The sequence below is a fragment of the Paraburkholderia sp. MM6662-R1 genome, assembly GCF_050436245.1.
Taxonomy (GTDB): Bacteria; Pseudomonadota; Gammaproteobacteria; order Burkholderiales; family Burkholderiaceae; genus Paraburkholderia; species Paraburkholderia tuberum.
The window spans coordinates 3,652,628-3,708,018 of the sequence record NZ_JBNDLV010000001.1; the positions used below are offsets into that span (position 1 = coordinate 3,652,628).

Sequence of the window (55,391 nt, forward strand, 5' to 3'; positions counted from 1 at the left end):
ACCAAGGCGCAGCTCGAAACCGTCACGCGTTCGATCGAGGCCGCGGAAACGCGCACGCGCATGATGAACCGCAAGCTGCGCGACGTCGAGGCGTTACCGGGCGACGAGGCGAGCGGGTTGCTCGGCGATGCGCTGTCGAATGTGGAGCCTGATGAGCAATGAGGGGCGAGGCGCTGGAATTCACGCCCTTGCAGCCAGCCGCGCCAGCGCATCGCCCGTCACGCGCACGACGCGCCAGTCCGGCAACACCGTCGCCCCCATCTTCTGATAGAAGCTGATCGCCGGCTGATTCGCGCCGGTATCCGCGGGCTTGGCGGCGCGGATCGTCGCGGGCATTACGCTTCTTCCGGTGCGTCGGCCAGATGGATTTCGATACCACCGAAGCGCGACGCGACCCAGTTGTAGGCGTGGCACGCGATCCACAACAGCACGAAGCCGAGGATCGCGTTCAGCAGCAGCGCGCTGAACACCGTGCTCAGCTCGACCGAGCCATAGCGCACGAACGCGACCACCACGCCGAGCAGCACGATCGGCACCGAGAACGTCAGATACACGAGAATCAGCGCTTTGGCCGTCTGTCCCGGTGCGATGAACGAGATCTGTTTTTTCATGTAAGTCAAACCCGTGTGTCGTAGTAGTGATAGTGGGTGGCGTGTCGATGAAGTGCTGCTGTGGTGCCGATGTCGTGCGATCGATGCGCCGCCTGGAACGTCAGATGAGACCGTCGAACAGCATGATCGACACGCGATCGCCGACGTCGATGTCGCCCTCGTCGTGGCCGAGCACGATGAAGCAGTTCGCTTCGCTCATCGAGCTCAGCACGCCTGAGCTTTGCGACCCGGTCGGGCTCACATGCCAGTGTCCGTGCGCGTCCTGTTCGGCGATGCCGCGCTGGAATTCGGTGCGGCCCGCGCGCTTGCCCACCGCCACGCGGCTCGTCGCGTGAATCACCGGCAGCGGCCGCGGCGTCGCGCCGGCCATCAGCAGCAGCGCTTCGCGCACGATCTGATAGAACGTCACCATCACGGCGACCGGATTGCCGGGCAGGCCGAAGAATAGCGCAGGTTTGCCGAGCCCGGGATGTGCGCCGGACCACAGGCGGCCGAACGCGAGCGGCCGGCCGGGGCGCATCGCGAGACTCCAGAAGGCGACGTCGCCGAAGGTCTGTAGCAGCTGCTTCGTGAAGTCCGCTTCGCCCACCGACACGCCGCCCGAAGTCAGCACCACGTCGGCGTTGGCCGCGGCACTGCGCAGCGCGGCTTCGAGCGCGGCCGGCTCGTCACGCACGACGCCGAGATCGAGCGCGTCGATGTTCAGGTGCCGCAGCATCGCAAACAGCGTGTAGCGGTTGCTGTCGTAAACCGAGCCCGCGTCGAGCGGCTCGCCGAGCGAGCGCAGTTCGTCGCCGGTCGAAAAGAACGCGACGCGCAAACGCCGCCGCACGCTGACTTCGCCAATGCCGAGCGACGCGAGCAGGCCGAGGTCCGACGCGCGCACGATGCGGCCGGCATGCAGCGCGACGTGGCCGCGCGCGAGATCTTCGCCGGCGCGGCGGCGGTTCGCACCCGCCGCCGCCGCGCTGGCGGCGAAGCGGATCGACGTGGAATCCGCACCGTCGCGCTCCACCTGTTCCTGCGGCACGACGGTGTCGCAACCGGCAGGCATGCAGGCGCCCGTCATCACGCGCACGCACTGGTTCGCCGCGACGCGGCCCGCGAACGGATGACCGGCGAGCGCCTTGCCGGCGACCGTCAGCTCGACGCTGTCCGCGCCGCCTCGCATAGCGGCCGCGAGCGCCGCGTGATTGAACGCGTAGCCGTCCATCGCGGAGTTGTCGTGCGCGGGCACGTCGATCGGCGACACGATGTCGGCGGCTAGCACGCGGTCGAGTGCATCGCGCAACGCCAGGCGCTCGACGGCCGCGACCGGCGTCGCCCACTGCCGGACGATCGCCTGAGCGGCCGGGACGGGTAGCGCATGAGGATCGTACTGCGCGACGCAGCGGGAAAAGTCGTTGAGCGTGGTCATGAATGGCTGGGCGTCGCGACCGGTGACGGGCGCGGCTGTTGCCGTGCGGCCGGAGCGGATGTCAGCCGGGGCCCCGATTGCGTTCGAGGTCGGCGAGTTCTTGTAACGAGTTGGCATTGTAGAACGCGCGCTCGTCGGCAAAGACGACTTCGACCGTCTTGTGGCGCGCGTACCACGCGCGGACCTTGCGCTCGCCGGAGGCCAGAAACGCGGCCAGGTCGTCCGCGACGGCGGTGCGCATCAGCGCGAATACCGGGTGCAGGGAGGTTTCTCCACCGGTGTCGACGGTGGTGACCGTTGCGATGTCGGCGTGGTTCGCGTCGAGCGCATCCGCGAGGCGCGCGGCGAGGTCGGCCGGTAGCCACGGCGAATCGCAGGGCGCGCTCAGCAGGTACGCCGTGCCGCCGGCGCGCAGTCCGGCGAGCATGCCGGCGAGCGGGCCGGGAAAGTCGGGGAGGGTGTCGGCGACGAGCGTTGCGCGATATGGCGCGCCGAGCGCCGCATAGGTGTCGGGATGGCGGTTCGCGCTGATCATCAGCGGGCCGGTCTGCGGCGCGAGGCGCCGCAGCACGTGAGCGGCGAGCGGTTCGCCGTGCAGCGGCTGCAACCCCTTGTCGACGCCGCCCATGCGCGTGCCGCGCCCGCCCGCGAGCACGAGGCCAGTGATCTGTTCGCGGGGGATGGACATGCGTCGGCCGCTCAGCCGCCGATGTAGGACATTTCCACGCGACGCTTGGCCGGCTCGCCCTGATCGGCCGGCTGGCTGCCGCGCAGCTGCGAGTAGCGGTCGCCGCGGCCCTGCCAGATTTCGGCGATGGCGGTGGCGATCCCGGCATCGCTCGCACCGCCGCGCAACAGCGCGCGCAAGTCATGTCCGGTCGATGCGAACAGGCACAGGTATAGCTTGCCCTCGGTCGACAAACGCGCGCGCGTGCAATTGCCGCAGAACGCGCGGGTGACGCTCGAAATGACGCCGATCTCGCCGCCGCCGTCGACATAACCCCAGCGTTGCGCAGTTTCGGCGGCGCTGTGCGCTTCGAGCGGCACCAGCGGGAAATGCTCGGCGATGCGCGTGACGACGTCGGCGGAAGGCAGCACTTCGGTCATGTTCCAGCCGTTCGAGGTGCCGACGTCCATGTACTCGATGAAGCGCAGTACCGCGCCCGTGCCTTTGAAATGACGCGCCATGGGGACGATTTCGCCGTCGTTGGTACCGCGTTTGACGACCATGTTGACTTTGACCGGCGCGAGTCCGACCGCGTGCGCGGCGGCGATGCCATCGAGCACGTCGGCGACCGCGAAGTCGGCGTCGTTCATGCGGCGGAACAGCGCGTCGTCGAGCGCGTCGAGGCTGACGGTCACGCGCGTGAGGCCGGCGTCCTTCAGGCTGCGCGCCTTGCGCGCGAGCAGCGAGCCGTTGGTGGTCAGCGTGAGATCGAGCGGACGGCCCGCAGGCGTGGTCAACCGGGCGAGCCGGTCGACCAGGAATTCGAGGTTTTTGCGCAGTAGCGGCTCGCCGCCGGTCAGGCGAATTTTCTCGACGCCATGCGCGACGAACAACTGCGCGAGCCGCTCGATCTCCTCGAAACTCAACAACGCGCTGTGCGGCAGGAAAGCATAGTCCTTGTCGAACACGGCGCGCGGCATGCAATACACGCAGCGGAAGTTGCAGCGGTCCGTCACCGAGATGCGCAGATCGTGCAGCGGACGCGCGAGCGCATCGTGCAGCACGCCGCTAGGTGTCTGCACTGGGCCGGTGATGACCGGCGCCGCGCTGAGATCGGCAACAGGGATGATGCGTCGTGACATGAAATGGTTCGTCAGGTGCTTTAACGGACGGGGATGATTTGATTCTATCGGAAATGCCGGTGGCGGCAGATGCGCGACGGACGTTGTGGGGGTATACGGGGAGCGGCGCGGCTCGCGGCGACAAACGACCGCCTAAAGAAAAAGCCCGCCGGAAAGGGCGGGCTTTTTCACGAACAACGACGCGGCTTACTGCGGATGCTTGATCGTTTCTACCTGTTGCATCGGCGCGTGGTCGTCTGGCGGCAGCGCCTTGCGCTCACGGATCACGCGCGGCGGCTTGACCGTCTGCGCCGCCGCTTCCTGCGCGGCACGCAGCTTGTCGGCGTCAGTGTTCACCCAGACCAGGCCAGCCTGCTCGAGGACCGGCTGCAAGGCGTCGGCCGACGCGGCGGCGGGGGCTGCGCTGTGGACGGGGGCCGGCTGCGGGGCCGCGGCGACGGGCGCCGGTTCGACCACGGCCGGTTCCGATGCGACGACCGGTTGCGGCTCGACGATTTCGGCCTGCGGTGCCGGCACGGCTGCCGGTGCTTCGACGATCGTGGCCGGAGCCGCGGTGTCGAGCGCAGCCGGGACGGCTCGCGGTTCGGTCGGGACGGTCGGCTGCACTTCCAGGGCCGGCTCGACTGCCGGGGATTCGGCACGCGCGGCGGATTCGACCGAAGCGGCCGGCGTAACCGGTTCGCTCGCGGCCGACGCGGCTTGCTCTGCCTGCGCTGGCGCTTCGATAGCCGGCTCCGCCGCCACGGGTTCGATCGACGCCGCCGGGGCCTCTTCGACCGGCACGACCTTTTCGGTCTTCGCGGCATTTTCCGCGGCGAGAGCCGGCGTTTCGGCTGCCGCATGCAGTTCGGCCACGACGGCGCTTTCCGTTGCGACAGCGGCGACCACCACTTCGACCGGGGTCACTTCCTTCGCTTCGCTGGCTGCAGGCGTGTGCTCGACCGGCTGCTGGGTGCGCACCGGCGCTTCGTCGCTGGCGGCAACGTTGTCGCCTTCTGCTTCCGCGACATCCGCCGCGAGATTGCCATTCACGTCCTCTTCACGCTCGCGACGACCACCACGACGGCCACGGCGGCGACGACGACGCTCTTCGCCGTCACGTGCGACTGTTTCCTGATCGACCGGCACGCCGTTTTCACCCGCTGCGGCGCGGTTGCGCGCCAGTTCGTCGGCAGCTTGCGTGTCGGTTTGCGTCAGCGCCGAGGCGACTTCCGCCTGCGGCTTGCGACGCTCGCCACGCTCGACGCGTTCAGCGCGCTCGCCACGCTCGCGACGCTCACCGCGTGCCGTGCCTTCGACGGCTTCCGCGCGCTCGGCGCCGCGGGTGTCGCGTTCGCGAGCCTCGCGCGGTTCACGCGCTTCACGCGGCTCGCGAGCCTCACGCGGTTCACGGCCTTCACGCGGTTCGCGTTGCTCACGCGGCGCGCGCGGTTCGCGGCCCTCGCGTGCCTCGCGGCCTTCGCGTTCCTCGCGACGCGGCGACGGCTGCTGACCTTGCGCCTGACGGCCGCCGGTCACGCCTTCGCCACGCGCTGCCGCGTCGCGACCGCCGGCGCCGCCACGGCGATTGCGGTTTCGATCGCCGCCGCGCTCGCCCGTGCGCTCACCGCGCTCGGTGCGTTCACCGCGTTGCGGACGGGCCTGCTTGTCGGTGGTGGCCGGCGCCGCAGGTGCCGGAACAGCCGGCTGCATGCCGAACAGATTCTTCAGCCAGCCGATGAAGCCGCCACTGGCCGGCGTCACCGCGACCGGAGCGGGGATGGCCGCCGGGCGGGCCGGCGCGCTCGGAGCCGGCTTCTCGGGCGTGATGCCCTTGACCGCCGCTTCCTGCTTCGGCTTCACTTCCTCAGCGCGCTTGCTGTAGCCGGTTTCCGATTCGAGTTCGCGGGCCGCTTCTTCGGCCATCTTCCACGATGCGCGCGGCTCGTCGAGGCGCGCGTCGTCGTGACGCAGACGCTCGAGCTTGTAGTGCGGCGTGTCGAGGTGCTTATTCGGGATCAGCACGACGTTGACCTTGAAACGCGACTCGATCTTGTTGATTTCGGCGCGCTTCTCGTTCAACAGGAAGGCGGTCACTTCGACCGGCACCTGGCAGTGGATCGCCGCGGTGTTTTCCTTCATCGCTTCTTCCTGAATGATCCGCAGCACTTGCAGCGCGGACGATTCGGTATCGCGGATGTGGCCCGTGCCGTTACAGCGCGGACACGTGACGTGGCTGCCTTCCGACAGCGCCGGACGCAGACGCTGACGCGACAGCTCCATGAGGCCGAAGCGCGAGATCTTACCCATCTGGACGCGGGCGCGGTCGTGCTTCAGCGCGTCTTTCAGGCGCTGTTCGACTTCGCGCTGGCTCTTGGCCGATTCCATGTCGATGAAGTCGATCACGATCAGGCCGCCCAGGTCGCGCAGACGCAGCTGGCGAGCGACTTCGTCGGCGGCTTCGAGGTTCGTGCGCGCGGCCGTTTCCTCGATGTCCGCGCCTTTGGTGGCGCGCGCCGAGTTCACGTCGATCGCGACGAGCGCTTCGGTGTGATCGATGACGATCGCGCCGCCCGACGGCAGCGGCACGGTGCGCGAGTACGCGGTTTCGATCTGGTGCTCGATCTGGAAGCGCGAGAAAAGCGGCACGTCGTCGTGGTAGCGCTTTACCTTGCCGACGTTGTCCGGCATCACGATGTCCATGAAGGCGCGGGCCTGGTCATGGATTTCGGTCGTGTCGATCAGGATTTCGCCGATATCGGGCTGGAAGTAGTCGCGAATCGCGCGGATCACGAGGCTCGATTCGAGATAGATCAGCATCGGCTGGCCGGCCGTGCCACTTTGCGACGCGGCTTCGATTGCGCGCCACAGCTGCATCAGGTAGTTCAGGTCCCACTGCAGCTCTTCGGCGCTGCGGCCGATGCCGGCCGTGCGCGCGATGATGCTCATGCCTTCCGGCAGTTGCAGCTGCGCCATGGTTTCGCGCAGTTCCTGACGGTCGTCGCCTTCGATCCGGCGCGACACGCCGCCGCCGCGCGGGTTGTTCGGCATCAGCACCAGATAGCGGCCGGCGAGCGAGATGAACGTGGTCAAGGCTGCGCCCTTGTTGCCGCGTTCTTCCTTTTCGACCTGGACGATCAGTTCCTGACCTTCCTTCAATGCGTCCTGAATGCGTGCGGAACGCATGTCGACGCCGTCGCGGAAGTACTGGCGGGCGACTTCCTTGAACGGCAGGAAGCCGTGACGGTCTTCGCCGTAGTTGACGAAGCAGGCCTCGAGCGACGGCTCGATGCGCGTGATGATGCCCTTGTAAATATTGCCTTTGCGCTGTTCGCGACCGGCGGTTTCGATATCGATGTCGATGAGTTTTTGCCCATCGACGATGGCGACGCGCAGCTCTTCCTGCTGCGTCGCGTTGAACAACATTCGTTTCATTGAACGGCTCCAGAGCGGCCTCGCCAGCCCAGCTGCGCGGTTGTCAGTCGCGAGAGCGGGGAGAGTAGGCGTGCCGCGTCTTATTGTGTTTTCACAAACACGCTGGAGCGGGAAAGATGGCGGGAGAATTGCCTGAGAGGGCCCAGCCCGATAAAAAAAAGGGCACGGTGCCGCAGGGCACATGCGAACACGGCTTCAAATCATGGCCTGACACGCCGCGTTTAGCCAGCAGACCTTCATAAGTCTTCGCCCTCTGAAGCCGGCGCGCCAAATGGGCGCGCGAGCAAAGGGCCGAAGTCCGCGGTCATGCCGCAACGGGAAGTTCGCGCAGGCGGCGCGTCTTTTCCTGCTGGGGGTGTCTCGCCTTCTTTTGACGTCGCCATGTCTTGTACTTTCTACAAGACGCCTTGGGCGCACGCCGTATTTTCGCGACTTGCAGCTTCGTCCAGCTGGGCGTCATACCACCCGGATCACGAAGCTGAAAGCTAAATTCTTTTTTACCAAAATTCCGTTACCGTCGAAGCCGACCTTGACCGAACGCGCCTGCGGGCGCCGTCCCTGCCGGAAGCTGACTTCGTGCGTGCAACTTGTTGCATCTCATTTTCAGGGCGAGCAACCAGACCCCGGCGCAAGTAAATATAACGGTTTATCGCTTGCGCTCGCGCAATCCGCCGCATTCCGGACACTGCGCCGGCCGTCGCGGACTGCTGGGCAAATTATATTCAGAATGAAAGAGTTAGGCAAAACATCCCAGAGATCGGTTGCAGGCGCGGTCGAAGACTCGGTTTCAAGCGACCAGGTTTCGCTGATCGAAATCGACGACCGCTCGGCTGGTCAGCGCATCGACAATTTCCTGCTGCGCGTCTGCAAGGGCGTGCCGAAAAGCCATATTTATCGCATCCTGCGCAGCGGTGAAGTGCGCGTGAACAAGGGCCGGATCGACGCGCAGTACCGGCTCGAACTGGGCGATCTGGTGCGTGTGCCGCCGATCCGCGTCGCGCAGCCGAATCAGGCCGCAGCCCGCGTGCCCGTGCCCGCGCCGCGCTTTCACATCCTGTTCGAAGACGAGCATCTGCTCGTGATCGACAAGCCGGCCGGCGTTGCGGTCCACGGGGGCAGCGGTGTCGCGTTCGGTGTGATCGAGCAGATGCGCGAGGCGCGGCCGCAGGCGAAATTCCTGGAACTCGTGCATCGACTGGATCGAGAGACCTCGGGCATCCTGATGCTCGCGAAGAAGCGCGCGGCGCTCGTCAATCTGCACGAGCAGATTCGCGATAACCGGATGGACAAGCGCTACTACGCGTGCGTGCACGGCGAATGGGCGAGCGACTGGGGTCGCCGCCGCGCGGTAAAGGAGCCACTTCACAAGTACCTGACCGCCGACGGCGAGCGCCGCGTGCGCGTGCAGGCCGATGGCCTCGCTTCGCACACGATCTTCAATCTGGTCGAGCGCTGGCCGGAATATGCGCTGCTTGAGGCGGAACTGAAGACGGGGCGTACGCACCAGATTCGCGTGCATCTGCAGCATCTGGCACTACCGATCGTCGGTGACGCCAAATATGGCGATTTCGCGCTGAACAAGGCGCTTGCGCGCGCCAACGCGAAGCCCGGCATCAAGCGGATGTTTCTGCACGCTTACCGGCTCAAGCTCACGCATCCGGCGACGGGCGCGCCGCTGCAGCTGGAGGCACCGCTGCCTGCCGACTGCCGCGGCTTTATAGAACAACTCAACGAACTACGCACTGGGTTCAACCCGGAGACGACCTTGCATGGCTAGAGAGCAATTCGATCTGATCGTGTTTGACTGGGATGGCACGCTGATGGATTCCACCGCGCATATCACGCGCAGCATCCAGGCGGCGTGCCGCGATCTCCGCCTGCCGGTTCCCGCGGACGAAGCCGCGAGCTACGTCATCGGCCTCGGCCTGCGCGACGCGCTGCAGATTGCCGCGCCGACGCTCGATCCGGCCGACTACCCGCGGCTTTCTGAGCGTTACCGCTTTCATTTTCTTGTAAAAGACCAGACTACGGAGCTGTTCCCCGGCGTGCGCGAGATGCTCCAGGAGTTGCGCGACGTCGGCTATCTGCTCGCGGTCGCGACCGGCAAGAGCCGCGTCGGGCTCAATCGCGCGCTTGACCAGGCGCGCCTGACGAGCCTGTTCGACGGCACGCGCTGCGCTGACGAAACCTTCTCGAAACCGCATCCGGCCATGCTGCACGAGCTCACCCGCGAATTGGGGCAGGATACGGCGCGCACGGTCATGGTCGGCGATACGACACACGATCTGCAGATGGCGCTCAACGCCGGCGTGGCGGGCATTGGCGTGACTTATGGCGCGCATCCGGCGAATTCGCTGAATGCGATGTCACCGAAGTTCGTGGCGTCGAGCATCAGCGATCTGTCCGGTTGGCTGCGGGAGAACGCATGAGCGCCGACGGCGTGGATACTGCTACTGCCGCGGCTGCGCAGGCAGTGCGCATTTGCGCGGCCGACGAGCTGGTCGACGGTGGCGACGGCATCCGGCGCGACGCGCGGCTCGGCGGGCAGGATGCCGTGGTGTTTTTCGTCCGCTATGATGGCTGCGCCTACGGCTATTTGAACCGTTGCGCTCATGTGCCGATGGAGCTCGACTGGCAGGAAGGGCAGTTCTTCGAATCGTCCGGCTTATACTTGATGTGCGCGACACATGGCGCGATTTACGCGCCGGATACTGGCAAATGCGTCGGTGGTCCGTGTCGCGGGGGCAGATTGCGTCCCGTGCAGGTCGAGGAACGCGACACGCTCGAGGGCCGTGCGGTATTCTGGCTGCCTGACGGCGATTTGCTGCCGGTTACGCGCTGATTTCCTCTTCCAATTTTCCACTGTCCGCATGTCCGACAACTTGACCCCCGAAAAAGACCCTGCCTCGGGAGGCGGCTCCCGTGCACCCGCCGACCAGCCCGGCTGGGAAAGGGCCGCGCTCGAGCGCATCGCGCTGGCCGCGATCAACGAGCAACGCGCCTCGCGACGTTGGCGGATTTTCTTCCGCTTCCTGTTCCTCGTAGTGCTCGCACTGGCGGTATGGGGTGCGCTGAACTTCTCGGGCGAGCGGGTCGCCACGACTGGCCGTCATACGGCAATGGTTTCGCTTGATGGCGAGATCGCGACCGATACGAGTGCGAACGCCCAAGATATCAACAGTGCACTCGATTCCGCGTTTGAGGATTCCGATACAGCCGGCGTGATTCTTTATTGCAACAGCCCGGGCGGCAGTCCAGTGCAAGCGGGCATTATCAACAGCGAAATTCGGCGATTGCGCGGCAAATATCCGTCTATTCCGCTGTATGTCGTGGTCGGCGACATGTGCGCGTCCGGCGGCTACTACGCGGCCGCGGCGGCGGAGAAGATCTATGTCGACAAGGCGAGTATCGTCGGTTCGATCGGCGTGCTGATGGACGGCTTTGGTTTCACCGGCCTGATGGACAAGTTGGGGATTCAGCGCCGACTGCACACATCGGGTGAGAACAAAGGCTTTTTTGATCCGTTTTCGCCCGAAACGCCGAAGATGGACGAACATGCGCAGGTTATGCTCGATCAGATCCACGCGCAGTTCATCGACGCGGTGCGTCAAGGGCGCGGCAAGCGTCTGCATGAGACATCGGACATGTTCTCGGGTCTATTCTGGACGGGGCAGAAGAGCGTCGAACTTGGACTCGCGGACGGTTTTGGCGATGCAGATTACGTCGCGCGTGAGATCTTCAAGGCGCCGGATATCGTCGATTACACGGTGAAAGAGAGCATTGCGGATCGCGTTGCCCGCAAATTCGGCGCGGCCATCGGCGCCGGCGCGGTTCGGGCGATGGCGCTCGGCGCGAAAATGAATCTGCGTTGAATCCACAGTTTTAAAAAGACGCCCGCGCGGTCGGTTTTGGCCGATCGCGCGGACTTTGCGTTGTGAGTTTCGGGCCTGGTCGCCCTCGGTTGCCTGGCCGGTGTCTACGTTCAGGCCGCCAGAATCAGAAAAATCGCCGGCCGCTTATGCAGGTCGATCTCCGCCTTCTTTTTCCAGTCGGCGACGCTCCGGCTTGCGATCAGTTCGCTCGGCAGCGTCAGATCGACCGCCACGCAGACCAGCGTCGACGGCGCGCAGGTCGCGAGCAAGGTATCGAGCAGCGCGCGATTCCGGTACGGCGTTTCAATGAAGATCTGCGTTTGCTTGCTCTTGCGCGACTGCTGCTCGAGATCGCGCAGACGTTTGGCGCGCTCGGTGGCGTCGACGGGCAGGTAGCCGTGAAACGCGAAGCTTTGGCCGTTCAGCCCCGATGCCATCAGCGCGAGCAGAATCGAACTCGGCCCGACCAGCGGCACGACCTTTACGCCGCGCTCGTGCGCGCGTCGCACCAGCAGCGCGCCCGGGTCCGCGACTGCCGGGCAGCCAGCCTCCGAGACGAGGCCCGCATCGGTGCCCGACAGCAGCGGCGCGAGCAGCTTGTCGATTTCGCCGGCCGGCGTATTGACGTTCAGTTCGCGAATCTCGATTTCTTGAATCGGCCGATCGGGGCCGACTTTCTTCAGGAACGCGCGCGTGGTTTTGGCGTTTTCGCCAATGTAATAGTGCAGCAACGCCGCGCGGGCGCGTACGGGCGCGGGCAGTACCAGATCGAGCGCGCTTGCGTCGCCTTCGCCGAGCGTGTTGGGAATGAGATAGAGCGTACCGGTCATCGGGCCCCCAAAAGCGGGTAGTTGGCCGCGAGCAGCATGTGCGACAGCGCGATAAGCGGCAGGCCGACGAGCGCGGTCGGGTCGTCGGAATGGATGGCCTCCAGCAGCGCGATGCCAAGCCCTTCGGATTTGGCGCTGCCGGCCACGTCGTACGGTGTTTCAGCGTGCAGGTAGGCGTCGAGCGCCGCGTCCGGCAGATCGCGAAAGCGCACGCGGGTGATCACGTCGATCGTTTGCGCGCTGTCCGTCGCGCTGTCGAACAGACACAGCGCGCTGTGGAACAACACGTCGCGGCCGCGCATCGCCTGCAATTGCGCGAGCGCCCTGTCGTGCGTGCCGGGTTTGCCGATCTGCAGGCCGTCGTAGGTGGCGACCTGGTCGGAGCCGATCACGAACGCGTGTTCGTCGGCGGCGAGGCCTTGGGCGACCGCACGCGCTTTGGCTTCGGCGAGGCGCAGCGCAGTGGCTTCGGGCGTTTCGGCGGCGAGCGGGGTTTCGTCGATCGCAGGCACGACGACGTCGAACGGCACGCGCAGGCGTTCGAGCAACTCGCGGCGATACCGCGAACTCGACGCCAGAATCAGGCGTGGCGGGCGTTTGGAGGATTCAGGCATAGTTTGCGGGCAACGGGAGCGGCGGGTCGTACGGGGTCGCGCGAGGCTCCCGTACGTACGGGCTTAAGTGTTTGACTCGAAAAGACAAAACGGATATGATTTCGGGCTTTTCACGGTATGCTTGCACTTGAAGGGTCTCGGCGCGTTCAGCGGCTTTCGGCACTTTCGGCAGTCGGAAGGTTGAAGAAAGCCCGGCAGGGTGAACGCAACGGCCGCGGGCCCCACTGGCTGCCCCGCACACCGGATTATCGTCGCGGCGGATCTGATCATCCTTCGCGAATCACCCCGGCAACATGCTTGCCGACGCAGGAGCGCACATGACTCAACATCCTGGCAAACCTGCAGGTCTGTCCGACCCGCATGAACTCGATCTGTTCGAATTTGCGCGGAGCGGGCGTCAGGCCGCGGGTGTCGTGCGCGTCTCGCAACTGCCGCGCATGTTAAACGAAGTCCCGGCGGAAGCGCCAGATCGCGACACCGCATTCACATGGCAGGCCGAAGGGACGATGCAGCCGGAGTTGCAGGACGATGGCACCGAAGGTTCCCAGCCTTATCTGCGGCTGGCGATTCACGGTGCCGCGTGGCTCGAATGCCAGCGGTGCTTGACGGCGTATTCGCAGGCGTTCAACGTCGATGCAACTTACCGGATCGTCAATACGGAGGCGGAAGCCGAAGAGTTTCCGCTGGACGAGGATGAAGTCGAGGTGGTCGTCGGCTCGCGCCAGTTCGATCTCATCGACTTGATCGAAGAAGAGTTGCTGCTTTCCTTGCCGCTCGTGCCCAAACACGAGGTCTGTCCCGAAGTGCACGAGAGCCTTGTCTCGGGCACGGACGGTAGCGAAGGCGAGGGCGACGAAGCCGCGAAGGAAGAAGCTGGCGATGCCAGCAAGCCGGACCAGTCCAGCGAGCGGCGCAATCCGTTCGCGGCGCTCGAAAGTCTGAAACGCGACGAACCGGGCGGCAAGAAGCGCTAAACAGTTGCAGGGGGCGCGATGCGGGCGCATTGGCCATTCGGCCAGTGGTTAAGTCCGTGTCGGGCTGTGTTAGAATTCGGAAAATTTTTTGGAGTTTTAGTCATGGCAGTTCAACAAAACAAGAAGTCGCCGTCGAAGCGCGGCATGCACCGTTCGCACGATTTCCTGACGGCAGCGCCGATGGCCGTCGAGCCGAGCACGGGCGAAGTGCATCTACGTCACCACATTAGCCCGAACGGCTACTATCGCGGCAAGAAAGTCGTCAAGACGAAGAACGACTAATCGTTGACTGCGATGCGCCCTGTGGCGTTTCGTGTAGCGATCGGCTCGCTTGACATTTTCCCGGTTCGGCAAAAAGGCGGCATTCAACTGCCGCTTTTTTGTGTCTGAAATTCGTCGCACTCCATGACAGTAAAGCTCACGATAGATTGCATGGGAGGCGACCACGGCCCGTCCGTGACCGTTCCCGCTGCCGTCAACTTCGTTCGTTCGCATCCCGACGCGCAATTGCTGCTCGTCGGCATTGAAAGTGCGATTCGTGCGCAGCTGAAGAAGCTCAAGGCTCAGGATCTGCCGGCGCTGACCGTCGTACCTGCTACCGAGGTCGTCGCGATGGACGACCCGGTCGAGGTCGCGCTGCGCAAGAAAAAAGATTCGTCGATGCGCGTGGCGCTGAACCGCGTCAAGGAAGGCGAGGCGCAAGCCTGCATTTCCGCCGGCAATACCGGCGCGTTGATGGCGGTCTCGCGCTATGTGCTGAAAACGCTGTCGGGCATCGAACGCCCGGCCATCGCGTTTGCACTGCCTAATCCCACCGGCTATACGATGATGCTCGACCTGGGCGCCAACGTCGACTGCGAGCCGCAGCATCTGCTGCAGTTCGCCGAGATGGGGCACGCGCTCGTGTCCGCGCTCGAAGGAAAGGAGCGGCCCACCATCGGCCTGCTCAACATCGGCGAAGAAGTCATCAAGGGCAACGACATCATCAAGCGCGCCGGCGAACTGCTGCGTGCGAGTACACTCAACTTTCATGGCAATGTCGAAGGCGACGACATCTACAAGGGCACCGTCGACGTGATCGTCTGCGATGGCTTTGTCGGCAATGTCGCGCTGAAGACGTCGGAAGGTCTCGCGCAGATGCTGTCCAACATCATCAAGGAAGAGTTCGGCCGTTCGTGGCTGACCAAGGTGATGGCGGTGCTCGCGCTGCCGGTATTGATGCGCTTCAAGAAACGCGTCGATCATCGGCAATATAACGGCGCCGCGCTGCTCGGCTTGCGCGGTCTCGTGATCAAAAGCCACGGTTCAGCCGATGCCTACGCGTTTGAGTGGGCTATCAAACGCGGGTATGATGCCGTCAAAAACGGCGTGCTGGAGCGCCTTGCGCGAGCGATGGAAGAGAACGCGAGTTCTCTCGAACAGGCGGCGCGCGACGCAAGCGGTGCGGGTCACGCAAGCCCGATCGCAGGCCAGCCGGCCGAGCCCTACGCTGCGCAATCCTCGAAGGCATAATGGCTCAATCCACAATCTACTCCCGCGTGCTGGGCACCGGCAGCTGTCTGCCGCCCAACCGCGTCACCAATCAGGATCTGGCTGAGCGTCTCGCCAGGCAAGGCGTTGAAACGAGCGACGAATGGATCGTCGCGCGCACGGGCATCCATGCGCGTCACTTCGCCGAGCCGGACGTCACGACCAGCGACCTCGCGTTGATCGCCTCGCAGCGAGCGATCGAAGCGGCGGACATCGATCCGCAGTCCATCGACCTGATCGTCGTCGCCACCTCCACGCCGGACTTCGTGTTCCCGAGCACCGCCTGCCTGCTGCAGAACAAGCTCAGGATCAAGAATCACGGTGCCGCGTTCGACATACAGGCGGTCTGCTCCGGCTTCGCCTATGCGGTGGCGACGGTGGACGCCCTGATTCGCAGCGGCCAGCATCGCACGGCGCTCGTGGTCGGCGCGGAAACTTTCTCGCGCATTCTCGATTTCAACGACCGCACCACCTGCGTGCTGTTCGGCGACGGCGCCGGCGCAGTGATCCTGCAGGCGTCCGACGCACCGGGCGTGCTTTCGAGCGCGCTGCACGCGGACGGCAGCCATTCGAACATTCTGTGCACGCCGGGCAACGTGAATGGCGGCGTGGTCGCCGGCAGCGCCTTCCTGCACATGGACGGTCAGGCGGTGTTCAAGCTTGCCGTCAACGTGCTCGAGAAGGTCGCGATCGAAGCATTGGAAAAAGCCGATCTGAAGCCCGAGCAGATCGACTGGCTGATTCCGCATCAGGCCAACATCCGCATCATGCAAAGCACCTGCCGCAAGCTCGGCCTGCCGCAGGAGCGCATGGTCGTCACGGTGGGCGAGCACGGCAATACGTCGGCGGCGTCCATTCCGCTTGCACTCGACGTCGCGGTGCGCGACGGCCGCATCAAGCGCGGCCATAACGTGCTGATCGAAGGCGTCGGCGGCGGCTTCACGTGGGGCGCGTCGGTCATCCGCTACTGAGCGGGACGACGCATTCCGGGGCGTCGCTGGCGGCGCCCGTGCGGCCGGAATAACACCGCGCGCCATCTGGCAGCCGTGGCCGGCCGCCACATCCGATTAAACAGATTTTGGGGACGATATGAAATTCGCGTTCGTTTTTCCTGGGCAGGGTTCGCAGGCGGTCGGCATGCTCAACGCATTCGCCGATTACGCGATCGTGCGTGAGACGGTTCAGGAAGCCTCCGACGCACTCAACCAGGACCTCGGCAAGCTGATCGCCGAAGGCCCCGCCGAAGATCTCAATCTCACCACCAATACCCAGCCGGTCATGCTGACCGCGGCCTACGCTATCTATCGCGCGTGGCAGCAGGCGGGCGGCCCGGCGCCGGCGCTCGTCGCCGGCCATAGCCTTGGCGAATACACGGCGCTCGTCGCGGCCGGCGCGCTTGCGTTCCGCGACGCGGTGCCGCTCGTGCGTTTCCGTGCGCAGGCGATGCAAACCGCGGTACCGGTGGGCGAAGGCGGCATGGCCGCGATTCTCGGCCTCGACGACGACACGGTGCGCGCGGTCTGCGCGGAAGCGTCGGCGGCGGGCGTCGTCGAAGCGGTCAATTTCAATGCGCCGGCGCAAGTCGTGATCGCGGGCCACAAAGCCGCGGTCGAGAAAGCCTGCGAAGTCGCGAAGGCGAAGGGCGCGAAGCGCGCGCTACCGCTGCCGGTGTCGGCGCCGTTCCACTCGTCGCTGCTCAAGCCGGCGTCGGACCAATTGCGCGAATACCTCGCGAGCATCGACGTGCAGGTGCCGTCGATTCCCGTCATCAACAACGTCGACGTCGCCGTGGTCAACGAGCCGGCCAAAATCAAGGACGCGCTCGTGCGCCAGGCGGCTGGTGCGGTGCGCTGGGTCGAATGCGTACAGGCAATGGCAGCGCAGGGCGTCACGCACGTGATCGAATGCGGCCCGGGCAAGGTCCTTGCGGGTTTGACGAGGCGCATCGACGGCGATCTCGTCGGCGCGTCGGTGTTCGATCCGGCGTCGCTCGAAGAAACGCTGAAGCTCGTGACGGCAGACTGAGCGCGCATTCGCGAACGGGTATCGACAGAGCAATGCCGCGCTGGCGCGGCATTGCTCGACAGACGAATCAACAAGAATCAATGAGCCCTATTTGAAGGGCATCCGGACTGACAGATGGAAAAGACTCTCGACAAGCAGATCGCAATCGTGACGGGCGCATCGCGCGGCATCGGCCGTGCGATCGCGATGGAACTCGCGCGTCAGGGCGCGACGGTGATCGGCACCGCGACGAGCGAAAGCGGCGCGACAGCGATCACCGAAGCGTTCAAGGCGGCGGGCGTGAACGGCCGCGGCGCGGTGCTCGACGTCAACGACGCGGCCGCGGCCGAAGCGCTGATCGACGGCACCGTCAAGGAATTCGGCGCGCTGAACGTGCTGGTGAACAACGCCGGCATCACGCAGGATCAACTGGCGATGCGCATGAAGGACGACGACTGGGACGCCGTGGTCGACACCAACCTGAAGTCGGTGTTCCGTCTGTCGCGTGCGGTGCTGCGCCCGATGATGAAAGCGAAGGGCGGTCGGATCATCAATATCACGTCGGTGGTCGGCTCGGCCGGCAACCCGGGGCAGATCAACTACGCGGCCGCGAAGGCGGGCGTCGCGGGCATGACGCGCGCACTCGCGCGCGAGATCGGCAGCCGCGGCATCACGGTCAATTGCGTGGCACCTGGTTTCATCGATACCGACATGACGAAGGCGCTGCCCGAAGAGCAGCAGACCGCGCTGAAAACGCAGATTCCGCTCGGCCGTCTAGGCAGCCCGGAAGACATCGCGCACGCGGTCGCGTTCCTCGCGTCGCCGCAAGCGGGCTACATCACCGGCACGACGCTGCACGTGAACGGCGGCATGTATATGCAGTAACCAATTTCGGTTACTATCCGCGCCTTGATGCGTTTGCGGAAAGCACGAGGCGCATGCGTTGACAGGAACCCGATGCGCCGCTTTTTTGCCGGGTCAAACCTGATAAAATGCGCGCACCTGTATTTTTGAACTTCTTTTCCCTTGGAGGGGTAATGGACAATATCGAACAGCGCGTCAAGAAGATCGTCGCGGAACAACTGGGCGTTGCGGAAGCGGAAATCAAGAACGAAGCGTCGTTCGTGAACGATCTCGGCGCCGACTCGCTCGACACCGTTGAACTCGTGATGGCCCTCGAAGACGAATTCGGCATGGAAATTCCAGATGAAGAAGCCGAGAAGATCACCACCGTTCAGCAAGCGATCGACTACGCTCGCGCAAACGTCAAGGCCTAAGGTCATTCGCGCCTGCGTTTCTGCACGGGCCGCGCATGACGCCCTGCCGTGCCGCTTGCCGGCGCCAGCAGGGTCGACGCTATCGGGCGTGTCCATTGGCACACCATACGTCGCGCCGCTTGCCACGCAGGAGCCAGCGATGTTGACAGCGCAACTTTCCGCGCGATTGCCGACTTAAACAGCCACAGGGCACACAGGGCGATTCCTGTGGCCGCTGTGGCTTTTGCTTTTTGTCATCTATGAAAAAGGGGTTACCGTGAGCCGCCGTCGTGTTGTTGTTACAGGCCTGGGGCTGATTTCGCCTGTTGGCAATAATGTTGCCGATGGCTGGGCCAATCTGGTCGCCGGCAAGTCTGGGATTGCCAATATCACGAAGTTCGATGCGTCGAACTTCTCGACTCGTTTCGCCGGCGAGGTGAAGGGCTTCAATATCGAGGACTACATCCCCGGTAAGGAAGCGCGCCACATGGATACGTTCATCCATTACGGCGTGGCTGCGGGCATCCAGGCGATGCGGGACAGCGGCCTCGAAGTCACCGAGGAGAATTCGGAGCGCATTGGCGTGGTGGTCGGTTCGGGCATCGGCGGTCTGCCGATGATCGAAATCACCCAAACCGAATTGCTCAATCGCGGCCCGCGTCGCATTTCGCCATTCTTCGTGCCGGCTTCGATCATCAACATGATCTCCGGCCACCTGTCGATCAAGTTCGGCATCAAGGGTCCGAATCTGTCGATCGTTACCGCGTGTACGACCGGTCTGCACTGCATCGGCGAGGCTTCGCGCCTGATCGAATATGGCGACGCCGACGTGATGATCGCGGGCGGCGCGGAATCGACCGTGTCGCCGCTCGGTATCGGCGGCTTTGCGGCGGCGCGCGCGCTGTCGCAACGCAATGACGATCCGGCTACCGCGAGCCGTCCGTGGGACATGGACCGCGACGGCTTCGTGCTGGGCGAAGGCGCCGGCGTAATGGTGCTCGAAGAATACGAGCACGCGAAGGCGCGTGGCGCGAAGATCTACGCGGAAATCGGCGGCTACGGCATGAGCGGCGATGCGTATCACATGACGGCGCCGCTCGAAGACGGTGACGGCGCACGCCGCTGCATGCTCGCAGCGCTGAAGAACGCGGGCATCAACGGCGATCAGGTGAGCTACCTGAACGCGCACGGCACGTCCACGCCACTCGGCGATCTGGCGGAAACGACCGGCATCAAGCGGGCGTTCGGCGACCACGCGAAGAACATGGTCGTCAACTCGACCAAGTCGATGACGGGTCACCTGCTGGGCGGCGCTGGCGGTCTGGAGTCGGTGTTCACGGTGCTCGCCGTGCATCACCAGGTGTCGCCTCCGACCATCAATATTTTCAACCAGGACCCGGCCTGTGATCTCGATTACTGCGCGAACACCGCGCGGGAAATGAAGATCGACGTCGCGCTGAAGAACTCGTTCGGGTTCGGCGGCACGAACGGCACGCTGGTGTTCAAGCGCGCCGGATCGCCTGATCTCGGGTGACGCGTCGGTTCACGACGCCGGCTTCGCCGGCGCTTTCCCCCGCACCGGCAACGTTGGGTAGGGCAGCGCAGCGGATCGCGCTGCGTCGCTCTATCGCAATGCGTGCCGCGGTGGGAGCGTTCGTGCTGATTGCGACGTTAGCCGTTTATTCCTGTCTCGCGCCGCGAATGGGCGCTTGGCAGGCCGCTCCGTTGACGCTCGCCGTCGCAGCACTGCTCACGCTCTGCGCGGCGAGGCATGACGCGGCGCAGGCCATCGCGCTGCATGTCGCGATGGGCGAGATTTCCGCCTGGAACCACGCGGGTGAGTTGCTCGCGCGGGGCCGCATGGTCGGTTGCGCGCAGTGGAGCGGCCGTTTGCTGGTGCTTGAGCTCGATCCCGAGGGTGGTCGCAGGCGCGGCCTCATGCGCGCACCGTCGGGTCGCAGGCGCTCCCTGCTGCTCGCCGCGGACGCGCTGCCGTCCACTGTTTTCCGCGAACTTTCCGTGCTGGGCCGGCGTGCGGCCGGCGCCTGACTGTAACGACTGTAACCGCTGTTACCGTAGTAACGTGCCCTCACCAGGGGGACGCTACAATGGTCCCCCGCCGTGCGCCCTATAGTTAAGTTAACGGATTTATCAGGTGAGCGAAAAAGAAATTGATCAGGTGCTGGTCGAGCGCGTCCAGAAGGGCGACAAGGCCGCGTTCGAGCTTCTGGTCTCCAAATACCACCGCAAGATTCTCCGGCTGATCTCGCGTCTCGTGCGGGACCCCGCCGAAGTCGAAGACGTCGCGCAAGACGCTTTTATCAAGGCGTATCGCGCGTTGCCGCAGTTTCGCGGCGAGTCGGCGTTTTATACGTGGTTGTACCGGATTGCGGTCAATACCGCGAAGAACTACCTTGCAACCCAGGGCCGGCGCGCGCCGACCTCAACCGAAGCGGATGCTGAAGAAGCTGAAACTTTCTCCGATGCCGACCAACTAAGGGATATCAACACGCCTGAGTCGATGTTGATGAGCAAGCAGATCGCTGAGACGGTCAATGCTGCGATGGCGGTTTTACCGGAAGAATTGCGCACCGCCATTACTCTCCGAGAAATTGAGGGTTTGAGCTACGAGGAAATCGCCGAGATGATGGGTTGCCCGATTGGCACGGTCAGATCACGAATTTTCCGCGCTCGCGAAGCCATTGCGGCAAAATTGCGACCGTTGCTTGACACCCCCGAAGGCAAGCGTTGGTAGACGTTTTCGAACGTCCGGCTGGCTTGGCGGGGCAGCGGTGCAATATCTGGATTAGTGGTGTCACTACGGGGTATTTGGAAGATGGGGAGCATCATGGGGTCGGTCTCGATGCAATCGCAAGCAGGCTCGCACGGCGAGCGTCTGTCCGCTTTCGTCGACGGTGAGTTGTTCGGCGAAGAGCATCTGAATCTGGACAAGTTTCTTGCGGAACTGGGCGGCGATGATCGCGCTGCCTGGTCGAGCTACCACCTGATCGGCGACGCGCTACGTTCCGACGATCTGGCAGTCGGCCCCGCACGGAGCAGTGCCTTTCTGAGCGGGTTTGCCGCGCGTCTTGAAAGCGAGCCGCATGTGCTGGCGCCCGCCGCCGCGTCTGCATCGGTCGCGCGCCGCCTGCTCGGGCTGCGCCGCAGAGTCGTGCCGGCTCTTGCCGTCGCTGCCGCGGCCGCTACGCTGACCTGGATCGTCGTGCCGCAGCTGCAGGGCGTGCCGGGTGGTCCGGGTGCCCAGCTCGCTTCGCTCCAATCGCACGGCGACGCGGTGCAGCGTGTCGCCATGGCCTCGGTGCCCGCGCAAGACTCCAACATCATTCGCGACGCGAGCCTCGATCAGTACCTCGAAGCTCATCAGCAATTCGCGCAACAACCGGCGATGGCAGGCTCGATGCCGCTGATTCGCGCTGCCTCAGTCTCCACGCGGGGCCAATAGTTTGATGCAGACTCCGCGGTTCAATAAAACGACTATCTGGGGGCGGTTGCCAGCATTTCTGTTCTGCGCAGCCGTGTTGTTGTCCGCTACACCGCGGGTCTTCGCACAAGACGATCCTGCCGTCGCCCGTCGCGCGGCCGCGGAACTGCTCGATCGCATCCATCAGGCCGCCCAGCAGCAGAACTACGAGGGCGCGTTCGTCTATCAGCGCGGCAGTTTCGTGCAGACGTCGCGCATCGCACATTACTCCACGCGTACGGACGGCGAGTTCGAGCAGCTCGAAAGCCTCGACGGCAAGCCGCGCAAAATGCTGCGTCACAACGACGACATGTACACGTTCTTGCCGGAGCGGCGTATCGTGGTCTTCGAAAAACGGCAGAACAAGGACTCATTCCCTGCGCTGCTGTCGGTGAACGGCGAGCAGGTGCTGTCCGTCTACGAGCCGAAGATGCTTGACGACGACCGCGTCGCGGGCGTCGACAGCCTCGTGATGGAACTCGATCCGAAAGACGCGTACCGCTTCGCGTACAAGCTGTGGGCAGACAAAAAGACCGGTCTGCTGTTGCGCGCGCAGACGCTCGACCCGAGCGGTCAGGTGCTCGAGCAGTTGTCGTTTTCGCAGGTCCGCATCGGCGTGCCGGTCGACAAGACGGGCATCGTCAACGGCATCCGCAATCTCACGGGCTGGACGGTAGTGCGTCCGCCAGTCGAGCCGGTCGACATGGCCGCGCAGGGTTGGCGAATCATGCCGTCGGTACCGGGCTTCCATATGATCCGCCAGTTGCGTCGTCCGATGGCGTCGCGCGAGGCGGGGCAGCCTCCGATCCCGGTCGACCAGGCCGTGTTTTCCGACGGCCTCGCAGCGATTTCGGTGTTCGTCGAGCCCGTCGAGAAAAATACGCGTAAGGAAGGCACGGGCGATAGCGGCGCGACGCACGTACTGGTCAAGCGTCAGGGCGACTTCTGGATTACCCTGCTCGGTGAAGTGCCTCAAACCACATTGCAGCAGTTCGCGTCTGCCATAGAATACAAAGCTCCGAAGTAACCCTTCCGAATCCTGAAATCCCTCGGCTTGCTACGATATGACGACTTTCTCGGTGCGCAAATTCCTCGCGGCCGTAGTGGTGGCGGCGTGTTTGCCGCTTGTGCCGCATATGGCATCGGCGGCTCCCGCTGCCAACCTGCCCGACTTCACCGACCTCGTCGACAAGGTTGGCCCGGCGGTCGTCAACATTCGCACGACAACGCGCGTGTCGAACGGTAGTTCCCGCGGCGGCCTGCCGCCGGGTATGGACGACGGCGACATGTCGGAGTTCTTCCGGCGCTTCTTCGGGATTCCGTTGCCGCAGTCACCGCAATCGCCGCACGGGGGTGATAACGGCGGCGGCGGCGGCGGTAGTGGCGGCAGCCCGGATTCACCGGACAACTCGGACGCCGAACAGAACAGCGGGGTAGGCTCGGGCTTCATCCTGTCGGCGGACGGCTACGTGATGACCAACGCGCACGTCATCGACGACGCGGACACGATCTACGTGACGCTGACCGACAAGCGCGAATTCAAGGCGAAGCTGATCGGCGTCGACGACCGTACCGACGTCGCGGTCGTGAAGATCAACGCGTCGAACCTGCCGACCATCACGATCGGCGACTCGAACAAGGTGCGCGTCGGCGAATGGGTCGTCGCGATCGGTTCGCCGTTCGGTCTCGAAAACACGGTGACTGCCGGTATCGTCAGCGCGAAGGGACGCGACACCGGCGACTACCTGCCGTTCATCCAGACTGATGTGGCCGTCAATCCGGGCAATTCGGGCGGTCCGCTGATCAACATGCAGGGCGAGGTGATCGGCATCAATTCGCAGATCTATAGCCGCACCGGCGGGTTCATGGGCATTTCGTTCGCGATTCCGATCGACGAGGCGATGCGCGTGGCCGATCAGCTGAAGAGTTCGGGCAAGGTGGTGCGCGGCCGCATCGCGGTGGCGATTGGTGAAGTGACGAAGGACGTCGCCGAGTCGCTCGGTTTGCCGAAGGCGCAGGGCGCGCTTGTGAGCAGCGTGGAGCCGGGCGGACCCGCCGATAAGGCCGGCGTGCAGCCGGGCGACATCATCCTGAAGTTCAACGGTCATTCGGTCGACACGGCGACGGACCTGCCGCGCATGGTCGGCGATACGAAGCCGGGCACGAAGACGTCGATCACGATCTGGCGCAAGGGTCAAACGCGCGAACTGCCGGTCACGATCGCAGAAATGCAGCCGGACAAGGTCGCGAAGGCGGATCAGAAGAAGCCGCAAGCGCCGCAGCAGCGCGCGACCAACGCGCTCGGCATCGCGGTCAGCGACATTCCCGCCGATCAGCAGAAAGCGCTGAAGATTCAGAACGGCGTGCAGATCGACGCGGTCGACGGTCCGGCCGCGCGTGTCGGGCTCCAAAAGGGCGACATCATCCTGCGGATTGGCGATACGGATGTGACGAGCACGAAACAGTTCGACGAGCTGACCTCACACCTCGATTCGCAGAAGATGGTCGCGTTGCTGGTTCGTCGCGGCGACAACACGCAGTTCGTGCCGATTCGTCCGCGCAGCGCGCAGAAATGACGAAGACGGCATTGCTCACGCTCTATGGGCGCGCGTGGTGCCATCTGTGCGAGGACATGCGCGCTGCGCTCGAGCCAATGCTGGCCGAGTTCGGAGCGCAGCTGGCGGTGATCGACGTCGACAGCGATCCGTTGCTCGAAGCGCGTTACACCGAGTTGGTGCCGGTGCTGGTTTGCGATGGCGTCGAACTGTGCCACTATCACCTCGACGAAGCGGCCGTGCGGGCAGCATTGGCTGCACATGCGTCGCGTGTCGCGGCGGCATCCTGATACGCACCCGCGCGGCATCTGGTTTCGCGCGATCCATGCGCATTTTTGCCTCGGCTCACTGCGATGCGCGCGGTAATTTTCTCGCATCCTCTACGCCGTCTTGAGGCCCGCGCTTCGCAAGATGCGCCGGCCGATGGGCTTTTCGGCTAAAATAGATAAGATTTTCACCTACTTACAAGGCGTGCTCCGCTATTGTCCGGGGCGCGCCTTTTCGCTTGATCGGCACTGAATGGATCATATTCGTAACTTCTCGATCATCGCGCACATCGACCATGGCAAGTCGACGCTCGCCGATCGCATCATCCAGATTTGCGGCGGTTTGTCCGACCGCGAGATGGAAGCTCAGGTGCTCGACTCGATGGATCTCGAGCGCGAGCGCGGCATTACCATCAAGGCGCAAACCGCCGCGTTGTCGTATCGCGCGCGCGATGGGCAGCTCTACAACCTGAACATGATCGACACCCCGGGGCACGTCGACTTCTCGTACGAAGTCAGCCGCTCGCTGTCCGCGTGCGAAGGCGCGCTGCTCGTCGTCGACGCGAGCCAGGGTGTGGAGGCGCAAACCGTCGCCAATTGCTACACGGCCATCGAACTCGGCGTCGAAGTGGTGCCGGTGTTGAACAAGATCGATCTGCCGGCGGCGAACCCCGAAAACGCGATCGCCGAGATCGAGGACGTGATCGGCATCGACGCGACCGACGCGACGCATTGCAGCGCGAAAACGGGCCTCGGCGTCGAAGACGTGCTCGAAGCGCTGATCGCGAAAGTGCCGCCGCCGAAGGGCGATCCGCAAGCGCCGCTGCAGGCTCTCATCATCGACTCGTGGTTCGACAACTACGTCGGCGTCGTGATGCTGGTGCGCATCGTCAACGGCACGCTGCGTCCGAAGGACAAGATCCGGCTGATGGCAACCGGCGCGCAGTATCCGGTTGAACATATCGGCGTGTTCACGCCGAAGTCGAAAGATCTCGAATCACTGTCGGCGGGGCAGGTGGGCTTCATCATCGCCGGCATCAAGGAACTCGCGGCGGCGAAGGTCGGCGACACGGTTACGCTCGTGAACCAGCCGGCGGCCGTGCCGCTGCCGGGTTTCAAGGAAGTGAAGCCGCAGGTGTTCGCGGGTCTGTATCCGGTCGAAGCGAATCAGTACGACGCGCTGCGCGATTCGCTCGAAAAGCTGAAGCTGAACGACGCGTCGCTGCAGTACGAACCGGAAGTGTCGCAGGCGCTCGGTTTCGGTTTCCGCTGCGGCTTCCTTGGTTTGTTGCACATGGAAATCGTGCAGGAACGTCTCGAACGTGAGTTCGACATGGACCTGATCACGACGGCGCCGACCGTGGTCTACGAAGTCCTGCAGCGCGACGGCACGACCCTGATGGTCGAGAATCCGGCCAAGATGCCGGAGCCGTCGAAGATCGAGGAAGTGCGCGAGCCGATCGTCACCGTGAACCTGTACATGCCGCAAGACTACGTCGGCGCGGTGATCACGTTATGTACGCAGAAGCGCGGCAACCAGATCAACATGCAGTATCACGGTCGTCAGGTTCAGCTTACGTACGAAATTCCGATGGGTGAAGTCGTGCTCGATTTCTTCGACCGTTTGAAGTCGATTTCGCGCGGTTATGCGTCGATGGATTACGAGTTCAAGGAATACCGCGCGTCGGACGTCGTGAAGGTCGACATGCTGATCAACGGCGACAAGGTCGATGCGCTGTCGGTTATCGTGCACCGGTCGCAAAGCCAGTACCGCGGCCGCGAAGTGGCGGCGAAAATGCGCGAGCTGATTCCGCGTCAGATGTACGACGTAGCGGTTCAAGCCACGATCGGTTCGAACATTATTGCGCGCGAAAACATTAAAGCGTTGCGTAAGAACGTGCTGGCAAAATGCTACGGCGGTGATATCACGCGTAAGAAGAAGCTGCTTGAAAAGCAGAAGGCAGGCAAGAAGCGAATGAAGCAGGTGGGCTCGGTTGAAATCCCGCAAGAGGCTTTCCTCGCTATTCTGCGTGTCGAAGACAAATAAGTTGAATAACGGAACCCTATGAATTTTGCGCTGATTCTTTTTGTGCTCGTCGTTTTGACGGGTGTCGCATGGGTCGCGGACAAACTGGTTTTCCTGCCGAAACGGCGCCGCGAGGCGGAAGCCGCAGTCGCCGAATTCGATCGTCAGCAGGCACGCATCGGCGAGCGCTTCGCCGATGAAAACGCCGCGCAAACGCGCGCGCGTCTGCGCGACGACAAGCTGCGTCAGCCGTGGTGGCTCGAATATACGGCGAGCTTTTTTCCGGTGATTCTTGTGGTGTTCGCCGTGCGCTCGTTCGTGATCGAGCCGTTCAAGATCCCATCGGGCTCCATGGTGCCGACGCTGCTGGTGGGCGACTTCATCCTCGTCAATAAATTCGAATATGGTCTACGTTTGCCGATTACCAACACGAGGATCACGCAGGGCAGTCCGGTCCATCGCGGCGACGTGGTGGTGTTCCGTTATCCTAAAGACGAATCGGTCGACTACATCAAGCGCGTCATTGGTCTGCCCGGCGACGTGATCGAGTATCAGGACAAGAAACTCACGATCAACGGCAAGCCGGTGCCTGAAACGCCGTTGCCCGATTATCTCGACGAAGAGCGTCTCGGTTATGCGAAGCAGTTCGAGGAAGATATCGACGGCCGCAAGAACGCGATTCTGAATAATCCGGCGGTGCCGCCGTTCATCGTCGGTGCGGAAGATTATCCGTATCGCGACAACTGCCAGTACAACGCGCGTGGCGTGATCTGCAAAGTGCCGCCGGGCAATTTGTTCATGATGGGCGATAACCGCGACAACAGCGCGGATAGCCGGTACTGGGGTTTTGCGCCTGAACGCAATATCGTCGGCCGCGCATTTTTCATCTGGATGAACTTCAGCGATCTGCGGCGCATCGGCCCTTTCCAGTGAGTCGCATGCATCGATCGCTTCATGAGCGCTTCTCACACGCCGCGCGAATAACCGGCACCCGGTTATCTCGGTCGCGGCGTGTTGTCATGCTACTTTAAGAACTCGCGGTAACGTCGGTTCACCACGCTTTTTCCGCTGGCGCCCCGTGTTTCCGCCGGGTCAGGCGCCCGCGTTATACTCTGCCCATGCCCCTATCTCCGTTGGAAAGCCGTTTGCGCTACGAATTTCGCAATGCGGAATTGCTGCGCCAGGCTCTAACACACCGCAGTCATAGCTCCACGCATAACGAACGGCTCGAATTTCTCGGCGACTCCGTTCTGAATTGCGCGGTGGCTGCGCTTTTGTTCCAACGTTTCGGCAAACTCGACGAAGGCGACCTGTCTCGCGTGCGCGCCAATCTGGTCAAACAGCAGTCCCTCTACGAGATTGCTCAGGCACTCAATATTTCGGAGGGCCTGCGCCTCGGCGAGGGCGAGTTGCGCAGCGGCGGCTTCCGCCGCCCGTCGATCCTCGCGGATACACTCGAGGCGGTGCTCGGTGCGATATTTCTGGACGGCGGATTCGAGGCTGCGCAGACGGTCATCAAGCGCCTTTACGTAGCGATTCTCGACCATATCGACCCGCGCACGCTTGGCAAGGACGCGAAGACGCTGCTGCAGGAGTATCTGCAAGGCCACAAGATTGCGTTGCCTACTTATACGGTCGTCGCCACGCATGGTGCGGCGCACAATCAGCAGTTCGAAGTGGAATGTACGGTGCCGAAGCTGGACGTCAAGGTGTCTGGCTCCGGCGCGAGCCGTCGCGCGGCGGAGCAGGCGGCCGCAAAGAAGGCGCTCGACGAAGTGATGGCCGCGGCGCCTGCCGTGGTCGCGAAGCCGAAGCGCTCGAAGGGCGCCCGCGCCGCGAAAAATGCCGAGCAGGAAATCGTGCCGGGCGTGACCGGCGTACAGGCCGCACTGGATTTGCGCACACCGGATCGCAAGAGCGCGCGCGGTGAAGGGCGCGCGCCTGTCGCGCTGGAAGCGCACGCCGACAAACCTTCCGTGGAAAAATCAGCCGCTGAAAGACCGGCGGCCGAGCGTGCCGCGCCGGGTCCCGCCGGTGCGCCGTTGGCTGTAATTCGTGCCGCGCATGTGGAGTACAGCGGACAGGACAAGCCGGAGCGCGCCGAAAAGTCCGAAAAGACGGAGAGGGCCGACAAGGTTTCGATCCACGCGGGCGAGAAACCTGTCGACAAGCCGGCCGAAAAACCCGCAGCGGACAAAACCCCCGACCTCAAAGCCGACACGCCGTCACACGCTCGCGGCACAGACCGTCTGCGCAGCCGCGAAGCCGCGCCGGGGACTGCTGCGTCCAGCGTGACCGCCGCGCCCGCGTCGGTTGTCTCGGTGCCCCCGGCACCTGCCGAACACGAACCCGGCGTCGCCGACGCGGTGCAAACGCGCGTCGCCGATGCGGGCCATTGATTGCCATCGGCGTGCGCGTCGCGCGCGCCGAACTGAACCTGCCGTAGTCCGAATATGAACGCTCCCACTCCCACTGGTTTTCGCTGCGGCATGGTCGCGATCGTCGGCCGCCCGAATGTCGGCAAGTCCACGCTGATGAACGCGCTGGTCGGCCAGAAAGTCAGCATCACGTCGCGCAAGGCGCAGACCACGCGCCATCGCATTACCGGCATCAATACGCTCGAAGACGCCCAGTACATCTTCGTCGACACGCCCGGTTTTCAGACCAAACACAGCGGCGCCCTGAACCGCTCGCTGAACCGCGCCGTTACGTCGACGCTGACCTCGGTCGACGCGATCCTGTTCGTCATCGAAGCAGGCCGCTTCGGCCCTGACGACCAGAAGGTACTCGACCTGATCCCGGCGAAGGTCCCGACGCTGCTGATCGCGAACAAGCTCGATCGCGTGTCGGATAAAGACTCGCTGTTCCCGTTCATGCAGCAGATGAGCACGCTGCGCGAGTTCAACGAGATCGTGCCGCTGTCGGCGAAAAATTCCGACGACATCAAACGTCTGATGGCCACCGTCAAGCCGTTCCTGCCGGAAGGCGAGCCGATCTACGGCGAGGACGACCTGACCGATCGCAGCGAGCGCTTTCTTGCCGCCGAAATCCTGCGCGAGAAAGTCTTTCGCTGGACCGGCGACGAGCTGCCGTACACGAGCACCGTGCTGATCGAGAAGTTCGAAACCGAAGGGCGGCTGCGCCGTATCTTCGCGACGATCCTCGTCGATCGCGACATGCACAAGGCGATGATCATCGGCCAGAAGGGCGCGAAGCTGAAGCAGATCAGCACCGAGGCTCGCCTCGACATGGCAAAGCTGTTCGACGGGCCGGTGTACCTCGAAACCTTCGTCAAGGTGAAGAGCGGCTGGGCCGACAATGAAGCCGGGCTTCGTGCGTATGGGTACGAATGACGCGTGGATGACGCTCAATTCAGACGAGGCTTCGGATCAGCCGGAGCACGAACCGTCTCGGCCCGCGCGTAGCGCGAGGAAATCGTCGGCCGACGCAAAAAGCCCAAAAAGCGCGAAAAGCGCACCCGCCGACGATGGCGAGCCACGCAAAACGCCGGCGCGCCGCGCGCCGCGCACCTCCACATCCGAATATCGGATCACCGAGCAGCCCGCGTTCGTGCTGCATAGCTATCCGTATCGCGAGACCAGCCTGATCATCGACGTGCTGTCGCGCGATCACGGCCGTCTCGCGCTGGTCGCAAAGGGCGCGAAGCGCCCGCACTCCGCGCTGCGCGGCGTGCTGCAAACGTTCCAGCCGCTGTCGCTCGCGTGGTCGGGCAAGTCCGAAATGCGCACGCTGACCGGCGCCGAATGGGTCGGCGGCATGCTGCCGCTGACCGGCGACGCGTTGCTGTGCGGTTTCTACGTCAACGAACTGCTGGTGCGCTTCTGCGCGCGCGAGGACCCGCATCCTCAGTTGTTCCATCACTACGTCGTCACGCTGACGCGGCTCGCGCACGATGAGCCGCCGGTGCAGGTGCTGCGCTCGTTCGAACGCGTGCTGCTACGCGAGACCGGTTACGCGATGGCGCTCGACCGCACGGTCGCACGCAAAGCGGTGCTCGCCGACGGCCGCTACGTGTTCGATCCCGAGCGTGGGGTACGCGAGGCATCGGACGAATGGCCCGCGCAGTGGCCGGTAGTGTCGGGACAAACCTTGCTCGATATGGAAAAGGACGATTACCATCGAGCGCAGACCGTCGCGCAAAGCAAAACGCTGATGCGCTTCCTGCTCAACACCTATCTTGGCGGCGCGCCGCTTGCTACCCGCCAGATCCTGATCGACCTGCAGAACCTATGAGCTTCTTCCTGACTTCGCCGACCGCGATCGACCTCGGCGTGAACATCGACCATGTCGCCACGCTGCGCAACGCGCGTGGCACGTCCTATCCCGATCCGATCCGCGCCGCGCTGATGGCCGAAGAAGCCGGCGCCGACGCGATCACGCTGCATCTACGCGAAGACCGCCGGCATATCGTCGACGCCGACGTACACAAGCTGCGTCCGCTGCTAAAAACGCGCATGAATCTCGAATGCGCGGTCACGCCGGAAATGCTCGACATCGCGTGCGAAGTGCAACCGCACGACGTCTGCCTCGTGCCGGAAAAGCGCGAGGAGCTGACGACCGAAGGCGGTCTCGACGTCGCCGGACAGTTCGAGGCGGTGCGCGCCGCATGCAAGCAACTGGCGGACGCGAACTCGCGCGTGTCGCTCTTCATCGACCCCGAGGAGACGCAGATTCGCGCCGCGCACGAAGCCGGCGCGCCGGTGATCGAGCTGCACACAGGCCGTTACGCGGAAGCTCATGATCCCGCGGAACAGCAGCGCGAATACGAGCGCATCGTGCGAGCAGTCGAATTCGGCGCGACGCTCGGCCTCAAAGTGAACGCGGGCCACGGCCTGCACTACACGAACGTGCAGCAAATCGCGGCGATCGACGGCATCGTCGAACTCAACATCGGTCATGCGATCGTCGCGCATGCGATCTTCGCGGGCTGGGACAACGCGGTGCGCGAGATGAAGGCGATCATGGTCGCCGCGCGTCTCGGCGCGCGCGCGTAACGCAACCTGGCGACGGACGCACGCATGGCAATCTACGGAATCGGCACCGACATCGTTCAGGTCAGCCGCGTAGCAGCGGTGATGACTCGCACCAATGGCCGTTTCGCGGAGAAGGTGCTCGGTCCCGACGAACTACGCGTGTACCACGCGCGCCACGCCCGTTCGGCGGCGCGCGGTCTCGCGTTTCTCGCGACGCGCTTCTCGGCGAAAGAGGCGTTCTCGAAGGCGATCGGCCTCGGCATGCACTGGCCGATGAGCTGGCGCGCGCTGCAAACGCTGAACCGGCCGAGCGGCGAGCCGATGGTGGTCGCCTCTGGCGAGCTGGCCGACTGGCTCGACGCGCGCGGCATCACGGCGCGCGTGACGATCAGCGACGAGCGCGACTACGCGGTGTCGTTCGTGATCGCGGAGACGCAGCGGCCGGGCGATACGGAAGGTTCGTTGGCGGCGTCGGCGTCGCGGGCTTCGTCCGCCCGTTCCGCCACAGAATGAAAAGGTTGAGCGCGGCCACTGGCGGTCGCGTTTGTGTTGTCTCACAGTTTTCCCGCGGAATTCGATGAAAACCACACCCGGACCGGTGATGCTCGACGTGGTCGGCAAAACGTTGAACCGCGATGACAAAAGGCGTCTCGCTCACCCGATGACCGGCGGCGTGATCCTGTTCGCGCGCCACTACGAGAGCCGCGCGCAACTGGTCGGGCTGACCGATGCCATCCGCGCGATTCGCCCGGATCTGCTGATCGCCGTCGATCACGAAGGCGGCCGCGTGCAGCGCTTTCGCACCGACGGCTTCACGGTGCTGCCGTCGATGGGTAAGCTCGGCGCGCTGTGGGACCAGGACGTGCTGCACGCGACCAAGGTGACGACCGCGGTCGGCTATATCCTCGCCGCGGAACTGCGCGCGTGCGGTATCGACATGAGCTTCACGCCGGTGCTCGACCTCGACTATGGACACTCGCAGGTGATCGGCGATCGCGCGTTCCATCGCGATGCGCGCGTGGTCGCGCTGCTCGCGAAGAGTTTGAACCACGGCCTCGCGCTCGCCGGCATGAGCAATTGCGGCAAGCATTTTCCAGGGCACGGATTCGCGCAGGCAGATTCGCACGTCGCGATGCCCGTCGACGAACGCCCGATCGAGGAAATCCTCGGCAACGACGTCGCGCCGTACGACTGGCTCGGTCTGTCGCTTGGCGCGGTGCTGCCCGCGCACGTCGTCTATCCGCGCGTCGATGCGAAGCCGGCCGGCTTCTCGCGCATCTGGTTGCAGGACATCCTGCGCGGCAAGCTTGGCTTCGAAGGCGCGATCTTCAGCGACGATCTGTCGATGGAAGCCGCGCGCCAGGGCGGCACGCTGACCGAAGGTGCGCAAGCGGCCCTGGAGGCCGGCTGCGACATGGTGCTGATCTGCAACCAGCCGGACGAAGCGGGGAAGGTGCTCGACGCGCTGCGCGTCACGCCGGCGAGGGAATCGCAGCGGCGGCTGAAGCGCATGCGGCCGCGCGGTAAAGCGCTCAGGTGGAGCAAGCTGATGGCCGAGCCACGGTACGCCGAAGCGCAGAGGCTGCTGCGCAGTACGTTTGCATAAACGGAAATGGCGCCTTGAAGCAATTCAAGGCGCCATTTTTTATCAGCTTCGAACGGTGCGAGCCGCCGTCAAGCTTGCTTGACAACCGCAGCACGCGCGATCCGATCGCTCAGTTCAAGCGCATGCGCTGCAACTTGTTGTACAGCGTCTTCGGGCTGATTCCGAGTAACGACGCCGCTCGATGCCGCGTGCCGCCGACCGCGTCGAGCGTCGCGCGGATCAGCATTTCTTCGACGTCCGCGAGGGGCGTACCGACGGTCACCTGCACGCGACTGCCGTTCAGATCGCGGCCGTTCGCCGTGCTGGCTTCGTCGGCGCGCAACGACTCGATCACGTCGCCCGATGCCTGATAAGCGCGCCGCACGCGCTCCTGCAGTTCGCGCACGTTGCCCGGCCAGTCATACGCGAGGCATTCGCGCAGGAAATTCGGCGCCGCCTGCTTCGCGACCTCGGCCGTACCGCGCGCGGTCGCTTCCACATTCAGTTCGTCGACGGCTGCCTGCGCGATCAGCAGCGGATCTTCACCACGCTCGCGCAGCGGTGGCAGCATGACCGCGGCGGCTTCGAGGCGCAGCGCGAGGTCCTGATGCAGCGAGCCGTCCGCGACCGCCGCGCGCGGCGGCTTGCGCGTCGACGCGATGAGCCGGAAGTCGGTCACGATCTGGCTGGTACCGCCCACGCGCATGAAGGTCTGCGAATCGAGCGCGCGCAACAGCGCTTCCTGCTGCGTGCGCGGCAGCTCGGTGATTTCGTTGATGAACAACGTGCCGCCGCTCGCCTGTTCGAAGAGGCCCGGCTCGCGCTGCTCGGCGCCGCCGAACGCTCCGCGTTCGTGACCGAGCAGCATGCTGTCGAGCGAGCGATTGAGCCCGCCCGCGGTCGCGCCGCGGCAATCGAACGTGACGAACGGGCCTTTGCGGCGGCGGCTCATGTCGTGCAGCGTGCGCGCGGCGATCTGCTTGCCGGTGCCAGCCTCGCCGGAGATCAGCACCGCGGCTTCTGTCGGCGCGAGACGCTCGATCGTGTCGTACACGTGCTGAATGGCGCCGCTGCGACCGAGCATCGCGCCGAAGCGCCCAAGCTGACGCAGCGCCGCGCGCAGCGCCTGGACCTCCTCGGTCAGCTCATAAGGCCGCGGAATGCGCGCGAGCAGGCTGCGCAGGCGCGGAATGTTGACCGGCTTCAGCAGATAGTCCCAGATACCGTGCCGCAAGCCCTCGATCGCACTCTCGACGGTCGCATTGCCGGTCATCACGATCACCGGAAGCGCGCCGCCCGGCGGATGCGCGGGCAGATGCTGCAACAGATCGAGGCCGCTGCCGTCCGGCAGATTCAGGTCGACGAGCACGACGTCGGGGATGAAGCGCGTCAATGCGCCGCGGGCCTCGGCGAGCGTGGTCGCGGTGTCGACTGAAAAGCCGTCGGCGGCGAGGATTGCCGACAGACCGGACAAGCTATTGGGATCGTCTTCAACAATCAGGGCGTGTGGCATGGCGAGCGCAATTTTATGAATGGGTTGAATGCCCGGTGCGCCGCCAACGCTGATGGCGCGCACCGCGGACTCTGGGGGCTCGATGACAGGGCTAAACCAACGGTCCCTGGGCGGTGAAAAAACGACAGCCGCCGGCACTGCGCCTTGAGTCGCGCGGGCCGGCGCCTGTAGTTCCTTCACTGGTCCTGTCAGAAATCCCGGTTGCTATCGAAAAACCGGCGCACTTCGAGTTCCGCCTGTTCACGGGTTTTGCCATAGCGTTCCTGAATCAGACCAGCGAGCTTGTCGGCCCGGCCTTCGGCCTTGGTCAACTCGTCGTCCGTCAGTTCGCCCCATGCGGTCTTCGCCTTGCCGATCATCTGTCTCCATTTACCTTCAGCGATGTCGTTGTTCATGGTGCCTCTCCAGGAGTGGAAAATGAGCGTACTCGCGTAACTCTCTCCACCTAGCAGAGATCGTGCCAAAGGGTGTGGATGAAATCGATCAAGGCCTTGCCGCGCGCGCAACGCGAAATCCGGATGTCGCGATGGTAATTTTGAGAAATTTGCCGGTAAAGTTTTCCTAAACCATACACGGCGCGACAGAAAAGAAAAAGCGCCCAAAAAATTGAGCGCTTTTTGTGCAGGCCGGCAGGGCGCCGGCGCTGGCGGGGTGACGCGGGCGGGCGCTTAGGCTCGGCTGCGGTATTCGTGCGTACGGGTGTCGATTTCGATCTTGTCGCCGATGTTGCAGAAGAGCGGCACTTGCAGTTCGAAGCCGGTGTTCAGCTTGGCGTTCTTCAGCACCTTGCCCGACGACGTATCGCCCTTGACGGCCGGTTCCGTGTAGATGATTTCGCGAACCAGCGTGGTCGGCAGTTCGACCGAGATCGCCTTCTCGTTGTAGAACACGACTTCGCAAGCCATGCCGTCTTCGAGGTAGTGCATCGCGTCGCCCATCATTTCGGCTTCGACTTCGTACTGGTTGTAGTCGGCGTCCATGAACACGTACATCGGGTCGGCGAAGTACGAGTACGTCACTTCCTTGCGCTCGAGCACGACGACGTCGAACTTGTCGTCCGCCTTGTACACGGTTTCCATGCCTGCGCCGGTCAGCAGGTTCTTGAACTTCATCTTGACGACGGCGGAGTTACGGCCCGATTTGTTGTATTCGGCCTTTTGCACGACCATTGCGTCTGCGCCGATCATCACGACGTTGCCGGTGCGGAGTTCCTGTGCGGTCTTCATAAAACTGTCCTGTACGAGATAAATAGCTTCACTGTTGCTCAACGGCATACGGCGCAAGCGGCTTCGGCGTTTCGCCCACCGCCTGCCGCGCGCCGCGTGAAGCGGCCGCGCAGCCCGCATGCGTGAAACGGGATCGGCTCGCGGCGAAAACCCGGGGGCGTGATGCCTCGGCGTTCCACCTGTCCGTTACCTGATTTTTACCCTGTTCGGGCGTGTACACGAGTGGCGCCGATCTGCAACACGCCCAAACATACGTCCCTTTTTTGACATTCGCGTGCCCGACCGGAAGATTGGGACGCGTGCTGTGTTTTTCGAGGGGACCGGTCAGACGGGCTGACCATGGGGTAGTTGGTCTAATCGGGCCGCGCTTGCGTCGTCGGCCGTTGGATAACCGCTTATTTTAACTGAGTTTTTGCGAACGAGGTCAGATTTCCGGCGAGATCGCCGACTTGCGCGAGTTCGACCGCCCAGCCCGCGGCGCGCCGTTTCAGGGCCGGATAGTGGCGCTGGAATTCCGCCCAGTCCGGCTGACCAGCGCCGTTCCACGCGTGCCAGAAGCGCTCGAGCGCGGCGCGCGCGTCAGTTGGGAGCGTGCGGGTGTAGTGCGCAAGTGCGGCGTCGAGCTTTGGCAGATGGGCGTCGTCGGCCTGCGGGTAGATGTGCCAGACGAACGGCTTGGCGGCCCACTGCGCGCGCACGAACGAGTCCTCGCCGCGTACGAAATTGACGTCGCTTGCCCATAGCAGTGCGTCGTAGCCAGGCTGTTCGGTGAACGCGAGCGCGTGCGCGCTGAGGTTGCCGAGCGTCGCATGGGTGCCCGCTGCAAACGACGGTAGGCCGAAAAAGCGCGCCAGCGCGCCGGAAATGCGTCCTTCGGGCACCAGCAGCACGATCGGGCTTGCGTTGTCGCGCCATTGTTCGAGCAGGCTGTCGACGGCGGGGTTTTCGTAGGCGAACAGCGACACGACCGTCGCGTCGGCGGGCGGCGGCGCGTGGCCCGTGACGTTGCGCCACCAGTCGGAGCGCGCGGCGGGCGACGCTTCGAACGCGGCGCGCGCCGCGTCGAGATCGCGCTCCTTCAGGACGCCACCGGTGCCGGGGCCGAGTCCGGGGAAAAAGAAGGTCTTGCTGAGTGCGTAGCGCGGATGCGGTGATGGCCGCAGATGAAAATCGGCGATCCAGTCCTCGGCGCTCAGATATTCGAGGTTGAACCAGAGCGGCACGCACGCTCGCTCTACCATCGCCGCGATATAGACGGGCGGCAGTTCGCAGGCGAACGCCTCGATCACGACGTCGGCGACTTCGAGCGTATCGCCAGCGTGGGACGGCTCGTGCCAATGCTCGACGACGATGCCGTCGAGCGTCTGCCGCGCACGCTCCAGCTCGAGCGACGGGCACAGCCTCCTGAACGCATGCAGATCGTCGACGAACACGCGCACCTGCCAGCCGTGCTCGCGCGCGAGTTGGCGCGCAAGGCGCCAGCACACGCCGATGTCGCCGAAGTTGTCGATCACCGCGCAGAAGATATCGCAGGCGATCGGGTTGGCAGGGGCGGCGGGTGATCCGGAATCGGGCGCGACGGAGGACATGGCGGCTCGGCTGGCTCGGTGACTCCGGCGAACGGAGCGGGTTCGAACGAACGCGTAATGTTCTAAACTGGCGATTCTAAAGCCTCGCTCGCGATCGCGCGCGCCCTTTGTCCGCCATGCGGGCCGCATCGGCGACACGCGACATGACCCCCGGCGCACGATGCCGGGCACCCGGCGGTGCAATCGGTGCAATCGGTGCAATCAGTGCAATCAGTGCAATCAGTGCAATCAGTGCAACCGGTGCAAGCGGCGAGGCAGCGCGAGACAGTCCCACCCCAATCGATCCCGCATGACCGAACCCGAAGCCAGCGACGCCCCCGACACCTTCGAGCCGAAAACAGTGCTCGCCCAACTGCCGCATCTGCCCGGCGTCTACCGCTATTACGACACGAGTGGCGCGGTGCTCTACGTCGGCAAGGCGCGCGATCTGAAGAAGCGCGTATCGAGCTACTTCACGAAGACACAGCTGTCGCCGCGTATCGCGATGATGGTCACGCGCATCGCGCGCATCGAGACCACGGTCACGCGTTCCGAGGCCGAGGCGCTGCTGCTCGAAAACAATCTGATCAAGGCGCTCACGCCGCGTTACAACATCCTGTTTCGCGACGACAAGTCGTATCCCTATCTGAAGCTGACCGGCCACAAGTTTCCGCGCATGGCCTATTACCGCGGCTCGGTCGATCGCAAGAACCAGTACTTCGGCCCGTTCCCGAGCGCGTGGGCGGTGCGCGAGAGCATCCAGATCCTGCAGCGCGTGTTCCAGCTGCGCACCTGCGAAGACTCGGTGTTCAACAACCGCACGCGGCCGTGTCTGCTGCATCAGATCGGCCGTTGCACGGCGCCGTGCGTCGCGAACATCAGCGAGGAGGATTACGCGCGCGACGTCGCCAACGCGTCGCGCTTTCTGCTCGGCCGTCAGGGCGAGGTGATGAAGGAGCTCGAGCAGAAGATGCATGCGTTCGCGAGCGAGTTGAAGTTCGAGCAGGCCGCGGCGGTGCGCAACCAGATGAGTTCGCTGTCGACGGTGCTGCATCAGCAGGCAATCGAAGTCGGCAGCGACAGCGACGTCGACATTCTCGCGGTAGTCGCGCTGGGCGGCCGCGTGTGCGTGAATCTCGCGATGGTGCGCGGCGGACGACATCTCGGCGACAAGGCGTACTTTCCCACGCACGTGGAGAGCGCGTTGACGGCGGCGGAAGGCGGGCTCGAAGAAGACGGCGATCAGGACGATGCATCGGCGGATGCACGAGCGGTCGCGCCATCGGCCGCGGCGGCGAGCGCCTCGGCCGATGCGCTCGCGATCGCTCAGGACATGCCGTCGGAAGACGAGGACGTCGATGGTAGTGAAGAAGACGCGATCGACGAGGCTGCCGAAGCGACTCCGGACGCCGTCAGCGACGAAGGCGCGGACGAAGGCACCGACGGGAACGCAGGGTCCGGCCCCGCGGCGAAGCGCCGCAACGGCCGCGCGCCAGGCGGCATCGAATCCGAAGTGCTCGAAGCGTTCATCGCGCAGCATTACCTCGGCAATCGCGTGCCGCCGGTGCTGGTGGTCAGCCACGCGCCGGCGCGCGAACTCGTCGACGTGCTGATCGAGCAGGCGGGCCACAAGGTGACCGTACTGCGTCAACCGCAAGGACAGCGGCGCGCGTGGCTCGCGATGGCCGAGCAGAACGCGCGGCTCGCGCTCGCGCGCCTGCTCTCCGAGCAGGGCTCGCAGCAGGCGCGCACGCGCGCGTTGACCGACACGCTCGGCATGGAGTGCGACGACCTCGCGCATCTGCGCATCGAATGCTTCGACATCAGTCACACGATGGGCGAGGCGACGCAGGCGTCCTGCGTCGTCTTTCACCACCACAAGATGCAGTCGTCCGAGTATCGCCGCTACAACATCGCCGGCATCACGCCCGGTGACGATTACGCGGCGATGCGCCAGGTGCTCACGCGCCGCTACGAAAAGATGGTCGCGCAGGCCGCCGCGAATGCGAGCGACGAAGCCGCCGAATCGCAAAGTGACGCGGCCGCCGATCCCGCGCTCGCCGCCGATGCCGCCGAGCCGGCCGCGGTCGGCGGCGTGCTGCCGACCATCGTGCTGATCGACGGCGGCAAGGGGCAGGTGGAGATCGCGCGGCAGGTGTTCACGGAGTTGGGGCTCGATACTGGCATGCTCGTCGGCGTCGCAAAGGGCGAGGGGCGCAAGGTCGGTCTCGAGACGCTGATTTTCGCGGACGGCCGCACGCCGCTCGAACTCGGCAAGGAAAGCGCCGCGCTGATGCTGGTCGCGCAGATCCGCGACGAAGCGCATCGTTTCGCGATCACTGGCATGCGCGCTAAACGCGGCAAGACGCGCCAGACCTCGCGGCTCGAAGAACTCGAAGGCGTAGGGGCGAAGCGGCGTCAGCGCCTGCTGGCGCGCTTTGGCGGCTTGCGCGGCGTGGTGGCCGCGAGCGTCGAGGATCTCGCGAGCGTCGAAGGCATTTCGCAGGCGCTCGCCGAGCAGATCTACCGGCAACTGCATTGAATTGGCGGGCCGCGCTGGGCTGTGATCGGAACGACGGTTCGTCGGACCCGCGGCGTCGCGCTGCGGATGCGCTGGCTGCGAACCACGCGCCGGGGGCGGCTCGCTTGCCGCCCCCGCGCGGCCATGCCTGGGCGCGCTTGCTTGTGGCAGGCCCTGTGACACGGCACAATTGCAACTCACTCGTCAGACGCTGCGCCTGCCCCATGCCGTTTAATTTCCCGATATTCCTGACCTGGCTGCGGATCGTGCTGATTCCGCTCGTCGTCGGTGTGTTCTATTTGCCCGACATGATGATGAGCCCCGCGCACCGCAATCTCGCGGCCGCGACGATCTTCATCCTGGCGGCGCTCACCGACTGGTTCGACGGCTTTCTGGCCCGCAAATGGAATCAGACCTCGGCATTCGGCGCGTTTCTCGATCCGGTCGCCGACAAGCTGATGGTGACCGCGGCGCTGCTCGTGCTCGTGCAACTCACGCGGATCGATTCCGCGATCGCGCTCGTGATCGTCGGACGTGAAATCGCGATCTCGGCCCTGCGCGAATGGATGGCGCAGATCGGGGCGTCGAAGAGCGTCGCGGTGAACTCGCTCGGCAAGTTCAAGACCGCTTGCCAGATGGTCGCGATTCCGATGCTGCTGTTCTATGGCCCGCTGCCGCTCGGTGGCGGCGTGACGGTCGACACGCGCGTGTGGGGCCTGTGGCTGATCTATCTGGCTGCGTTCCTGACGATCTGGTCGATGCTGTACTACATGAAGCTCGCGTGGCCGCAGATTCGCGAGCGCGGCGGCATTGCGTGACGGTGTGAATAGAAGAGCACGGGGGCGCAAAAGTGTGTTCGAACCCCGCACTACTACGAGAGAAATATTTTCTTTAACACAGACGGGCAAAGGGGTTGACACGTTTCAGTCGATTATCCATAATCTCGTTTCTCCGATGCACGCAACGCGAAACACCGGAGACGCAGTAAATGCAGCACAACGCGGGAATAGCTCAGTTGGTAGAGCGCAACCTTGCCAAGGTTGAGGTCGCGAGTTCGAGCCTCGTTTCCCGCTCCAGTATTCGAAGCATCGCGTTGTTTGGCGAAGTAAAAAAGGCAGCGCGGTGAAGCAGTTCAATGCGGGAGTAGCTCAGTTGGTAGAGCGCAACCTTGCCAAGGTTGAGGTCGCGAGTTCGAGCCTCGTCTCCCGCTCCATACATCAGGGGAAGCAGCGCTTCCCTTTTTGTTTGGAAGGCCGCTCGTTCTGAACTTCCAGAGCTTCGGTTCTTCTGGTTATCACCAGATAAATCTGCGAACCCGTGTCCAGGTTCCAGTCCGCTTGTGGCGCGATAGCAAAGCGGTTATGCAGCGGCCTGCAAAGCCGTTTAGGCCGGTTCGACTCCGGCTCGCGCCTCCAGTCTTTGATGTAAAGCGAAAGCCCCGACTTGTCGGGGCTTTTGTTTTTCTGTTCCTCTCTTCGCCAGCCTTGTCGATCGTCGTCATCAAGGTGAGCGGAGCGGTCGATCCGACTGCGTGCCGCAGACGTTCCTCCGAATCGATCAGAAATTGAGCGCGGATTTGATTGACTGCACGGCAGCGGTGTTCAGGAAGCAGTAGTGCTCTTGCGGCGTACCGCCTCCGAGCGGTGTGCTATCTGCATCGTTGTGCCGCTCCTGATCATGTAACCCGCGTAGATGCGGCCGTTGTTCTGGTAATACACGCGATAGTCGGTCGTGCTACCCCGAGCACGCTGTTGGCCACCCATGCGCGAACGCCCTGCAACGTGACGATCTGGCCATCGGAAAGCTGATAGGTCTTGTCATCCGTCGTGCTGGCGTAGGGAAAGAAACCTTCCAGCGTCGATACCGTTGCCGAGCAACGCGCTATTCGTGAAGAGTTCGGACGGCGTCGCGGATATCAGACCGCTCAGCGAAACGACGGTGTAGCTGGTGCCGAGCAAGGTGCGGATCACGGTACTACCGTCCGCCGCCAGATAGTCTTCCTGCACGTTGGGTCCCACGTAGCTGACCCGCGCCTGCGCGGGAACTGCGCCGACATACACAGCGCCATTGACGATCTGGCGTCCATTGGTCAACTTGGGGAGCTTGAGCGCCGACGAGAGCGAAGCCGTCCCGGCGATCAGCGACTCAGTGCCCGTGGAGGGGCTTTGAGCGATGCTGGAGTCGATGGTGAAAAACGTGCTACTCGAGCCGACCGATAGCCCGCCCGCCGAATTCGCACTGAGCGAAAGGCTGCCATCGACATAATGCAGTCCACCGTTAGACGTCAGTGCAAAGCTCCCATAGTTCTTCTGCGCATCGCTCAAACTCGATGTGCTGGCCGTCGTTCGTCCAGCAATTCGGGAAGTGCTCACCGGCTCTTTGCTTTTTAAAGTGCATCGTCGAGTATTCGCCCGGATATTCGCGGCTGCTTATTCGTTGCACATAAAACCAATATTCGACCTATGAAAAAATAAGAACCGCCGCGCTGCTATTGAGCCTCGCTTGGCCGTTGTCGGCGCTTGCGCAATCGGCGCCGGCGCCCAACGTCAAACCCGGGGACACCTGGACATATACATCGACGAGCGAGAGAGGGCCATCGGGCTGAAACCAGACGCACGAGCAGGTGACGGTGCTGCGGGCGACGCCATCGCACATCTATTTCGAATCGAAGATCTCGGGTTCGACGCAGGCGCCACGCGAAGTGATCGCCGGAGCGGACTGGAGCCGCGAGCGCAGCGTGAACGGCACCGATACAGTCGTGAGCCGGCCGTTCGCGTTTCCGTTGTCGCCGGGTAAGAGCTGGACGGTCGAATACGCCGGGCAGCATCCGAACCGGGTATTCGCTTCGCAGAAGTGGAACTCGCAGTATCGGGTGGTCGGAACGGAAACCGTCGAAGTGCCCGCCGGCAAATTCCAGGCGATCAAGGTCGAAGCCGAAGGCGACTGGGACGCGCAACTCGAGCCGCGGCAGACGGTCACGCAAGCCAGCCAGGTCGAGCAGGGCGACACCGCGATGATCACGCATGCGCAGAAACTCGGTCCTGTTCAGGCGACGGGACGCACGTATAAAGCGTTTTGGTATGTGTCGAAAGTCGGCCGTTGGGTGAAATCGGTGGAAGAGTATTACGGCAGCAATGGCGTGAGAAACGAGCGCTATACGACCGAACTCGAGTCGTTTAAAAAGAGCGGGCAATAATCGGGTTCAGGCGTTTGATGCGTTCCCGCATTCATTGGGGCAGCGCATTCCGCTCAACGGCGTCTCCGGCGCGCGCACGGGAAGGGCAACGCACGCCGGCGCGCCTCATCCAGGCCGGGCGATAGAATGGCACCATCGTCATCGCCCGTTTTCATTGAAGCCGCATGTATTTCCAACTCACCGGCACTCAGGTCCGCCTGCTCGGCTCGATGCATCTGTTTCCCGCGACGAGCCGTCGAACGCCGCCATGGGTCGCCGAAGCCTATGACTGGGCCGACGCGCTCGTATTCGAGTCCGACCCAGCAACGATCCTGCCGTTTCTCAAAGCCGACGCACACCCCGACGCCGCGCAACTGCGGCCCCTCTGATGCGCGACGAAGCCTGGACGCAACTGCGGGCGCTGTGGCCGACCGATGGCCTGCTCGCGCCGCTTGAAACACTGCGTCCGTGGGCCGCGCTGATCGTCGCGCCGGCGCTGCTGCAGCAGGTCGTCGAGGGTGTCGAGCCGCGCATGTTGCGCTCGGCGCTCGCGCAGGCGAAGCCGTATCGCTATCTCGAGTCCGCGCGGGACGTCGCAGTCGCGCTCGAATCGATTCCGCTCGAAGCCATTGCCGCGGCGCTCGACATGCTGATGGCCGACCGCGGCGAACCGCAGCGCACGCTCGAACGGATGCACGCGGCGTGGCTGGAGGGCGATCTGCACGCGATACAGCAAATCGCCGTCGAAGCGCCGATGTTCAATCTGGCCGGCATCCGTCAGGCGATTCTCGACGTGCGCAATCGCGCGTGGGCCGCGCGGCTGAGCGAGTTGCTGGACGTTCGCGAGCGCACGCTGGTGGTCGTCGGCGCGCTGCATCTATGCGGCCCCGGCAATCTCCCCGACTGTCTCGCGCGACCCGTGCAAGCGGTGTTCTGAACGCGTGCGCGGCTTTCGCGACTGAAGACAGCCGTGTCGACCGCCCGGATGCCAGGCCTGCGCATGCTCGATGACGAGGCGCGCGGCATAATTGCGGATCGTTGCCCGCGCTGTCGCGCATTGACCCTGAAAGCTACCGATGACTGAACCGCAACACCCCGCCGCCGCGCGGCTCGCCCAGCTCGAATGGCGCTGGAAGCCGTTCGGGAACCTCACGAGCGTCGAAGTCTATGAGATGCTGGCCGCCCGCAGCGCGGTGTTCGTCGTCGAACAGAACTGCGTGTATGGCGATATCGATGGGCTCGACGTCGAAGCCTGGCATCTGCTTGCGTATGGCACCGGCGACGGTGCGGCGTTGCCGCCGTTGGCCGGCTATCTGCGCGTGTTGTTGCCCGTTGCGGCGGATGCCGATGTGCGCATCGGCCGGGTGTTGACGACCGCGCCGTTTCGCGGCATCGGTCTCGGCAATGCGATGCTCGAACGCTCGCTCGCGCAAATCCGTGCGCAGTGGCCCGATACGCCGATCCGTCTGCACGCGCAGGCGCATCTGCAAGGCTTTTACGGTGCGTTCGGCTTCGAGCCGGTCTCGGAGATTCACGACGAAGACGGCATCCCGCATGTGTGGATGCGCGCGCTGTGAACGCGAACGGGTCAGCGGGGCACGTTCGTGGTCGTCGACGCCGCATGCGTGAGCCCGCGCGCCGCTTTTGCATGCCGCTCGGCGCGCAGGCGTCCGCGAGACGACAGCCGCATCCAGTGACGCAGCGCGATCAGCGCGCCGACCACGCTCATCATCGAACCCGGAATCCATAGCAGGAGGCCGCCGATCTGCTGATCGCGCATCGGGCTCAGCCACGTGAACGCGCGGCCGCAGATCGAGTAGATCGGATACAACTCGTGCGTCGTAAAAAAGATGAATGCGCCGAGAACGATCTGCGGCGGAATCGCCGCGATCACGACGAGCACGCGCTTGCCCGGAGACAGACGCGCGGGCGGCGCCGGACGCGGATCGAGTACGAGCCACCAGAACAGCAGGCCGTCGATCGCCATGCTCCAGTTCATGACGCGATAGAGCCGCCAGTCGAGCATCGCGACGAAATGGACCGGCGACAGCAGCCAGAAATAGATCAGCCCGACGAATAGCGTGACCGCGACGACCGGGTGCATGACGACGTCGAGCGCCGTGCGCACGAGCGGTGTTTGCAGCGCGGGCCGCACGAAGCGCTGTCGCCAGCGCAACGGAATTCCCGCGCGCAACGCCGCGCCCGGATACGACAGCGCAATGAAGAACGGCCCGAGATGATGCAGCACCAGATGCTGCAAGCGATGCATGAAGAATTCATGCTCGAAGAAATAATCGAGCCGCGTATGCAGCACGACATACAGCGCGACCAGCCCGAACCAGAATGACAGACGCCGCGCGAACGACAGCCGCGCCTTGCGCGCGCCGCGCACGAACAGGATCGCGGGGATCAGCAACGCGATCACGACGGTCGGCGAAAACTCCCAGGGATCGAGCCAGTAGAGCAGGTTCATGGCGATGGCGCGTGTGGTGGCGGCGGCCCGTCGTGCCGCTTACTTGGTCTGGCCCGGCGACTTGACCGCGAACGGCGCGCTCACTGTTTCGCCGTCGGAGAACTTCAGCGTCAGACGCACGGTGTCGCCCGGCGCGACCTTGTGCTTCGCGTCCTCGAGCATCACGTGATAGCCGCCCGGCGCGATCGCGACCTGGCCATGCGCGGGCACCGTCAGCTTGTCGACCATCACCATCTTCTGCGTCGAACCGTTCGATACGGTTTGATGCAGCATCGCGTCGCCGTAGTCGTCGCTCGACACATCGACGAGATCGATCGGCTTGTCGCTCGCGTTGACGAGCGTCGCATAGCCGGCCGCGGGCAGGTTGTTCGGCAGCCAGCGCACCCACGCGTCCTTGATGCTGATCGCGTGAGCATCGGCCGCTTGCGCGGCCGACGCGGCGCCGAGTGACAGCGCGAGCGCGCAGGCGAGGGAAGCGATTGGTTTGAGCTTGATCGTCATGATGGAATGGAGTGGGATCAAAGAAGAATCAGGATTGGTCATCGATGATGCGGCGCAGGTCCTGCGCGATCGCATCGGGCGTGTCGTGATCGGTGGCGAGCAGGCGCGCGCGGCCCCGGCTGTCGAACACATAGACGGCGGAGCTGTGCGTGACCTCGTAGTTGCCGTTCGAGTCGCGTTTTTCCATCTGATAAGCGACACGATAGCGCTTGGCCAGCGACTCGATCTGCCAGTCGGTGCCGGTCAGCCCTTCGGCGTGCTGTGCGTCGAACGCGCCGACATAGTCGTGCAAGGCCCGCGGCGTGTCGCGCGCGGGATCGACGGTGATGAACAGAATGCGCACTTTCTGCGCATCGGGACCGAGCTTGCCGAGCACCTGCATCAGACGGCCCATCGTTTCGGGACAGACGTCCGGGCAATGCGTGTAGCCGAAGTAAACCAGCGACGTGCGGCCCCTGAACGACGCGGCGTTGACGGGACGGCCGGTGTCGTCGGTCAAGGTGAAGTCCAGATCCGGCAGGTGGCCGGTCACGTTGGTCAACTGCCACGGCTCGGCGCGCTGTGTGCAACCGGTCAGCGCGGCGAGCGCGACCAGCGTGCCCAGCGCAGTTGCCGCCGCAAGCCGGCGTGCCAACCCGTGCATCAAGCGGTGCGTGAGTCGCTTGGGTCGTGAGTGGGACAGGTTCGGCCGCGGGCGCTGGGGTGGCAGGATCGGGAACAAAGCAGGGTTCAATGACTCGATTGAAGAGCAGGCAACACGAATCGATGGAGCAGGGGGCCGCACCGTCGCCCGATCATGCCGCGCAAGATTCGCGCGCGCCACGCGATTGAGCGAGAGCGTGCAACGATGTCCATCACGCCGACGGTCCGCGTGGCAGCGACTGTAGCGCAAAATTGGCGCCAGCGTCGCGCGGCGCGTCGGGCGCACGATTTGCGTGTCAATTTGACGCAGCTTGCTGAAAGCCGGTTGAAGCCCGATCGTTGCGCTTTTGAACGCAATCGACCGAAGCGGATGGATAGATCGCCCGTCGGGCTTGAGTCCCAGCTTACTTTCTCGAAAAATTGACGGATGCGCGGTAAGATGCGCACACTTTTCCGGCCATAGATGGCTGAAAGGCGAACCCAGGCGATGCAAGCACTTCCGGCTGTTCTGTCTCCGAGCGAGACGGCATTTTTCTTCGACTTCGATGGCACGCTCGTCGAACTCGCCCCCACACCGGACGGCGTGCTGGTGCAGCCGCGCGTGATCGACCTGCTGCGTGAACTGCGCAGTCTGACGAATGGCGCGGTCGCGGTGGTGTCGGGGCGCGGCATCGACAGCATCGACAGTTTTCTCGGCATGCCCGATCTGCCGGTCGCGGGTCTGCACGGCGCCGAGCGGCGCGATGCGAATGGCGACACGCAGCGCATCGGCTTTCACGACGAGCGCCTGTTGCGCATGGAGCAGGTGCTCGCGCAGGTCGTCAACGAACATCCGGGCATGCTGCTCGAGATCAAGGGCGCGGCGCTCGCGCTGCACTACCGCAACGCGCCGGACCGCGAGCCGGTCGCGCGCGAGGCGACCGAGCGGCTCGTCGCCGATTACCCCGCTTCTTACGTGCTGCAGCCCGGCAAGATGGTCTACGAGATCAAGCCGAAGGACGTCGACAAGGGCCGCGCGACGCGCGCGTTCCTCGACGAGCTGCCGTTCACCGGCCGCACGCCGATATTCGCCGGCGACGATCTGACCGACGAGAAGGGCTTCGCGGTCGTCAACGAGCGCGGCGGTCTGTCGATCAAGGTCGGCGCGGGCGAAACGATGGCGCACACGCGCGTCGAATCGGTGTCGTCGCTGCTCGACTGGCTCGAAACCATCGTCGCGGCGGCGCGCGGCGCATGACGCCGGTGGCCCCGTTCAACGAAAACAACATATTGCATCGGGAATCGCGCTTCATGAGCCGACTGATCATTGTTTCGAACCGGGTGGCGCCTATTTCGGAGGGCGGTCCGGCGGCGGGCGGTCTGGCGGTCGGCGTGTACGACGCGCTGAAGGAGACCGGCGGCATGTGGTTCGGCTGGAGCGGCGACGTGCTGAGTTCCGGCCAGCCGCAGATCAAGCTCGAGGAGCGCGGTCCGGTGACCTTCGCGACCGTCCCGCTGATGCGGCGCGATTACGACCAGTACTACCGTGGTTTCTCGAACGCGACGCTGTGGCCCGCGTTCCACTATCGATCCGACCTGCTGCATTACGACCGGCACGACTTCGAAGGCTACTGCCGCGTCAACGCGTGGCTCGCGCAGCAACTCGTGCCGCTCCTGCGCGAGGACGACGTGATCTGGGTGCACGACTATCACCTGATTCCGTTCGCTCAGGCGCTGCGCTCGGCAGGCGTGAAGAACCGCATCGGTTTTTTTCTGCACATTCCGTTTCCGGCCGCGCAGGTGCTGCTGACGGTGCCGCCGCATCGCGAGCTCGTCGAGGCGCTGTGTTCGTTCGACCTGCTCGGCTTCCAGACCGGTCCCGATCTGCGCGCGTTCTGCGACTACGTGATCAACGAGGCGGGCGGCTCGATCGACGCGTCGGCGAAAGGACCGCTGAGTGTGCATGCGTTCGGCCGCACGTTGCGCGCCTCTGCGTATCCGATCGGCGTCTATCCGGACGAGATCGCCGAGCTCGCGAAGGCGGGCGAACGCGGCAAGCCGGTGCGCACGATGAAGGCAACGCTGCATTCGCGCAAGCTGATCATGAGCGTCGACCGGCTCGATTATTCGAAGGGGCTGGTCGAGCGATTCCGCGCGTTCGAGCGCCTGCTCGAGCATACGGCCGCGCAGCGCAACAAGGTGTCGTTCCTGCAGATCGCCCCGCCGACGCGCGCCGACCTGCACGCGTATCAAGACATCCGGTTACAGCTCGAAGGCGAGTCGGGACGGATCAACGGACGTTTCGCCGAGCTGGACTGGACGCCGATCCTATACATCCACAAGCAGTACGAGCGCTCGGTGCTGGCGGCGCTGTTCCGTGCCGCGCACGTCGGCTATGTGACGCCGTTGCGCGACGGCATGAACCTCGTTGCGAAGGAATACGTGTCGGCGCAGGATCCGGAGAATCCCGGCGTGCTGGTGCTGTCGCGCTTCGCGGGCGCGGCGCAGGAGCTCGACGGCGCGCTGATCGTCAATCCGGTCGATATCGACGGCATGGCCGAAGCGCTCGCGCGGGCGCTCGACATGCCGCTCGCCGAGCGCCAGGGGCGCTATCGCGACATGATGGCGCAGCTGCGCGAGAACAACGTATCGGTGTGGCGCGATAACTTCATGCGCGATCTGCAGAGCGTCGAGGGCGCGAAGCGCGCCGGAAGCGGGAAAGCGCACGCGGCCACGGGTGCGGCGGGCGCCGCGCGCAAGAGGGCGGCGCGCGAGAGCGTGACCGGCTAAGCCAAGCCGGGCCGCGAGCCAGACAGCCAAAAGCCGCTCCAGGGAGCGGCTTTTTTTCAAGCGATGCGCAGCGCGTGGACCAGCCGTGCGTCAGGCTACGTGCTGTTCGTCGACCTTCTTGCCGCCGATATGCAGCGTCTGGCCCTTGCCATACTGCTTCGAGAGCAGGTCGCGATAGAGGCCCGGACGCTGGCGCAGTTCTTCCGGCGTGCCGTCGTCGATGACCTTGCCGGCGCTCATCACGATGATCCGGTCGAAGTTGTTCAGCGTCGACAGACGGTGCGCGATCGCGATCACGGTGCGGCCGACCATCAGGCGGTCGAGCGCCTTCTGGATCGCTTCCTCGGACGCGCTGTCGAGCGCGGACGTGGCTTCGTCGAGCAGCAGGATCGGCGCGTTTTTCAGAATCGCGCGCGCGATTGCGATGCGCTGGCGCTGACCGCCCGACAGCTTCACGCCGCGGTCGCCCACGATCGTGTCGTAGCCTTCCGGCATCGCTTCGATAAAGTCCACGCAACGCGCCTCGCGCGCGGCGGCGAGCACTTCCTCGCGGCTCGCGTCCGGGCGGCCGTACGCGATGTTCTCGTACACCGTGCGATGGAACAGCGAGATGTCCTGGGGCACCAGCGCGATCGCGTGGCGCAGGCTGTCCTGGGTAATCGACGCGATGTCCTGGCCGTCGATCTTGATCGCGCCACCCTGGGTCTCGTAGAAGCGCTGCAACAGCGCGAGCACGGTCGATTTGCCGGCGCCCGACTTGCCGATCAGCCCGACGCGCTGACCCGGTTCGATATCGAGGTCAAAGTGATCGAGAATCGGCCGGCGGCGCGGATAGGCGAACGTGACGCTGTCGAACGTGACGCGGCCGCCCTGCGGCACAAGTTCGGTCGCGTCGTCGCGATCGGGCATGCCGTGCGGTTCGAGCAGCGTGCGCACGGCCTCTGCGAGTCGCGCGACGTGCTGCGTGACGTCGACGAGCGCGACGGCGAGGTCGCGCGTGCCGTGCAGGATCGTGAAGCCGAGCGAGCTGACGAGCACGATGTCGCCCGAGGTCGCGCGGCCCTGGTCCCACAGCCATAGCGCCCAGCCTAGCAGGCCGGCCGACAGCAGCGCGGTGACCACGGCGTGCAGGAGACGCAGCTTTTCCAGGTACAGCAGGCTTTGCTGGCGCGCGTCCATTTCCGACTTGACCGTCGAAGCAAAGCGGTGCTGTTCGCGGAACGTCATGCCGAACGCGCGCACGAGCCCCATATTGCTGATCACGTCGACAAGCTCGCCGTCGACCGATGCCGCCTTGGTCGCGAAATTATGGTGACGCGCGGAACCGCGGCCCGCGAGCTTGTACAGCACGACCGACAGGATCGCCGAGCACAGCATCAGGCCGGCGGCCATCAGCGGGTTCACCGCGATGATCATCACGATCGCGCCGAGCACCGCGATGCACGGCGGCAGCACGTTCCACGCGGTGGTGTTTTCGGCGGTGTAGACGGCGTTCGAGGTCGCGGTGATCCGGCTTGCCAGCATGCCGGGCTGCTTTTCGGCGTAGTAGGTCGGCGAGTGGCCGCTCAGGTACTGAAACAGATCGCGCCGCAAATCGCCCGTCACGGCGACGAACGTGTGCGCGGCGAACCAGCCGCCGATCCGCCACAACAGGTTGTCGGCAGCGATCAGGCCGACGAGGATCGCGAACGCGCCCCACAGCGGTCCCGGATGATGCCTGCCGCCGCCGAGCACGTCGATCAGATGTTTGATCGCGTACTGCGAAGCGAGTGCACAGCCCACGGCCGCAAACACGCTGCACAACACGATCGCATGCGCGAGCGGATGGCGGCGGATAAAGCGGAAGAGAAACGCAAGTGGCCGGTGCGCATAGCTCGCGAGCTTGGCGTTCTGGGCGTTACGCTGGGCGATGGTCAAGTGTTCCAATTGAGCTGAGATCGATGTGTTGCGGGTTGTGCATGCAATGCGCGGACCACACGGACAAGCATGGCTCTGCGTGAAGCCGATGCTTCGCATTGTAAACATGCAAAGGCGATTGCGCCCTGTGTATCCGGGCTTTGACGCGATTGATTTCGCGATGGACCTCCGCGATCTGCGTCGTCCCGACACACCAGCCGACGGGCCATTCAGGCAGATTGCGGAAAATTTCGAGATATGATTACAGATTGCATTCGACCGCGCTGCGGCAATTTTGCAATTCCTACCGGCAACGTTGATGGGCGAGAGCTCACAGACACGGTACCGCCGCGCCTCCCGAAACCTCGTGCATACTGTAGAACTGTCTTTGAAAACAAGGGTTTGCAAAGTGTTTCGCATTTGTAACAACGTAAAGACTTTGAAATGCTGCGGTGCTGCAACAATCAAGGCATCGATAATGCGTGCTCGTTAGCCCGGCAATTTTTCTGACAGTTTGTCAACGTCGGTGCAGCGGGCGCGTTTACTCGCACATGCCCAGTCGCTGATCCACTTGTCCGGGCTCGTTACCAAGCGATCCATCGCAGGATTTCTCAAAAGAATCAGGCCCGCGCCGGCATTTCCGGCCAGACTGCCCTGGCGAGCAAGCGAGTCGCTTTTTCCAAATGCAGTACTTTTGCCTGATTTTTTACTAGGAGTTCGTCAATATGCGAATCGCTCAAATCGCTCCGCTGCACGAGGCGGTTCCTCCCAAGCTGTACGGTGGTACGGAACGCGTGGTGTCCTATCTGACCGAGGCGCTGGTCGAGCAGGGCCACGACGTCACGCTGTTTGCAAGCGGTGATTCGCAAACCTCGGCGAAGCTCGAAGCTTTCTGGCCGCAGGCGCTGCGCCTCGACCCGACGATCCGCGACGTGATGGCGCCGCACATGCTGCTGCTCGAAGAAGTGCGCCGCCGCGCGGACGAATTCGACGTGCTGCATTTCCACATCGACTACTACCCGTTCTCGCTGTTCGCGCGTCAGCCTGTGCCGTTCGTCACGACGCTGCACGGCCGTCTCGATCTGCCTGAGCTGCAGCCGATCTTCAACACGTTCAATGACGTGCCGGTCGTGTCGATCTCGGACAACCAGCGCATTCCGCTGCCGCAGGCGCACTGGCTGCAAACCGTCTATCACGGTTTGCCGGAAGACGTGCTCAAGCCGATTCCCAACGTCGAGCCCGGCTACCTCGCATTCCTGGGCCGCGTCTCGCCGGAGAAGGGGCTTGACAGGGCGATTCGCATCGCCGGGCAGGCAGGCATGAAGCTCAAGGTCGCCGCCAAGATCGACAAGGCCGACCGTGCCTACTACGAAGAAGTCATCAAGCCGCTGATGTCGTTGTCGCACGTCGAGTACATCGGCGAAATCGGCGAAGCTGAAAAGCGCGAGTTTCTCGGCAATGCGCACGCACTGGTGTTCCCGATCGACTGGCCGGAGCCCTTCGGTCTCGTGATGATCGAGGCGATGGCTTGCGGCACGCCGGTGATCGCGTTCAATCGCGGTTCGGTGCCGGAAGTGATCGAAAACGGCGTGTCGGGTTTCGTCGTCGAGGACGAAATCAGCGCGGTCGCCGCCGTCAAACGTCTGCACACGCTGCCCCGCGCTGGCGTGCGCAAGGCGTTCGAGGCGCGCTTCTCGTCGAAGGTGATGGCGCAGAACTACGTCGCCACCTATGAAGAGCTGCTGCGCCGCAAACATCGCACAGTGCTGCGCGAAGTCAACGCGGGCTGATTGGCGATTGTTTCGCCGCGGTTGTTTCGCGGTAGATAAAACGCTGTCGGCAGCAACTCGTTGCACGCTTCCTTCGTTGCTCTGAACGCCCCGCCGGCACGTCGCCGGCGGGGCGTTGTTGCATGCGCGCTGCGTTTTTCGTCGGTGCACAACTGAAAATACGGGTTTCCGCGCGGCGCGAACGAGCCAGTCTCGGTAATATCCCTATAATTGCCGTGCCGCAAATTGGGCTGCGGTGCCGCCGACGACAGGAGGATGCCTTGGCGAGAACGAAAGAGACGCGCGCGAACGCCGCGCCCGGCGCCGGAACGATTTTTACGTTGCGCGCCATCGGTCTCGTGCTCGCTGCCCGCTGGTTTTTCTCGATGTCCGAGATGAAGCTGACCACCGCGCTGACCGCGATGGCGTCTTCACCGTGGGCATGTATCAACCTCGTTTTTCTGTTCCTGCTGATCTTCCTGCCGGGCGCGCGCGCCGTCGCGGAGCGTCCGTTCCATCCGTTGCCGCAATGGCTGCGTCAGGCGCTGCGCCTGTTCGCGTTCCTCGGGTTTTTGTTTGCGCTGTGGTCGGTCGGCGCGTTCGTCGCGAGCGCAGGCTGGCGTCGCGCGATGCAGGCGGTCGCGGCCAGCAACGGTTGGCTCGTCGCGGCGCCGGTGCTGTATGCGATCGTCTTGTGGATCTGCCGGCCGCTGCCGTTGTGGCGCACCAATGTGGCGGCGCGGCGCTTCGCGATCGGCCGCTATGCGGTGTCGCTCGATCCGCTGACCCGCACCGTCGTCGTGTGGGCTGAGCGGCGCAAGGTGGGGCAATACGATGCGCGCGAATTGTCGGTGCGCTGGGCGAGCGGTTCCAATGCGCGCGCGACGCCGGCGCCCGCGGTCGCGTTCGGCGCGCCGGGCAAGGCCGGCGCGTCAGCGGCGCCGATAGGGGCGGTCGCGGCGCCCTCGCTTGCGCGCAGCGCGTTCGGCGTACGTCCGAAGGTCGAGTTGCTGTGGGATTCGCCGGCCGCCGCGGGTCATAACCGGCAGACCGTTTTCCGCGCCGCGCTGACGACCGAAGGCGATCGCGTCGCCGCTCGCGCGCTCGACACGACGCTGCGCCAGGTCTGACGCTGCATGTTTTGTGCTATCGGTCACATCGCGTGGCTGCTGCACGCATCCCGAAGCGAAGCTTCGTCGATAATGCAATCAAGGCGCCCGGCCTGCAGGCGGGCGAGTGGGACACTCATCGATCATATTGCGTCTTTCGCAGGAGTCGCCATGCTGGTTCGCTGGTTGCTTGCCGCCCTTCATCTGCTCGCTTATGGTTTTGCGCTCGCGTCGATTCTCAGACGCACGTGGTCGCTGCGCCGCGCGTCGGTGCCCGCCGCGTTGCGTTCGGTGTTCCGCGCCGATTCACGCTGGGGCATCGCCGCGCTGGTGCTGATCGTGACCGGCCTGATGCGCATGTTCGGTAGCTATGAGAAGGGCGCCGACTACTACCTGCACCAGCCGCTCTTTCACGTGAAGATGACGTTGCTCGCGCTGATCCTGATCCTCGAAGTGCCCACGATGCTCGGCCTGATGCGCTGGCGCGCGTCGATCCGCAGCGGCGCGGCGCCGAATCTGAAGAAGGCGCGATCTTACGCGCATTTCAGCGTGATCCAGACCGTGCTGCTGGTTCTGATGGTGTTTGCCGCGACCGGAATGGCGCGCGGCATCGGGTTGCCCGCCGGCGCGGTGTAGCGCGGCGGGCCTTCTATTGCCAGGGGCTGGTGGCGCCAGGCGTGGCGTCGTTTGCCGCGAAGCCTGGTGCATGCCTGCGTCGCGCTAGCCGACCAACAAGCCAGAACCGTCGACCCGGTCGGCTTTGACCTTTGCCGACTCGCGCACGAGCTCCGGCTCGCCGAGACCCTTGATCAGCTCCAGCGCCTGACGCTCGAACAAGCGACGGTACAAGCCGTTGTCGCGTTTGATCAGCGCGTCGTGGCTGCCTTCCTCGATCACCTTGCCCTTGTCGAGCACGAGGAGCCGGTCGAGCGCACGCACCGTCGATAGCCGATGCGCGACCACCAGCGTCGTGCGCCCCTGCATCAGCCGC

The 55,391-nt window shown here is 64.1% G+C and carries 55 protein-coding genes, 3 tRNA genes and 2 pseudogenes (2 of these 60 running past the window's edge); 40 read left to right on the plus strand and 20 right to left on the minus strand.

Annotated elements, in window-relative coordinates:
* Positions 1–162, plus strand: partial view of a DNA recombination protein RmuC gene (locus OKW39_RS17355; protein WP_429563110.1) — the 3' portion only. Its footprint begins 1,287 nt before the window's first position; only the last 162 of its 1,449 coding nucleotides appear in the window; the start codon falls outside the window, past its left edge; the stop codon is at positions 160–162.
* A gap of 18 nt (positions 163–180) precedes the next feature.
* Here OKW39_RS17355 and OKW39_RS17360 read toward each other — a convergent pair.
* The 6 genes and pseudogenes from OKW39_RS17360 to OKW39_RS17385 form a co-directional block, all read right to left on the minus strand.
* Positions 181–291 (minus strand): annotated as a pseudogene (locus OKW39_RS17360) (GNAT family N-acetyltransferase); the annotation flags it as partial.
* A gap of 44 nt (positions 292–335) precedes the next feature.
* On the minus strand, positions 336–611 hold the full coding sequence (locus tag OKW39_RS17365; RefSeq protein ID WP_008923126.1) for a hypothetical protein: 276 nt from the start codon (positions 609–611) through the stop codon (positions 336–338).
* Between the two features lie 100 nt (positions 612–711).
* Positions 712–2,028, minus strand: a complete 1,317-nt coding sequence (moeA, locus tag OKW39_RS17370) for a molybdopterin molybdotransferase MoeA (RefSeq protein ID WP_187612381.1) — start codon at positions 2,026–2,028, stop codon at positions 712–714.
* A 61-nt stretch (positions 2,029–2,089) separates the two neighbouring features.
* Complete coding sequence (gene mobA / locus OKW39_RS17375) at positions 2,090–2,716, minus strand: molybdenum cofactor guanylyltransferase MobA (protein WP_429335085.1); 627 nt, start codon at positions 2,714–2,716, stop codon at positions 2,090–2,092.
* Between the two features lie 11 nt (positions 2,717–2,727).
* Positions 2,728–3,837 carry a GTP 3',8-cyclase MoaA gene (gene moaA / locus OKW39_RS17380; RefSeq protein WP_429335084.1) on the minus strand — a complete coding sequence of 370 codons (1,110 nt, stop codon included), beginning with the start codon at positions 3,835–3,837 and terminating at the stop codon, positions 2,728–2,730.
* Between the two features lie 186 nt (positions 3,838–4,023).
* A complete protein-coding gene (locus OKW39_RS17385; protein WP_429563111.1) occupies positions 4,024–7,251 on the minus strand; it encodes an Rne/Rng family ribonuclease in 3,228 nt (1,075 codons plus the stop codon).
* Between the two features lie 727 nt (positions 7,252–7,978).
* On the opposite strand from OKW39_RS17385, the gene OKW39_RS17390 reads away from it, so the two are divergent.
* The 4 genes from OKW39_RS17390 to OKW39_RS17405 are packed head-to-tail and all read left to right on the plus strand — an operon-like array spanning position 7,979 to position 11,123.
* Positions 7,979–9,028, plus strand: a complete 1,050-nt coding sequence (locus OKW39_RS17390; RefSeq protein WP_090801189.1) for an RluA family pseudouridine synthase — start codon at positions 7,979–7,981, stop codon at positions 9,026–9,028.
* On the plus strand, positions 9,021–9,680 hold the full coding sequence (locus OKW39_RS17395; protein WP_090801188.1) for an HAD-IA family hydrolase: 660 nt from the start codon (positions 9,021–9,023) through the stop codon (positions 9,678–9,680). Before OKW39_RS17390 ends, OKW39_RS17395 begins: the two co-directional genes overlap by 8 nt.
* Positions 9,677–10,093: a Rieske (2Fe-2S) protein gene (locus tag OKW39_RS17400; RefSeq protein WP_184071593.1), complete on the plus strand. Its 417-nt coding sequence runs from the start codon at positions 9,677–9,679 to the stop codon at positions 10,091–10,093. The genes OKW39_RS17395 and OKW39_RS17400 overlap by 4 nt, the downstream gene beginning before the upstream one ends.
* 28 nt (positions 10,094–10,121) lie before the next feature.
* Positions 10,122–11,123 carry a S49 family peptidase gene (locus OKW39_RS17405; protein ID WP_429563112.1) on the plus strand — a complete coding sequence of 334 codons (1,002 nt, stop codon included), beginning with the start codon at positions 10,122–10,124 and terminating at the stop codon, positions 11,121–11,123.
* Positions 11,124–11,233: 110 nt separating this feature from the next.
* On the opposite strand, the gene OKW39_RS17410 is transcribed toward OKW39_RS17405, so the two are convergent.
* Both OKW39_RS17410 and OKW39_RS17415 read right to left on the minus strand, forming a co-directional pair.
* On the minus strand, positions 11,234–11,953 hold the full coding sequence (locus OKW39_RS17410; RefSeq protein ID WP_429335080.1) for an SAM-dependent methyltransferase: 720 nt from the start codon (positions 11,951–11,953) through the stop codon (positions 11,234–11,236).
* Positions 11,950–12,567 carry a Maf-like protein gene (locus OKW39_RS17415; protein ID WP_429335079.1) on the minus strand — a complete coding sequence of 206 codons (618 nt, stop codon included), beginning with the start codon at positions 12,565–12,567 and terminating at the stop codon, positions 11,950–11,952. Before OKW39_RS17415 ends, OKW39_RS17410 begins: the two co-directional genes overlap by 4 nt.
* Positions 12,568–12,884: 317 nt before the next feature.
* Here OKW39_RS17415 and OKW39_RS17420 point away from each other — a divergent pair, with 317 nt between their 5' ends.
* The 22 genes from OKW39_RS17420 (at position 12,885) to nagZ (ending at position 33,259) form a co-directional block, all read left to right on the plus strand.
* Positions 12,885–13,541: a DUF177 domain-containing protein gene (locus OKW39_RS17420; protein WP_429563113.1), complete on the plus strand. Its 657-nt coding sequence runs from the start codon at positions 12,885–12,887 to the stop codon at positions 13,539–13,541.
* A gap of 102 nt (positions 13,542–13,643) precedes the next feature.
* Positions 13,644–13,823, plus strand: a complete 180-nt coding sequence (rpmF, locus tag OKW39_RS17425; protein WP_027198353.1) for a 50S ribosomal protein L32 — start codon at positions 13,644–13,646, stop codon at positions 13,821–13,823.
* Positions 13,824–13,946: 123 nt separating this feature from the next.
* A complete protein-coding gene (gene plsX / locus OKW39_RS17430) occupies positions 13,947–15,053 on the plus strand; it encodes a phosphate acyltransferase PlsX (RefSeq protein ID WP_090801179.1) in 1,107 nt (368 codons plus the stop codon).
* Positions 15,053–16,042: a beta-ketoacyl-ACP synthase III gene (locus OKW39_RS17435; protein ID WP_184028002.1), complete on the plus strand. Its 990-nt coding sequence runs from the start codon at positions 15,053–15,055 to the stop codon at positions 16,040–16,042. The genes plsX and OKW39_RS17435 overlap by 1 nt, the downstream gene beginning before the upstream one ends.
* 118 nt (positions 16,043–16,160) lie before the next feature.
* The gene (fabD, locus tag OKW39_RS17440) at positions 16,161–17,096 is read left to right on the plus strand and encodes an ACP S-malonyltransferase (RefSeq protein ID WP_429335077.1); all 936 of its coding nucleotides are present in this window, start codon (positions 16,161–16,163) and stop codon (positions 17,094–17,096) included.
* Positions 17,097–17,210: 114 nt separating this feature from the next.
* Positions 17,211–17,960 carry a 3-oxoacyl-ACP reductase FabG gene (gene fabG, locus OKW39_RS17445; protein WP_090801174.1) on the plus strand — a complete coding sequence of 250 codons (750 nt, stop codon included), beginning with the start codon at positions 17,211–17,213 and terminating at the stop codon, positions 17,958–17,960.
* Between the two features lie 152 nt (positions 17,961–18,112).
* A complete protein-coding gene (gene acpP / locus OKW39_RS17450) occupies positions 18,113–18,352 on the plus strand; it encodes an acyl carrier protein (protein ID WP_004197638.1) in 240 nt (79 codons plus the stop codon).
* Positions 18,353–18,608: 256 nt separating this feature from the next.
* Entirely contained in the window at positions 18,609–19,865 is a 1,257-nt protein-coding gene (gene fabF / locus OKW39_RS17455; RefSeq protein WP_090801172.1) for a beta-ketoacyl-ACP synthase II, read from the plus strand.
* 122 nt (positions 19,866–19,987) lie between these two features.
* Positions 19,988–20,380: a hypothetical protein gene (locus OKW39_RS17460; protein WP_429563114.1), complete on the plus strand. Its 393-nt coding sequence runs from the start codon at positions 19,988–19,990 to the stop codon at positions 20,378–20,380.
* Between the two features lie 106 nt (positions 20,381–20,486).
* The gene (gene rpoE, locus OKW39_RS17465) at positions 20,487–21,086 is read left to right on the plus strand and encodes an RNA polymerase sigma factor RpoE (RefSeq protein WP_006051939.1); all 600 of its coding nucleotides are present in this window, start codon (positions 20,487–20,489) and stop codon (positions 21,084–21,086) included.
* A 93-nt stretch (positions 21,087–21,179) separates the two neighbouring features.
* A complete protein-coding gene (locus tag OKW39_RS17470; RefSeq protein ID WP_429563115.1) occupies positions 21,180–21,794 on the plus strand; it encodes a sigma-E factor negative regulatory protein in 615 nt (204 codons plus the stop codon).
* Positions 21,795–21,798: 4 nt separating this feature from the next.
* On the plus strand, positions 21,799–22,839 hold the full coding sequence (locus OKW39_RS17475) for a MucB/RseB C-terminal domain-containing protein (protein ID WP_429563116.1): 1,041 nt from the start codon (positions 21,799–21,801) through the stop codon (positions 22,837–22,839).
* A 37-nt stretch (positions 22,840–22,876) separates the two neighbouring features.
* Complete coding sequence (locus OKW39_RS17480; RefSeq protein WP_184061410.1) at positions 22,877–24,388, plus strand: DegQ family serine endoprotease; 1,512 nt, start codon at positions 22,877–22,879, stop codon at positions 24,386–24,388.
* A complete protein-coding gene (locus OKW39_RS17485; RefSeq protein ID WP_090801165.1) occupies positions 24,385–24,657 on the plus strand; it encodes a glutaredoxin family protein in 273 nt (90 codons plus the stop codon). Before OKW39_RS17480 ends, OKW39_RS17485 begins: the two co-directional genes overlap by 4 nt.
* Before the next feature lie 229 nt (positions 24,658–24,886).
* On the plus strand, positions 24,887–26,680 hold the full coding sequence (gene lepA / locus OKW39_RS17490) for a translation elongation factor 4 (RefSeq protein WP_090801163.1): 1,794 nt from the start codon (positions 24,887–24,889) through the stop codon (positions 26,678–26,680).
* Between the two features lie 18 nt (positions 26,681–26,698).
* Positions 26,699–27,592, plus strand: a complete 894-nt coding sequence (gene lepB, locus OKW39_RS17495) for a signal peptidase I (protein WP_090801160.1) — start codon at positions 26,699–26,701, stop codon at positions 27,590–27,592.
* Between the two features lie 185 nt (positions 27,593–27,777).
* Positions 27,778–29,058, plus strand: coding sequence for a ribonuclease III (gene rnc, locus OKW39_RS17500; RefSeq protein ID WP_429335073.1), 1,281 nt, complete (start codon positions 27,778–27,780; stop codon positions 29,056–29,058).
* Positions 29,059–29,112: 54 nt separating this feature from the next.
* Positions 29,113–30,012 carry a GTPase Era gene (gene era, locus OKW39_RS17505; RefSeq protein ID WP_026225953.1) on the plus strand — a complete coding sequence of 300 codons (900 nt, stop codon included), beginning with the start codon at positions 29,113–29,115 and terminating at the stop codon, positions 30,010–30,012.
* Positions 29,999–30,913 carry a DNA repair protein RecO gene (recO, locus tag OKW39_RS17510; protein WP_429563117.1) on the plus strand — a complete coding sequence of 305 codons (915 nt, stop codon included), beginning with the start codon at positions 29,999–30,001 and terminating at the stop codon, positions 30,911–30,913. Before era ends, recO begins: the two co-directional genes overlap by 14 nt.
* The gene (gene pdxJ, locus OKW39_RS17515) at positions 30,910–31,674 is read left to right on the plus strand and encodes a pyridoxine 5'-phosphate synthase (protein WP_429335072.1); all 765 of its coding nucleotides are present in this window, start codon (positions 30,910–30,912) and stop codon (positions 31,672–31,674) included. The genes recO and pdxJ overlap by 4 nt, the downstream gene beginning before the upstream one ends.
* A 24-nt stretch (positions 31,675–31,698) precedes the next feature.
* Complete coding sequence (gene acpS, locus OKW39_RS17520; RefSeq protein WP_187612368.1) at positions 31,699–32,166, plus strand: holo-ACP synthase; 468 nt, start codon at positions 31,699–31,701, stop codon at positions 32,164–32,166.
* 64 nt (positions 32,167–32,230) lie between these two features.
* A complete protein-coding gene (gene nagZ / locus OKW39_RS17525; protein WP_429335071.1) occupies positions 32,231–33,259 on the plus strand; it encodes a beta-N-acetylhexosaminidase in 1,029 nt (342 codons plus the stop codon).
* A gap of 109 nt (positions 33,260–33,368) precedes the next feature.
* On the opposite strand, the gene OKW39_RS17530 is transcribed toward nagZ, so the two are convergent.
* The 5 genes from OKW39_RS17530 to earP all read right to left on the minus strand — a co-directional run bounded on the left by OKW39_RS17530 (position 33,369) and on the right by earP (position 37,566).
* A complete protein-coding gene (locus tag OKW39_RS17530) occupies positions 33,369–34,751 on the minus strand; it encodes a sigma-54-dependent transcriptional regulator (RefSeq protein ID WP_429363343.1) in 1,383 nt (460 codons plus the stop codon).
* Between the two features lie 188 nt (positions 34,752–34,939).
* On the minus strand, positions 34,940–35,146 hold the full coding sequence (locus tag OKW39_RS17535; protein WP_090801149.1) for a CsbD family protein: 207 nt from the start codon (positions 35,144–35,146) through the stop codon (positions 34,940–34,942).
* A 273-nt stretch (positions 35,147–35,419) separates the two neighbouring features.
* Positions 35,420–35,977 (minus strand): elongation factor P, encoded by a 558-nt coding sequence (efp, locus tag OKW39_RS17540; protein WP_008919334.1) that lies wholly within the window; start codon positions 35,975–35,977, stop codon positions 35,420–35,422.
* Between the two features lie 28 nt (positions 35,978–36,005).
* Positions 36,006–36,197, minus strand: coding sequence for a hypothetical protein (locus OKW39_RS17545; protein ID WP_429563118.1), 192 nt, complete (start codon positions 36,195–36,197; stop codon positions 36,006–36,008).
* Between the two features lie 175 nt (positions 36,198–36,372).
* Positions 36,373–37,566: an elongation factor P maturation arginine rhamnosyltransferase EarP gene (gene earP, locus OKW39_RS17550; RefSeq protein ID WP_429563119.1), complete on the minus strand. Its 1,194-nt coding sequence runs from the start codon at positions 37,564–37,566 to the stop codon at positions 36,373–36,375.
* 289 nt (positions 37,567–37,855) lie between these two features.
* Between earP and uvrC the strand changes: the two genes are divergently transcribed.
* The 5 genes from uvrC (at position 37,856) to OKW39_RS17575 (ending at position 41,481) form a co-directional block, all read left to right on the plus strand.
* Positions 37,856–40,087: an excinuclease ABC subunit UvrC gene (gene uvrC, locus OKW39_RS17555; RefSeq protein WP_429563120.1), complete on the plus strand. Its 2,232-nt coding sequence runs from the start codon at positions 37,856–37,858 to the stop codon at positions 40,085–40,087.
* A gap of 203 nt (positions 40,088–40,290) precedes the next feature.
* Positions 40,291–40,884 (plus strand): CDP-diacylglycerol--glycerol-3-phosphate 3-phosphatidyltransferase, encoded by a 594-nt coding sequence (pgsA, locus tag OKW39_RS17560; RefSeq protein WP_062127799.1) that lies wholly within the window; start codon positions 40,291–40,293, stop codon positions 40,882–40,884.
* A gap of 182 nt (positions 40,885–41,066) precedes the next feature.
* Positions 41,067–41,142 (plus strand) — tRNA-Gly (locus tag OKW39_RS17565).
* 61 nt (positions 41,143–41,203) lie between these two features.
* Positions 41,204–41,279: transfer RNA gene (locus tag OKW39_RS17570), tRNA-Gly, on the plus strand.
* Between the two features lie 128 nt (positions 41,280–41,407).
* Positions 41,408–41,481 (plus strand) — tRNA-Cys (locus OKW39_RS17575).
* A gap of 186 nt (positions 41,482–41,667) precedes the next feature.
* Here the strand turns inward: OKW39_RS17575 and OKW39_RS17580 are convergent.
* Together OKW39_RS17580 and OKW39_RS17585 are read right to left on the minus strand one after the other, a co-directional pair.
* Positions 41,668–41,829 carry a hypothetical protein gene (locus tag OKW39_RS17580; RefSeq protein ID WP_429563121.1) on the minus strand — a complete coding sequence of 54 codons (162 nt, stop codon included), beginning with the start codon at positions 41,827–41,829 and terminating at the stop codon, positions 41,668–41,670.
* Positions 41,830–41,883: 54 nt separating this feature from the next.
* Positions 41,884–42,438 carry a hypothetical protein gene (locus OKW39_RS17585; protein ID WP_429563122.1) on the minus strand — a complete coding sequence of 185 codons (555 nt, stop codon included), beginning with the start codon at positions 42,436–42,438 and terminating at the stop codon, positions 41,884–41,886.
* A gap of 251 nt (positions 42,439–42,689) precedes the next feature.
* Between OKW39_RS17585 and OKW39_RS17590 the strand changes: the two genes are divergently transcribed.
* From OKW39_RS17590 to OKW39_RS17600, 3 genes and pseudogenes are all read left to right on the plus strand, one after another.
* A complete protein-coding gene (locus OKW39_RS17590) occupies positions 42,690–43,262 on the plus strand; it encodes a hypothetical protein (protein ID WP_429563123.1) in 573 nt (190 codons plus the stop codon).
* Positions 43,263–43,426: 164 nt separating this feature from the next.
* Positions 43,427–44,178 (plus strand): annotated as a pseudogene (locus tag OKW39_RS17595) (TraB/GumN family protein).
* Between the two features lie 139 nt (positions 44,179–44,317).
* Positions 44,318–44,818 (plus strand): GNAT family N-acetyltransferase, encoded by a 501-nt coding sequence (locus tag OKW39_RS17600; RefSeq protein ID WP_429563124.1) that lies wholly within the window; start codon positions 44,318–44,320, stop codon positions 44,816–44,818.
* Positions 44,819–44,829: 11 nt separating this feature from the next.
* Here the strand turns inward: OKW39_RS17600 and OKW39_RS17605 are convergent, their stop codons facing one another.
* The 3 genes from OKW39_RS17605 to OKW39_RS17615 are packed head-to-tail and all read right to left on the minus strand — an operon-like array spanning position 44,830 to position 46,858.
* On the minus strand, positions 44,830–45,714 hold the full coding sequence (locus tag OKW39_RS17605) for a cytochrome c oxidase assembly protein (protein ID WP_090801140.1): 885 nt from the start codon (positions 45,712–45,714) through the stop codon (positions 44,830–44,832).
* A gap of 39 nt (positions 45,715–45,753) precedes the next feature.
* Positions 45,754–46,215: a copper chaperone PCu(A)C gene (locus OKW39_RS17610; RefSeq protein ID WP_090801139.1), complete on the minus strand. Its 462-nt coding sequence runs from the start codon at positions 46,213–46,215 to the stop codon at positions 45,754–45,756.
* A gap of 28 nt (positions 46,216–46,243) precedes the next feature.
* The gene (locus OKW39_RS17615; RefSeq protein ID WP_429363350.1) at positions 46,244–46,858 is read right to left on the minus strand and encodes an SCO family protein; all 615 of its coding nucleotides are present in this window, start codon (positions 46,856–46,858) and stop codon (positions 46,244–46,246) included.
* A 486-nt stretch (positions 46,859–47,344) separates the two neighbouring features.
* On the opposite strand from OKW39_RS17615, the gene otsB reads away from it, so the two are divergent.
* Both otsB and otsA read left to right on the plus strand, forming a co-directional pair.
* Entirely contained in the window at positions 47,345–48,094 is a 750-nt protein-coding gene (gene otsB, locus OKW39_RS17620; RefSeq protein ID WP_090801136.1) for a trehalose-phosphatase, read from the plus strand.
* 53 nt (positions 48,095–48,147) lie between these two features.
* The gene (otsA, locus tag OKW39_RS17625) at positions 48,148–49,626 is read left to right on the plus strand and encodes an alpha,alpha-trehalose-phosphate synthase (UDP-forming) (protein ID WP_090805405.1); all 1,479 of its coding nucleotides are present in this window, start codon (positions 48,148–48,150) and stop codon (positions 49,624–49,626) included.
* 90 nt (positions 49,627–49,716) lie between these two features.
* Here otsA and OKW39_RS17630 read toward each other — a convergent pair whose 3' ends face one another.
* Positions 49,717–51,552: an ABC transporter ATP-binding protein gene (locus OKW39_RS17630; protein ID WP_429335060.1), complete on the minus strand. Its 1,836-nt coding sequence runs from the start codon at positions 51,550–51,552 to the stop codon at positions 49,717–49,719.
* A 695-nt stretch (positions 51,553–52,247) separates the two neighbouring features.
* On the opposite strand from OKW39_RS17630, the gene OKW39_RS17635 reads away from it, so the two are divergent.
* The 3 genes from OKW39_RS17635 to OKW39_RS17645 all read left to right on the plus strand — a co-directional run bounded on the left by OKW39_RS17635 (position 52,248) and on the right by OKW39_RS17645 (position 55,036).
* Positions 52,248–53,312 carry a glycosyltransferase family 4 protein gene (locus tag OKW39_RS17635; protein WP_090801132.1) on the plus strand — a complete coding sequence of 355 codons (1,065 nt, stop codon included), beginning with the start codon at positions 52,248–52,250 and terminating at the stop codon, positions 53,310–53,312.
* A gap of 260 nt (positions 53,313–53,572) precedes the next feature.
* The gene (locus OKW39_RS17640) at positions 53,573–54,421 is read left to right on the plus strand and encodes a hypothetical protein (RefSeq protein ID WP_090801130.1); all 849 of its coding nucleotides are present in this window, start codon (positions 53,573–53,575) and stop codon (positions 54,419–54,421) included.
* A 150-nt stretch (positions 54,422–54,571) separates the two neighbouring features.
* The gene (locus OKW39_RS17645; protein WP_090801129.1) at positions 54,572–55,036 is read left to right on the plus strand and encodes a DUF2214 family protein; all 465 of its coding nucleotides are present in this window, start codon (positions 54,572–54,574) and stop codon (positions 55,034–55,036) included.
* Between the two features lie 84 nt (positions 55,037–55,120).
* Here OKW39_RS17645 and OKW39_RS17650 read toward each other — a convergent pair whose 3' ends face one another.
* Positions 55,121–55,391, minus strand: partial view of an ABC transporter ATP-binding protein gene (locus OKW39_RS17650; protein ID WP_429563125.1) — the final stretch only. Its footprint extends 1,604 nt past the window's final position; only the last 271 of its 1,875 coding nucleotides appear in the window; its start codon lies off the right edge, out of view — the gene reads right to left on this strand; it ends in the stop codon at positions 55,121–55,123.

What these genes read in the sequence shown, in the direction of transcription:
- OKW39_RS17435 (WP_184028002.1), top strand. Translation starts at nt 15,053, where the DNA reads ATGGCTCAATCCACAATCTACTCCCGCGTGCTGGGCACCGGCAGCTGT.
- OKW39_RS17420 (WP_429563113.1), top strand. Translation starts at nt 12,885, where the DNA reads ATGACTCAACATCCTGGCAAACCTGCAGGTCTGTCCGACCCGCATGAA.
- plsX (WP_090801179.1), top strand. Translation starts at nt 13,947, where the DNA reads ATGACAGTAAAGCTCACGATAGATTGCATGGGAGGCGACCACGGCCCG.
- OKW39_RS17365 (WP_008923126.1), bottom strand. Translation starts at nt 611, where the DNA reads ATGAAAAAACAGATCTCGTTCATCGCACCGGGACAGACGGCCAAAGCG.
- otsB (WP_090801136.1), top strand. Translation starts at nt 47,345, where the DNA reads ATGCAAGCACTTCCGGCTGTTCTGTCTCCGAGCGAGACGGCATTTTTC.
- pdxJ (WP_429335072.1), top strand. Translation starts at nt 30,910, where the DNA reads ATGAGCTTCTTCCTGACTTCGCCGACCGCGATCGACCTCGGCGTGAAC.
- fabD (WP_429335077.1), top strand. Translation starts at nt 16,161, where the DNA reads ATGAAATTCGCGTTCGTTTTTCCTGGGCAGGGTTCGCAGGCGGTCGGC.
- OKW39_RS17645 (WP_090801129.1), top strand. Translation starts at nt 54,572, where the DNA reads ATGCTGGTTCGCTGGTTGCTTGCCGCCCTTCATCTGCTCGCTTATGGT.
- otsA (WP_090805405.1), top strand. Translation starts at nt 48,148, where the DNA reads ATGAGCCGACTGATCATTGTTTCGAACCGGGTGGCGCCTATTTCGGAG.
- OKW39_RS17635 (WP_090801132.1), top strand. Translation starts at nt 52,248, where the DNA reads ATGCGAATCGCTCAAATCGCTCCGCTGCACGAGGCGGTTCCTCCCAAG.
- OKW39_RS17580 (WP_429563121.1), bottom strand. Translation starts at nt 41,829, where the DNA reads ATGGGTGGCCAACAGCGTGCTCGGGGTAGCACGACCGACTATCGCGTG.
- OKW39_RS17415 (WP_429335079.1), bottom strand. Translation starts at nt 12,567, where the DNA reads ATGCCTGAATCCTCCAAACGCCCGCCACGCCTGATTCTGGCGTCGAGT.
- OKW39_RS17535 (WP_090801149.1), bottom strand. Translation starts at nt 35,146, where the DNA reads ATGAACAACGACATCGCTGAAGGTAAATGGAGACAGATGATCGGCAAG.
- OKW39_RS17405 (WP_429563112.1), top strand. Translation starts at nt 10,122, where the DNA reads ATGTCCGACAACTTGACCCCCGAAAAAGACCCTGCCTCGGGAGGCGGC.
- acpP (WP_004197638.1), top strand. Translation starts at nt 18,113, where the DNA reads ATGGACAATATCGAACAGCGCGTCAAGAAGATCGTCGCGGAACAACTG.
- mobA (WP_429335085.1), bottom strand. Translation starts at nt 2,716, where the DNA reads ATGTCCATCCCCCGCGAACAGATCACTGGCCTCGTGCTCGCGGGCGGG.
- fabG (WP_090801174.1), top strand. Translation starts at nt 17,211, where the DNA reads ATGGAAAAGACTCTCGACAAGCAGATCGCAATCGTGACGGGCGCATCG.
- OKW39_RS17615 (WP_429363350.1), bottom strand. Translation starts at nt 46,858, where the DNA reads ATGCACGGGTTGGCACGCCGGCTTGCGGCGGCAACTGCGCTGGGCACG.
- OKW39_RS17475 (WP_429563116.1), top strand. Translation starts at nt 21,799, where the DNA reads ATGCAGACTCCGCGGTTCAATAAAACGACTATCTGGGGGCGGTTGCCA.
- pgsA (WP_062127799.1), top strand. Translation starts at nt 40,291, where the DNA reads ATGCCGTTTAATTTCCCGATATTCCTGACCTGGCTGCGGATCGTGCTG.
- OKW39_RS17600 (WP_429563124.1), top strand. Translation starts at nt 44,318, where the DNA reads ATGACTGAACCGCAACACCCCGCCGCCGCGCGGCTCGCCCAGCTCGAA.
- OKW39_RS17610 (WP_090801139.1), bottom strand. Translation starts at nt 46,215, where the DNA reads ATGACGATCAAGCTCAAACCAATCGCTTCCCTCGCCTGCGCGCTCGCG.
- OKW39_RS17470 (WP_429563115.1), top strand. Translation starts at nt 21,180, where the DNA reads ATGGGGTCGGTCTCGATGCAATCGCAAGCAGGCTCGCACGGCGAGCGT.
- OKW39_RS17485 (WP_090801165.1), top strand. Translation starts at nt 24,385, where the DNA reads ATGACGAAGACGGCATTGCTCACGCTCTATGGGCGCGCGTGGTGCCAT.
- lepA (WP_090801163.1), top strand. Translation starts at nt 24,887, where the DNA reads ATGGATCATATTCGTAACTTCTCGATCATCGCGCACATCGACCATGGC.
- uvrC (WP_429563120.1), top strand. Translation starts at nt 37,856, where the DNA reads ATGACCGAACCCGAAGCCAGCGACGCCCCCGACACCTTCGAGCCGAAA.
- earP (WP_429563119.1), bottom strand. Translation starts at nt 37,566, where the DNA reads ATGTCCTCCGTCGCGCCCGATTCCGGATCACCCGCCGCCCCTGCCAAC.
- OKW39_RS17410 (WP_429335080.1), bottom strand. Translation starts at nt 11,953, where the DNA reads ATGACCGGTACGCTCTATCTCATTCCCAACACGCTCGGCGAAGGCGAC.
- OKW39_RS17390 (WP_090801189.1), top strand. Translation starts at nt 7,979, where the DNA reads ATGAAAGAGTTAGGCAAAACATCCCAGAGATCGGTTGCAGGCGCGGTC.
- rnc (WP_429335073.1), top strand. Translation starts at nt 27,778, where the DNA reads ATGCCCCTATCTCCGTTGGAAAGCCGTTTGCGCTACGAATTTCGCAAT.
- OKW39_RS17530 (WP_429363343.1), bottom strand. Translation starts at nt 34,751, where the DNA reads ATGCCACACGCCCTGATTGTTGAAGACGATCCCAATAGCTTGTCCGGT.
- era (WP_026225953.1), top strand. Translation starts at nt 29,113, where the DNA reads ATGAACGCTCCCACTCCCACTGGTTTTCGCTGCGGCATGGTCGCGATC.
- acpS (WP_187612368.1), top strand. Translation starts at nt 31,699, where the DNA reads ATGGCAATCTACGGAATCGGCACCGACATCGTTCAGGTCAGCCGCGTA.
- efp (WP_008919334.1), bottom strand. Translation starts at nt 35,977, where the DNA reads ATGAAGACCGCACAGGAACTCCGCACCGGCAACGTCGTGATGATCGGC.
- OKW39_RS17480 (WP_184061410.1), top strand. Translation starts at nt 22,877, where the DNA reads ATGACGACTTTCTCGGTGCGCAAATTCCTCGCGGCCGTAGTGGTGGCG.
- moaA (WP_429335084.1), bottom strand. Translation starts at nt 3,837, where the DNA reads ATGTCACGACGCATCATCCCTGTTGCCGATCTCAGCGCGGCGCCGGTC.
- OKW39_RS17400 (WP_184071593.1), top strand. Translation starts at nt 9,677, where the DNA reads ATGAGCGCCGACGGCGTGGATACTGCTACTGCCGCGGCTGCGCAGGCA.
- OKW39_RS17395 (WP_090801188.1), top strand. Translation starts at nt 9,021, where the DNA reads ATGGCTAGAGAGCAATTCGATCTGATCGTGTTTGACTGGGATGGCACG.
- OKW39_RS17605 (WP_090801140.1), bottom strand. Translation starts at nt 45,714, where the DNA reads ATGAACCTGCTCTACTGGCTCGATCCCTGGGAGTTTTCGCCGACCGTC.
- moeA (WP_187612381.1), bottom strand. Translation starts at nt 2,028, where the DNA reads ATGACCACGCTCAACGACTTTTCCCGCTGCGTCGCGCAGTACGATCCT.
- rpmF (WP_027198353.1), top strand. Translation starts at nt 13,644, where the DNA reads ATGGCAGTTCAACAAAACAAGAAGTCGCCGTCGAAGCGCGGCATGCAC.
- nagZ (WP_429335071.1), top strand. Translation starts at nt 32,231, where the DNA reads ATGAAAACCACACCCGGACCGGTGATGCTCGACGTGGTCGGCAAAACG.
- lepB (WP_090801160.1), top strand. Translation starts at nt 26,699, where the DNA reads ATGAATTTTGCGCTGATTCTTTTTGTGCTCGTCGTTTTGACGGGTGTC.
- OKW39_RS17385 (WP_429563111.1), bottom strand. Translation starts at nt 7,251, where the DNA reads ATGAAACGAATGTTGTTCAACGCGACGCAGCAGGAAGAGCTGCGCGTC.
- recO (WP_429563117.1), top strand. Translation starts at nt 29,999, where the DNA reads ATGGGTACGAATGACGCGTGGATGACGCTCAATTCAGACGAGGCTTCG.